46 protein-coding genes and 1 tRNA gene (2 of these 47 cut by a window edge) are annotated in these 57,671 nt (G+C 65.5%); 18 read left to right on the plus strand and 29 right to left on the minus strand.

The window, feature by feature from the left end; genetic code table 11:
- The 6 genes from ASE90_RS11220 to ASE90_RS19740 form a co-directional block, all read right to left on the minus strand.
- Positions 1-617, minus strand: partial view of a DUF4198 domain-containing protein gene (locus ASE90_RS11220; protein WP_056000356.1) — the 5' portion only. The gene continues 127 nt to the left of window position 1, outside the view; the window shows 617 of its 744 coding nt (coding positions 1-617); it begins with the start codon at positions 615-617; its stop codon lies beyond the left edge, outside the window.
- A 152-nt stretch (positions 618-769) separates the two neighbouring features.
- Positions 770-1,975 (minus strand): DUF1624 domain-containing protein, encoded by a 1,206-nt coding sequence (locus ASE90_RS11225; protein WP_056000358.1) that lies wholly within the window; start codon positions 1,973-1,975, stop codon positions 770-772.
- Positions 1,976-2,624: 649 nt separating this feature from the next.
- A complete protein-coding gene (locus tag ASE90_RS11230) occupies positions 2,625-5,876 on the minus strand; it encodes an efflux RND transporter permease subunit (RefSeq protein WP_056000361.1) in 3,252 nt (1,083 codons plus the stop codon).
- Positions 5,873-7,027, minus strand: coding sequence for an efflux RND transporter periplasmic adaptor subunit (locus ASE90_RS11235; RefSeq protein WP_056000363.1), 1,155 nt, complete (start codon positions 7,025-7,027; stop codon positions 5,873-5,875). Before ASE90_RS11235 ends, ASE90_RS11230 begins: the two co-directional genes overlap by 4 nt.
- Positions 7,024-8,322 (minus strand): TolC family protein, encoded by a 1,299-nt coding sequence (locus ASE90_RS11240; protein WP_235531764.1) that lies wholly within the window; start codon positions 8,320-8,322, stop codon positions 7,024-7,026. The genes ASE90_RS11235 and ASE90_RS11240 overlap by 4 nt, the downstream gene beginning before the upstream one ends.
- Positions 8,323-8,336: 14 nt before the next feature.
- Positions 8,337-8,960 (minus strand): hypothetical protein, encoded by a 624-nt coding sequence (locus ASE90_RS19740; protein ID WP_156361543.1) that lies wholly within the window; start codon positions 8,958-8,960, stop codon positions 8,337-8,339.
- 606 nt (positions 8,961-9,566) lie between these two features.
- On the opposite strand from ASE90_RS19740, the gene ASE90_RS11250 reads away from it, so the two are divergent.
- Positions 9,567-12,566 (plus strand): DUF4982 domain-containing protein, encoded by a 3,000-nt coding sequence (locus tag ASE90_RS11250; RefSeq protein ID WP_235531766.1) that lies wholly within the window; start codon positions 9,567-9,569, stop codon positions 12,564-12,566.
- Positions 12,553-15,357: a glycosyl hydrolase 115 family protein gene (locus ASE90_RS11255; protein WP_235531768.1), complete on the plus strand. Its 2,805-nt coding sequence runs from the start codon at positions 12,553-12,555 to the stop codon at positions 15,355-15,357. Before ASE90_RS11250 ends, ASE90_RS11255 begins: the two co-directional genes overlap by 14 nt.
- A 431-nt stretch (positions 15,358-15,788) precedes the next feature.
- Here ASE90_RS11255 and ASE90_RS19745 read toward each other — a convergent pair whose 3' ends face one another.
- Positions 15,789-15,941 (minus strand): hypothetical protein, encoded by a 153-nt coding sequence (locus ASE90_RS19745; RefSeq protein ID WP_156361544.1) that lies wholly within the window; start codon positions 15,939-15,941, stop codon positions 15,789-15,791.
- 225 nt (positions 15,942-16,166) lie between these two features.
- Between ASE90_RS19745 and ASE90_RS11260 the strand changes: the two genes are divergently transcribed.
- From ASE90_RS11260 to ASE90_RS11275, 4 genes are all read left to right on the plus strand, one after another.
- Positions 16,167-17,270: an alpha/beta hydrolase family esterase gene (locus ASE90_RS11260; protein WP_056000375.1), complete on the plus strand. Its 1,104-nt coding sequence runs from the start codon at positions 16,167-16,169 to the stop codon at positions 17,268-17,270.
- A 37-nt stretch (positions 17,271-17,307) separates the two neighbouring features.
- Complete coding sequence (locus ASE90_RS11265) at positions 17,308-17,691, plus strand: YraN family protein (protein WP_056000378.1); 384 nt, start codon at positions 17,308-17,310, stop codon at positions 17,689-17,691.
- Positions 17,692-17,752: 61 nt separating this feature from the next.
- Positions 17,753-18,280 carry a DUF2059 domain-containing protein gene (locus ASE90_RS11270; protein WP_156361545.1) on the plus strand — a complete coding sequence of 176 codons (528 nt, stop codon included), beginning with the start codon at positions 17,753-17,755 and terminating at the stop codon, positions 18,278-18,280.
- 287 nt (positions 18,281-18,567) lie between these two features.
- The gene (locus ASE90_RS11275; RefSeq protein WP_056000384.1) at positions 18,568-18,816 is read left to right on the plus strand and encodes a hypothetical protein; all 249 of its coding nucleotides are present in this window, start codon (positions 18,568-18,570) and stop codon (positions 18,814-18,816) included.
- Positions 18,817-18,850: 34 nt separating this feature from the next.
- On the opposite strand, the gene ASE90_RS11280 is transcribed toward ASE90_RS11275, so the two are convergent.
- Genes ASE90_RS11280 through ASE90_RS11290 form a run of 3 tightly spaced genes read right to left on the minus strand, consistent with a single transcriptional unit; the run spans position 18,851 to position 21,275 of the window.
- Positions 18,851-19,729 (minus strand): general secretion pathway protein GspK, encoded by an 879-nt coding sequence (locus tag ASE90_RS11280; protein WP_056000387.1) that lies wholly within the window; start codon positions 19,727-19,729, stop codon positions 18,851-18,853.
- Positions 19,726-20,259 (minus strand): type II secretion system protein GspJ, encoded by a 534-nt coding sequence (locus tag ASE90_RS11285; RefSeq protein ID WP_056000390.1) that lies wholly within the window; start codon positions 20,257-20,259, stop codon positions 19,726-19,728. The genes ASE90_RS11280 and ASE90_RS11285 overlap by 4 nt, the downstream gene beginning before the upstream one ends.
- Positions 20,256-21,275 carry a hypothetical protein gene (locus tag ASE90_RS11290; RefSeq protein ID WP_056000393.1) on the minus strand — a complete coding sequence of 340 codons (1,020 nt, stop codon included), beginning with the start codon at positions 21,273-21,275 and terminating at the stop codon, positions 20,256-20,258. The genes ASE90_RS11285 and ASE90_RS11290 overlap by 4 nt, the downstream gene beginning before the upstream one ends.
- Positions 21,276-21,292: 17 nt before the next feature.
- On the opposite strand from ASE90_RS11290, the gene gspN reads away from it, so the two are divergent.
- Positions 21,293-21,985, plus strand: a complete 693-nt coding sequence (gene gspN, locus ASE90_RS11295) for a type II secretion system protein N (protein WP_235531773.1) — start codon at positions 21,293-21,295, stop codon at positions 21,983-21,985.
- 24 nt (positions 21,986-22,009) lie between these two features.
- Here the strand turns inward: gspN and ASE90_RS11300 are convergent, their stop codons facing one another.
- Positions 22,010-22,246 carry a hypothetical protein gene (locus tag ASE90_RS11300; protein ID WP_056000396.1) on the minus strand — a complete coding sequence of 79 codons (237 nt, stop codon included), beginning with the start codon at positions 22,244-22,246 and terminating at the stop codon, positions 22,010-22,012.
- A complete protein-coding gene (argH, locus tag ASE90_RS11305; protein ID WP_056000399.1) occupies positions 22,246-23,607 on the minus strand; it encodes an argininosuccinate lyase in 1,362 nt (453 codons plus the stop codon). Before argH ends, ASE90_RS11300 begins: the two co-directional genes overlap by 1 nt.
- A 16-nt stretch (positions 23,608-23,623) precedes the next feature.
- Between argH and ASE90_RS11310 the strand changes: the two genes are divergently transcribed.
- Entirely contained in the window at positions 23,624-24,214 is a 591-nt protein-coding gene (locus ASE90_RS11310; protein ID WP_235531774.1) for a TlpA family protein disulfide reductase, read from the plus strand.
- Between the two features lie 117 nt (positions 24,215-24,331).
- Here the strand turns inward: ASE90_RS11310 and ASE90_RS11315 are convergent, their stop codons facing one another.
- The 3 genes from ASE90_RS11315 to ASE90_RS11325 are packed head-to-tail and all read right to left on the minus strand — an operon-like array spanning position 24,332 to position 26,231.
- A complete protein-coding gene (locus tag ASE90_RS11315; RefSeq protein WP_056000405.1) occupies positions 24,332-24,667 on the minus strand; it encodes a hypothetical protein in 336 nt (111 codons plus the stop codon).
- A 34-nt stretch (positions 24,668-24,701) separates the two neighbouring features.
- Positions 24,702-25,037, minus strand: a complete 336-nt coding sequence (locus tag ASE90_RS11320) for a hypothetical protein (RefSeq protein WP_056000408.1) — start codon at positions 25,035-25,037, stop codon at positions 24,702-24,704.
- Positions 25,038-25,082: 45 nt separating this feature from the next.
- Positions 25,083-26,231 carry a phospholipase D-like domain-containing protein gene (locus ASE90_RS11325; RefSeq protein ID WP_056000834.1) on the minus strand — a complete coding sequence of 383 codons (1,149 nt, stop codon included), beginning with the start codon at positions 26,229-26,231 and terminating at the stop codon, positions 25,083-25,085.
- 125 nt (positions 26,232-26,356) lie between these two features.
- Between ASE90_RS11325 and rpoZ the strand changes: the two genes are divergently transcribed.
- Positions 26,357-26,701: a DNA-directed RNA polymerase subunit omega gene (gene rpoZ / locus ASE90_RS11330; protein WP_055758348.1), complete on the plus strand. Its 345-nt coding sequence runs from the start codon at positions 26,357-26,359 to the stop codon at positions 26,699-26,701.
- Positions 26,702-26,902: 201 nt separating this feature from the next.
- On the opposite strand, the gene ASE90_RS11335 is transcribed toward rpoZ, so the two are convergent.
- Positions 26,903-27,283, minus strand: a complete 381-nt coding sequence (locus tag ASE90_RS11335; protein WP_056000411.1) for a winged helix-turn-helix transcriptional regulator — start codon at positions 27,281-27,283, stop codon at positions 26,903-26,905.
- Between the two features lie 103 nt (positions 27,284-27,386).
- Between ASE90_RS11335 and ASE90_RS11340 the strand changes: the two genes are divergently transcribed.
- Positions 27,387-28,448: an SDR family oxidoreductase gene (locus tag ASE90_RS11340; RefSeq protein ID WP_056000414.1), complete on the plus strand. Its 1,062-nt coding sequence runs from the start codon at positions 27,387-27,389 to the stop codon at positions 28,446-28,448.
- On the opposite strand, the gene ASE90_RS11345 is transcribed toward ASE90_RS11340, so the two are convergent.
- Both ASE90_RS11345 and ASE90_RS11350 read right to left on the minus strand, forming a co-directional pair.
- Complete coding sequence (locus ASE90_RS11345) at positions 28,438-29,163, minus strand: RlmE family RNA methyltransferase (protein WP_056000417.1); 726 nt, start codon at positions 29,161-29,163, stop codon at positions 28,438-28,440. The genes ASE90_RS11340 and ASE90_RS11345 overlap by 11 nt on opposite strands.
- Positions 29,160-30,200, minus strand: coding sequence for a Ppx/GppA phosphatase family protein (locus tag ASE90_RS11350; RefSeq protein ID WP_082449738.1), 1,041 nt, complete (start codon positions 30,198-30,200; stop codon positions 29,160-29,162). Before ASE90_RS11350 ends, ASE90_RS11345 begins: the two co-directional genes overlap by 4 nt.
- A 165-nt stretch (positions 30,201-30,365) precedes the next feature.
- Between ASE90_RS11350 and ASE90_RS11355 the strand changes: the two genes are divergently transcribed.
- A tRNA-Gln gene (locus ASE90_RS11355) sits at positions 30,366-30,439 on the plus strand.
- Between the two features lie 33 nt (positions 30,440-30,472).
- On the opposite strand, the gene ASE90_RS11360 is transcribed toward ASE90_RS11355, so the two are convergent.
- The 3 genes from ASE90_RS11360 to ASE90_RS11375 form a co-directional block, all read right to left on the minus strand.
- Positions 30,473-31,525 carry a tyrosine-type recombinase/integrase gene (locus ASE90_RS11360; protein ID WP_235531776.1) on the minus strand — a complete coding sequence of 351 codons (1,053 nt, stop codon included), beginning with the start codon at positions 31,523-31,525 and terminating at the stop codon, positions 30,473-30,475.
- Positions 31,526-31,756: 231 nt separating this feature from the next.
- Entirely contained in the window at positions 31,757-34,429 is a 2,673-nt protein-coding gene (locus tag ASE90_RS11370) for a toprim domain-containing protein (protein ID WP_056000427.1), read from the minus strand.
- Positions 34,430-34,554: 125 nt separating this feature from the next.
- Complete coding sequence (locus ASE90_RS11375) at positions 34,555-34,911, minus strand: transcriptional regulator (protein ID WP_056000429.1); 357 nt, start codon at positions 34,909-34,911, stop codon at positions 34,555-34,557.
- A gap of 74 nt (positions 34,912-34,985) precedes the next feature.
- On the opposite strand from ASE90_RS11375, the gene ASE90_RS11380 reads away from it, so the two are divergent.
- Complete coding sequence (locus ASE90_RS11380; protein WP_082449740.1) at positions 34,986-35,648, plus strand: XRE family transcriptional regulator; 663 nt, start codon at positions 34,986-34,988, stop codon at positions 35,646-35,648.
- Between the two features lie 226 nt (positions 35,649-35,874).
- Here the strand turns inward: ASE90_RS11380 and ASE90_RS11385 are convergent, their stop codons facing one another.
- The 8 genes from ASE90_RS11385 to ASE90_RS11420 form a co-directional block, all read right to left on the minus strand.
- Positions 35,875-37,377, minus strand: a complete 1,503-nt coding sequence (locus ASE90_RS11385; protein ID WP_056000435.1) for a glycoside hydrolase family 32 protein — start codon at positions 37,375-37,377, stop codon at positions 35,875-35,877.
- A 266-nt stretch (positions 37,378-37,643) separates the two neighbouring features.
- On the minus strand, positions 37,644-40,472 hold the full coding sequence (locus tag ASE90_RS11390; protein ID WP_056000438.1) for a TonB-dependent receptor: 2,829 nt from the start codon (positions 40,470-40,472) through the stop codon (positions 37,644-37,646).
- 105 nt (positions 40,473-40,577) lie between these two features.
- Positions 40,578-42,083, minus strand: a complete 1,506-nt coding sequence (locus ASE90_RS11395) for a glycoside hydrolase family 32 protein (protein ID WP_056000441.1) — start codon at positions 42,081-42,083, stop codon at positions 40,578-40,580.
- Positions 42,080-43,456: a sugar porter family MFS transporter gene (locus ASE90_RS11400; protein ID WP_200910869.1), complete on the minus strand. Its 1,377-nt coding sequence runs from the start codon at positions 43,454-43,456 to the stop codon at positions 42,080-42,082. The genes ASE90_RS11395 and ASE90_RS11400 overlap by 4 nt, the downstream gene beginning before the upstream one ends.
- Complete coding sequence (locus tag ASE90_RS11405; protein ID WP_056000842.1) at positions 43,449-44,411, minus strand: ROK family protein; 963 nt, start codon at positions 44,409-44,411, stop codon at positions 43,449-43,451. The genes ASE90_RS11400 and ASE90_RS11405 overlap by 8 nt, the downstream gene beginning before the upstream one ends.
- Positions 44,412-44,648: 237 nt before the next feature.
- Complete coding sequence (locus ASE90_RS11410) at positions 44,649-45,734, minus strand: ROK family transcriptional regulator (RefSeq protein WP_235520057.1); 1,086 nt, start codon at positions 45,732-45,734, stop codon at positions 44,649-44,651.
- Positions 45,735-46,881: 1,147 nt separating this feature from the next.
- A complete protein-coding gene (locus tag ASE90_RS11415) occupies positions 46,882-47,700 on the minus strand; it encodes a phage antirepressor N-terminal domain-containing protein (RefSeq protein ID WP_082449743.1) in 819 nt (272 codons plus the stop codon).
- Between the two features lie 24 nt (positions 47,701-47,724).
- A complete protein-coding gene (locus tag ASE90_RS11420) occupies positions 47,725-47,991 on the minus strand; it encodes a hypothetical protein (RefSeq protein ID WP_056000449.1) in 267 nt (88 codons plus the stop codon).
- Between the two features lie 95 nt (positions 47,992-48,086).
- On the opposite strand from ASE90_RS11420, the gene ASE90_RS19750 reads away from it, so the two are divergent.
- The 6 genes from ASE90_RS19750 to ASE90_RS11445 all read left to right on the plus strand — a co-directional run.
- Entirely contained in the window at positions 48,087-48,260 is a 174-nt protein-coding gene (locus ASE90_RS19750) for a hypothetical protein (protein ID WP_162235084.1), read from the plus strand.
- A 508-nt stretch (positions 48,261-48,768) separates the two neighbouring features.
- On the plus strand, positions 48,769-49,488 hold the full coding sequence (locus tag ASE90_RS11425) for a hypothetical protein (RefSeq protein ID WP_056000452.1): 720 nt from the start codon (positions 48,769-48,771) through the stop codon (positions 49,486-49,488).
- A 16-nt stretch (positions 49,489-49,504) separates the two neighbouring features.
- Positions 49,505-52,381, plus strand: coding sequence for a MobF family relaxase (gene mobF / locus ASE90_RS11430; RefSeq protein ID WP_056000454.1), 2,877 nt, complete (start codon positions 49,505-49,507; stop codon positions 52,379-52,381).
- Positions 52,382-52,661: 280 nt separating this feature from the next.
- Positions 52,662-53,780 (plus strand): cysteine desulfurase family protein, encoded by a 1,119-nt coding sequence (locus ASE90_RS11435; RefSeq protein ID WP_056000458.1) that lies wholly within the window; start codon positions 52,662-52,664, stop codon positions 53,778-53,780.
- Positions 53,777-54,679: a DUF4007 family protein gene (locus ASE90_RS11440; RefSeq protein ID WP_056000461.1), complete on the plus strand. Its 903-nt coding sequence runs from the start codon at positions 53,777-53,779 to the stop codon at positions 54,677-54,679. Before ASE90_RS11435 ends, ASE90_RS11440 begins: the two co-directional genes overlap by 4 nt.
- Positions 54,676-57,671, plus strand: partial view of a hypothetical protein gene (locus tag ASE90_RS11445; RefSeq protein WP_156361548.1) — the 5' portion only. Its footprint extends 391 nt past the window's final position; only the first 2,996 of its 3,387 coding nucleotides appear in the window; the start codon lies at positions 54,676-54,678; the stop codon falls past the right edge of the window. Before ASE90_RS11440 ends, ASE90_RS11445 begins: the two co-directional genes overlap by 4 nt.

A 57,671-nucleotide genomic window follows, 5' to 3' on the forward strand; every position in this document is an offset into this window, starting at 1 on the left:
ACCGGCAGGGTCACCGTCCCATCGGCCTTGGTCTCGACCTCCGCCGCGTCGGGGTCGTTGACCATGTCATTGATCAGCTTGACGCCCGACACGGGCTTGCCCTTGAAATACACGCGATAGGTCATCGGCGTGCCGAGCTTGGCTGGCAGTGCGCCGACCGGCACGATCTGGAGCAACTGTGACGGGATCAGCGGCACCGGCTTGGTCAGCGCGCCCTGAATGGTCGTCGCGTACTTGATCGTGGTCTCGCTCTTTACCGAATTGGGTACCTCGTCCTTCGGCTTCTTGACGAACTCGCCGTCGGGCAGCTTCGACCAGGTCCCGTTCTGCAGCACCGCGCTGACCAAGGCCGGCGGGGCATCGGTATCGACCACCACCAGTGCCCCGTTGGTGCGCAACTGCGCGCCGATCGGGTTCAGGTCCGCATCCCATGCCTGCACATTTTCCATGTTGGGCTGGCGCTTCACCGCTTCGAGATCGTCTGCGCCGATGCCGTAGATGATCGCGATCTGCTTGGCGCGCTGCGCGAACCATATTCCGTGCGCACCGGCCAGCGTGGGTGCAAGCATACCGGTTGATACGGCAGCGGTGTACAAGAACATCTTCAGTCTGGTCATGTTGTTGCCCCTTCGCTGTGACAGGTTAGTCGTAATCGAAGTGTGTCGTATGGAATCACCATTTTCTGCGGCCTCGCGGCATAATGTGCCGGATCAGTGTGATCCGTGACATTCCGGAAAGCCATGTCAGGTGTAAGTATGTATGCTACACATCAGAAATACTTCAGCCATTTGATGTCGCGACGACGCTGCTTCAGTCGCGAAAACCAGGCAGTCGGCAGATACAGCGGCAACAGAAGCGCGAAGTACCAAACTACCACGCCACCGTAATTGTCGAAGCCATAGGTCTCACCGTGGTTCGGTCCCCAAATAGCTAGCGCACTATGGTAGAAGATGCGCAGCACGGTCAGATGGAAGAGGTAGAAGAACATCGGCGCTCCGCCAAAGACGGCAAGCGCAGCGGTCAGACGGGAAGTGTCGATCCTTTCGAACAGGGCGAGCACCACTGCGCCAACGCCCAGCGTCGGCAACAGGAACAGAAGCGACGCCGGGTACTTCGTCATGGAGATGAAGCTGAGAGTCGTTCGTACCGGGTCACCTTCCACGACGAACCACGGGTGATCGCCATAGACATTGAGAAAGCGCAGCACGAAGAACGCGGCGATCATGCCAAAGCCGAGCCGTAGCAGGCGCTGCTGCCGAACCGCTGGTGCCACGTCCGGCCGGAACCATGGTCCGATCCCGAAGCCCAGTGAGATGACACCGATCCAGGGCAGGATCGGATAGGTCGTCTTCGCCAGAAAGCCGAACGGCAGCGCAACCGTGTCCCGCTGATGCAGGATCGCCCAGAGCGGGAACAGGCTGTCATCCGGTTGCAGGCGGATGGGGTCGAGCAGGTTGTGGCAGCAGACCAGCGCCAGACCCACACCGATCAGTGCCGGTCGGGGCAACCGCATCAGCACGCTGAGCAGGATCATGCAGATGCCGATGCACCATATGACCTGTAACCAGAACGTCGGTTGCGGCACGATACCCCAATATAGCGGCCCGAGGTAGAGCAGTTCGAAGGCGATGAGCAGCGAGCCCCGCTTCAGGAGATAAGCGGTGGTTTCCTTGACGGTATGGTTCACACTGAACAGGTAGACGCCCAGTCCTGTCAGCGCGACAAAGATCGGTGCGCAGAAACTTACGATGAACCGGGCAAATCCTACCGCTGGCAAAATCGTTCGCGCGTCGACCGGATCTGTTACCGGAAGATATACAAACCACGTCTCTCGCATGTGATCCAGAAGCATGAGGACCATGACCAGTCCCCGCAACGCATCGATGTTCTGCAGCCGGGTCCGCGCAGCTGGTTTCGCGACGCTATCGGTGCGAGGCTGGATTGATTCGGAAGCAATCGATGCGATCGACGCCATCTGCTGTTCCCCAACTATACGGCATGTGCCGATCTTGCTGCATCATGACGGCATTGGTTTGGCGATATGTCCCGCGTTCATGTGAAAGATCGTCTGTGTGTGCCGCATTGCACAAGCTTTGCGACATGATCTGTCGCGGCAACAATCAGGCTTTTGAATGTATACGATCTCATGCGCTTGTAGATTGCGGCTTACGACGGCTCCGCAATTTTCTACCTAGTTGGCGTTGAATGCTGTCCGTTCCAGAGACTTGCAGCCCCGAACAGGAGAAGGCGCCGCGAATGCATCGTCATCGATAACAGTCCCCATCACCGAGTTCGGATACCATCATCATAGGTCACTCGTGGAACGCATTGATACGCACCCCGCCTCCGTTCGCTACGGACGCTTACATTGGCATGACGTATCGCCTTGAAGGCCAAATCGAATGAGAATTTTCATCGTTCTTTGGCAGAAAGAATTATTCTCGCTGATCGCGAGCAAATCCTTCGGCAAGTAAAGTATCATAATTCCAGCCAATTAAGTGTCCTGATCGGGAGAATGTCTTACCCAAACCCTGACACGCCGGTGAGAATGCCGCGCTTCGTCGCTGCGGTCGCAATGCACTGCTGCACTACGCGGATTCGGCAGCGACGAAGCACAGCTTCCCCTAGGCCGTTCCAGGCGAGCCGTTCGGTTCGACTGCCGGTGCGGTCGGTGAGGAACGAGGGTTGCCAGACCACCGATCGACGAACGCACTGATTGCAGGCAGCACCAGCAGCGTCAGTATCGTCGACGTAATCAGTCCTCCGATCACCACCGTAGCAAGCGGCCGTTGCACCTCGGCCCCGGTGCCGGTCGCCAATGCCATCGGCACGAACCCGAGGCTGGCGACCAATGCCGTCATCAGAACCGGACGTACCCGTTCCATCGCGCCGTCGATGATGGCACGGTCTTCGGTGGCGCCCTCGTCACGGTGCTTGCGGATCGCGCTCATCATCACGAGACCGTTCAGGACGGCCACGCCCGACAGGGCGATGAAGCCGACAGCCGCGGTGATCGAGAAGGGGATACCGCGCAGCAAGAGTGCAAAGACGCCACCCGCCAGCGCCATGGGTACCGCCGAAAAGACGATTCCTGCCGATGCGAAGCTGCCCAGGGCCATGAACAGCAAGGCATAGATGGCGACGAAGCAGATCGGCACAACGATCAGAAGGCGCAACCGTGCCGACTGCAGGCTTTCGAACGTTCCGCCCCATGCCGTGTACATGCCGGTCGGAAGTTGCATCCGCCCGATCTTCGCCTGCGCTTCCGCGACGAAGCCGCCCAGATCGCGACCACGCACGTTGATCTGCACGACCACCATACGTTTGCCGTTTTCCCGGCTGATCTGGTTCAGTCCCTGGGTGTAGCTGAACCGCGCAACCTGACTGAGCGGGATCGAACGCGCGACCTGTTGATCTGCGGCGGGTAGCATGACCGGGATCGAACCCAGCGCCTCGACATCGTCGCGTTGCGCATCGGGCAGACGGACGACCACGTCGAAGCGGCGGTCCCCCTCGAACAGCAAGCCGGCGTGCCGGCCGCCCAGCGCTGCGGACACGGTATTCGCCACCTCCTCGACCGACAGACCATAGCGGCCTGCCGCCTGACGATCGATCTGGACGTCGAAGGTTGGTGCGCCGGACGTCTGTTCGGCGCTTACGTCCGCTGCACCGGGAATGGTCCGAACGGCAGATGCAATATGTCTGGCCTGTTCGCTCATCGCGTCGAGGTCATCGCCATAGAGTTTGATCGCGACGTCCGAACGAACGCCCGCGATCAGCTCGTTGAAGCGCATCTGGATCGGCTGCTGGATTTCCGTCCGATTACCGATCAGCGGCTTCATCCGCTCCTCGATCCGACGCAGGATATCCTCCTTGCTCTTCACGTCCGCGGGCCATTCGCTTTCCGGCTTGGGAATGACGTAGGTGTCAGACGCGTTGGGTGGCATCGGATCGGTGCCAAGATCGGCATTGCCGTTCTTCGAGAACACCAGCGCGACTTCGGGCATGGTCTTCAGCGCATCCTCGATCTGAAGCTGCATCCGGGTCGACTGGTCGATCGAGGCCGATGGTACGCGAAAGTTGGTGACCGTGATGTCCTTCTCGTCGAGTTGCGGCATGAACTCCTCGCCGAGAAGACCGAAGCTCAATACCGCCGCGACGAACACGGCGACGCCGCCCAGGATGAACGGTATCGGCCGCGCAACGGCCCGGTTGAGTACCGGAGCGTAGCGCTCCTTGAACCAGCGGATCGGCTTCACCTCCGTTTCGCTGACACGCCCCTTGACGACGATGGCGATCATTGCCGGAATGAAGGTCAGCGACAGGATGAACGCGGATGCGAGCGCGAGCATGAGCGTGACGGCCATCGGCGCGAACGTCTTCCCCTCGACCCCCTGAAAGGTGAGCAGCGGCACGAAGACGAGGAAGATGATGAGCTGACCATAGACGGTCGGACGCACCATTTCCTGTGCGGCGAGCGTGGTTTCCTCCATCCGTTCGTCACGGGTGAGCAAGCGCCCTTCATGTTCCTGACGTTCGGCAAGACGGCGCAGGGCATTCTCGACGATGATGACCGCGCCGTCGACGATCAGGCCGAAGTCGAGCGCGCCGAGACTCATCAGGTTCCCGGATACGCCCAGACCGTTCATGCCCGCGGCCGTCATCAGCATGGTAATGGGAATGACCGCTGCGGTGATGAGAGCGGCGCGGATGTTGCCGAGCAGCAGGAACAGGACGACGATGACGAGCAGCGCGCCCTCGGTCAGATTCTTCTCGACCGTCGCGATCGTCGCATCGACCAGCTTGGAGCGGTTGTAGACCGGTTCGGCGAAGATGTCCGACGGCAGGGCCTTGTTGATCTCGGTCAGCTTGCCGGCGGCGTCGGTCGCGACGATCCGGCTGTTGTCGCCGACCAGCATCAACACGGTCGAGATGACCGCCTCCGATCCCATGCGACTACCCGAACCGGTGCGGACCGCTCCGCCGATGACGACCTCGCCCACATCCTTGACGCGAACGGGTACGCCGTTGCGGGTGGCGACGACCGCTTCCTGAATATCCCCAATCGATTTCAGCCGGGCATCGGCCCTGACCAGGAAACTCTCCCCCGCACGGCGGACATAGTTGGACCCGGCCGACAGGTTGGCCCGCTCCATCGCATCGGCCAGCTCCGTGACCGACAAGCCGTAGCTGGCGAGCGCGTTCAGGTTCGGCTCGATCAGATACTGCTTCACATAGCCGCCGTTGGAATCGACGCCCGCCACGCCACGCACAGCACGCATTTGCGGTCGGATGATCCAGTCCTGGACCGTGCGCAGATAGGCCGCCTTCGCAAGCTCGGTGGTCAGTCGTTCTCCCTCGGGCGTGAGGTAGCTCCCGTCCGACTGCCAACCCGGCTTGCCGTCTACGGCCTTCACCCCCTTCCCGTCGGGGTGCCGGAAGGCGACCGAATAGAAAAAGATTTCGCCAAGGCCCGTGCTGAGCGGCGCCAGGATCGGCTGTACGCCGGCCGGCAGGCTGTCGCGCGACTGCGCAAGGCGTTCGGTCACCTGCTGGCGCGCGAAATAAATGTCGGTCGCATCCGTGAACACGGCCGTGACCTGGCTGAAACCGTTGCGCGAAATCGATCGCGTCATCTCGAGACCGGGAATGCCGGCCAGCGCCGTCTCCACCGGAAACGTCACCTGTTTCTCGATGTCGACCGGTCCCAGGGTCGGTGCGAACGTGCTGATCTGGACCTGCCGGTTCGTGACATCGGGAACCGCATCAATCGGCAGCTTCGTGATCTGCCAGAGGCCGAAGGCCATGACGACAAGGGTCAGGAATGCGACCAGCCATCGCATTCGAACCGACAGCGAAAGGATGCGGGCGATCATTCGGCCGACTCCTTCTCGATCTCGGCCTTCAGCAGAAAGGCGTTGGTCGTGGCGATCCGCGTGCCTGCGGAAAGGCCGTTCGTGACCGCGGCCATGCCGCCCGATCGGCTGCGCACCTGTACAGGCTGCGCGCGGAAACCCTGTGCGGTACGGACGAACACGACGGTATCGGTTCCAAGGGTCTGTACCGCATCCTGCGGGACCATCACGCCGTTGCCCGACGTTCCGCCGCTGGCGAGAATGCGGGCCTGCACCAGCTGTCCCGGCACCAATGTGCTGCCACCCCCACTGGGCGTAACCACCACTGTTGCGGCCCGGGTCTGCGGATCGACGACGCCCGTCGCCGCGCGAACACGGCCATCGATCGAGCGACCGTCGCTTGTCGTCAGCTGTACGCGATCACCTTCGCGAATGCGGCTTGCGTCCACAGGAGGGACGTTGGCCGTGATCTGAAGCCGGCGCGGGTCGGCCACGCGGAACAGTTCGGTTTCGGCGGCTACAAACTGACCGAGGTTCGCGGCCGCGCTGGTGACACGGCCGGAGACCGGACTGACGACGGCAACCGAACGGCCATCGCCCGCCACGCGGGCGGCACCGGCTGCGGCACTGGCGCGACGTGCATCCGCCTGCGCGACGGCAAGGTTGGCTTGCGCGCTTTCATAATCGGCGCGCGGCGTGACACCCTGCGCCAACAGCCCGCGCTCGCGCTCAAGCTGGCGAGCCGCAAGCGTGACCCGTGCCGAAGCGGCTGCGCGATCGGCAGCGATCTGGGATGCGTCCCGGCTTTCGACCATTGCCAGCGTCTGGCCGGCACGCACGGAATCGCCGATGCGCACCATGATCCGACTGATCGTGCCCGGTGCCCCGGAAGTCAGCAGCGCTTCTGCATCCGGTGCCGCCTCGACCGTGGCGGATGCAGGGATCGCAGCGTCGAGTGCGCCCGCAGTCGCCGGCGCAACAGCGATCCTCGACGCTGCGAGCGCCTGGGGCGTCATCGTTACGACGTTTGACGGTTTTGCTTCCTCTACGCTCTCGCTAGCGACTGGCGCGGGCACGGGGGGCTGGGTCAGGCGCGCGGCACCGAAACCTAGCGCAGCGGCAACGACCACACCGATCGCCACGCCGGTGAACAGGCGATTCTTCTCGGTCATTGGACCGTTTCTCCAGTAATGCTGAGGCCCTGCAGACGGGCAAGATCGGCGCACGCGTCGAAGCGGGCGGTGGCGGCATCGAGGATGACCCCGCGTGCAACCCCAAGATTGTGTCGGGCGACGAGCAGTTCGATCAGCGGGCTCTTGCCCGCTTCATATGCGATACGTGCAAGGCGATAGCCTTCCTCTGCTGTCGCCATCGTCCGCCTTGCGGCGATCGCCCGGTTATCCGCTGCGGCAACGAGCGCGAGGGCGGCACGGGTGTCACCTTCGGCTTCGAGACGGGCGGCCGCCGCGCGTGCTTCGACCGCTTGCAGTTCGGCACTGGCCGCAGCGATGTTCCCGCGATTTCGGTCGAAGAACGGCAGCGGAACGGTTACCCCGGCGACGACCGCCGGCCCACTGGCTACCCGGAGCTGCCGGACGCCCAGCTGGGCGGTGACGTTTGGAATGGCAAGTCGCTGCTGTACCGCCACCGCGCGCGCCGCCGCTTCGCGCTCGGCCGCCGCAACACGCACCGTGGTTGCCTGCATCGGATCGATCGGGCCGGTGGCGGGCCTGGCGTCGAGACGATCGAGCAGCGATTCCGCTATGCCGACATAGGGCGTCGAGATTCCGGCCAATGCTGACAGTCGTGCCAGCGCGGCGGTCTTTATTGCCCGGCTCGTCTCGAATTCCGCCTGAAGCGTGTTCAGCTCGGTTTCGGCCTGCACCTGACGAAGGCGCGCTTCCTTGCCGGCTCCGACCAGTGCCCGTGCTACCTTCAGGTCCGACGTCGCCTCTTCGACCTCGTCCTCCGCCAGACCAATGCGGCGATCTGCGATCTCCACGGCAGCATAGGCGCGGGCCAATTCGGTGGCATAGGCGAGCCTGCCATCAAGGCTACGTGCCTGTGCTGCGGCAACCCCGGCGTCGCCTGCCGCGATCCGGGCGGCACGCTTGCCGCCAAGCTCGATGGCCTGATCGATCTGGAATGTCGTCTGCTGCTGGTTGCTGGCATTCGCGGAACGATCCCCGGCGAAGTTTTCGGCATAGACGTTGAAAAACGGGTTTGGCCGGGCGCGCGCCTGCGCGGCGAGCCCACGGGTGCGGGCGACGTCGGCTTCAAGGGCCATCACGCGCGGAACGTCGCGTGTCCGGGCCAAGAGCTGCGAAAAGGGTGGCGCGGTCTGTGCACAGGCCGCACCTGCGGGACAAAGCGCCGCAAGCGTACCGGCCAGCGCAATCACGCGCTGCCGGCCGAAACTGCCGATCATGATGAGATTCCTTGACGTGGAGAGACGCAGGCGGCGCAAAGCGCCAGCAAGCATCAGCCGCGCGGGGGTCTCAGCAACTGTGACGGATCAAGGCCGATGACGAGCGGCGCTACCAACGTTACCCAGGCACGATAGATCGTCATATTGCCTGCCGTCGGGACGGAAATATCGCCGAAGCCGATCCAGTGGCTTGCCGCGTGGGCGAGAACATGGACCGGATTGTCGGGCTCACCCTCGTGGGATGATCCATGATCGTCCTCATCGATCGAGACTGCACCGTCGAGGTGATCGGAAGCGTCGCGCAGCTCGGTGCGATCATGGTCATGAACGAACCCGCTATGCCATCCGGTCACGGCGACGATGCCGAGCATGGCGAACATTGCCAGCACGACACCTAGCACCGCGGGAAAGGACCGGAACAACGCCATCGATCCGATGCTATGGTCCGGTTGCCGTCGAGGCAAGGGTAACATCGGCGCTGCCATGGCGAATCCCGTTCGTGGTCGCCGTCCTGCAACCGTGTCGACCCGTGCAAAATTCGGCAAGATTGCATATGACGCTGCAATATCTGTGGACGGATCGATCTCGACGTACGGGATAGCGGCGACTATCGCCTGCCGCTGATCGATGTCGGCGATTCCGTAACCGGAAACGGAACCCCGACGATCGGCAACCATTGCCTGCCCGCCTTCACCAAAACATGGATCAGCGCATCTGAGTCTATGTCCATCCGGTTATGGTGACTGTCGGTCGAACTGCATACACATCATGGCGTACAAGGGCAGGGACCGGTGCCGCAGCGTCAGCAACGGATGCGACTCCACCGGCAGGTCATCGGCGGTCTTCCGCGCCGAGCGGCCAGGTTCAATGCCGTAGCGAACCGTTCCTCGAAAGCCGCGGTGGCGAGTGCCGCCTCGCCCACCGCGAGACCCCCTCGATCCCGATCCGCCATGTCCTGATTCCGGGCGACCGGTGCCACGACCAGTATGATGGTTGCACATCGGCTCGGCATTCCGCTTCTCGCGCCATCTTGCGGCAAGGATGTCGTTATTGACGGGGACGTTCAAGCGCCGGACCTTCATCGGTCGCCGGCGCACACCGCCGCGCCCGTGTCAGCCAGGCGGAGGACGGAACGGAAGCCGGAAAAATGCTCGCAATCGATATTTGTCTGACCAATCGTCAGTATCCGGCTTGATCTGGCCAGACATTACGCACTTAATGGATAAGTCTTCCATTATGTGGGAAAAACTATGCGTTCGGGCTTCGTAGCATCGCTTGCCGTCATGGCAATGGCGACCCCCGCCTGGGCGCATGATGCTTCCAGCGTCGTTCGATCGTCCCGTGCGACGTATAATCTGAACGCAGACTGGCGGACGATTACCGGCGACCCCGCCGGCGCACAGGCGTCCGCGTTTGATGACCGCGGCTGGAACCCCGCGACGCTACCCCACGCCTTCAACGAACGCGAAGCCTTTGCCCGCGACATCAAGGACCTGTCGACCGGAATCAACTGGTACCGCAAGCGGATCGCCCTTCCCGACGGTGCCGAGGCGGGCAAGGCGTTCCTCGAGTTTGAGGGTGTCCGACAGGCGGCCGAAGTCTGGGTCAACGGCACGCCGGTCGCCCTGTCCGAACATGGCGCGATGGCGTTCGGCGCGGACATCACCGCAGCGCTCAAGGCCGGTGAGAATGTCATCGCCGTGCGGGTCGACAGCGACTGGCGGTACAAGGAACGCGCGACCGGCAGCGGCTTCCAATGGAACGACCGCAATTTCAACGTGAACTATGGCGGCATCACGAAGAACGTCCGGCTGCATCTGACCCCCCGGACCTATCAGACGCTGCCACTCTATTCCGCGCTCGGCACGACCGGGCAATATGTCTGGGCCGACGCCTTCGATATCGCGGCGCGCACCGCGACGATCCACGCCGAGACGCAGGTCCGCAACGAGGAGGGCTGCCCGCGTACACTCGGCTACCGGGTCGAGATACGCGACGCGACCGGGCGGATCGTCGCGCGGGTCGATGGCGGCCGCGCGACGCTGGCACCCGGCGAGACCCGGACGCTGACCGCCGCCCGGCGTCTTACCGGCCTGAACTTCTGGAGCTGGGGCTATGGCTATCTGTACCGCGTCACCACCAGCCTGACCGAAGCGGGCAAGGTGATCGACGCGGTCGATACGCTGACGGGGTTCCGTTCGACCCGGTTCGGCGACGGCATGGTCCGGCTGAACGGGCGGGTGATGCAGGTTCATGGCTATGCGCAGCGGACGTCGAACGAATGGCCGGCGGTCGGGGTATCGATCCCCCCGTGGATCAGCGATTTTTCGAACGCGCTGATGGTGGAAAGCGGCGGCAATCTGGTCCGCTGGATGCACATCACGCCGTCGAAACAGGACATCGAAAGCGCCGACCGCGTCGGGTTGCCGCAGGCGATGCCGGCGGGCGACGCCGAGCATGACGTCGAGGGTCGCCGCTGGGAGCAGCGCACGGCATTGATGCGCGACGCGATCATCTACAACCGCAACAATCCCTCGATCCTGTTCTACGAAAGCGGCAACGAGAGCATCAGCGAGCCGCACATGGCCGCGATGAAGGCCATTCGCGACGCTCACGACCCGCATGGCGGCCGGGCGATCGGATCGCGCGAAATGCTCGACAGCAAGGTCGCCGAATATGGCGGGGAGATGCTGTATCTGAACAAGAGCGCCAGACATCCGATGTGGGCGATGGAATATAGCCGCGACGAAGGGGCGCGGCTGTATCAGGACGAATATTCCGCCCCATTCCACAAGGATGCGCCGGACTATAACCGCAATCAGGACAGCCACGCGATCGAGGATGTCCGTCGTTGGTACGATTACTACCGCATCCGGCCGGGTACCGGTCGGCGGGTCAGTTCGGGCGGGGTCAACATTATCTGGTCGGACAGCAACACCCATTATCGCGGCGATAACAACTATCGCCGATCAGGGGAGGTCGATGCGGTACGTCTGCCCAAGCGAGGCTATTTCGCGCATAAGGTGATGTGGAACGGCTGGGTCGATCCGGAGACCCCCGCGACGCACATCATGGGCCATTGGAACCATGCGCCCGGCACGATCAAGCCGGTCAGCGTGGTGTCGAACGGCGACGCGGTCGAGCTGTTCCTGAACGGTCGATCACTGGGCAAGGGTGTGCGGTCGAGCGGCTTTCTGTTCACCTGGCCGGCGGTGGCGTGGCAACCCGGCACGCTGCGCGCGGTCGCGACCGGCAGCGACGGGCAGCGATCGGAGCATGTCGTCGAAACGGTCGGCGCGCCGGTCGCGCTGCGGCTCAAGTCGCGGACCGGACCGCGCGGGTTCGTGATGGACGGTGCCGACATCGCGCTGGTCGACGTCGAGGTCGTCGATGCACAGGGTCGCCGCGTGCCCACCGCGAACGACAAGGTCGTCTTCACACTGACCGGACCGGCCGAATGGCGCGGCGGCATCGCGCAAGGCGACAGTTCGGGCAAGCCACGCGCGGCGCAAGCCGTGCAGGGAGAAGTCGTGCCCGGCACCACACCGACCGCCGGCACCGCACGCGGCGAGGATAACTACATCCTGTCGCCCAGCCTGCCGGTCGAAGCGGGGGTGAACCGCGTGCTGCTGCGGGCCGGACATACGCGTGGCGTCGTCCGACTGATGGCCAGTGCGCCGGGATTGAAGCCCGCCACGCTGACCATCCCGACCGTCGCGGCGAAGCCGGTTTCGGGCGGATTGTCGCGCGACGTTGCCGCGGCGGCGCAACCGGGCCTGCTGACGCGCGGGCCAACCCCGACGGGGGACGCGCTGAAGCCGACCCGGTCGACGCAAATGCCGGTCGCCGTCACCGCCGGATCGAACCCGGGCGACGCGGCGAAGACGTTCGACGACAATGAACTGTCGCGCTGGGCCAGCGATGGCAGCCTCGACAAGGCATGGATCGAGTATCGCTTCGCGCGGCCGGTGACGCTGAACGAGATCGAATTGAAGCTGGTCGGATGGCGATCGCGTGCCTATCCGCTGACCGTCGCCATCGACGGGCGCGAGGTGTGGCGCGGCGCGACCGAGCGGCAACTGGGCTATGCGTCCATCCCCTTCCCCGCCACGACCGGGCAGATAGTGCGGATCACGCAGGTCGGGCCGACCGAGGATCGCGACGCGTTCGGGAAGATCGTCGAACTGGCGACCGCGCGGCAGGCCGGCGACACCGGTGCCGACGCCGTGCCCGCCGGGTGGCGTCTGGCGATCGTCGAGGCCGATTTCCATGGACCGCGCTGACGCGATGTGGCGCTGGTTCACCATGCTCGCGGGCGCGCTGGCACTGCCGTCGGTGGCCGCTGCCGAGGATGCGGTGCTGTTCGACGGGCGACAACTGGCGGGGATCGTCCATGACAATTCCCCGTCCGCCCGGCTGGCGGGCGAATTGCTGGCCCGCGACCTGAAGCAATTGACCGGCCGCGCGGCGACGGTCGCGGACGATGTGTCCGGCTGTGCCCGGCTGTGCGTGGTGATCGGAACGCTGGATTCGACGCTGGTCCGCACGGTCGTGGCGGACACCGGCGTCGACCTTTCGACGATCGAAGGGACATGGGAGCGTTATGGGCGCACCCTGGTCCGGTCGAAGGGCGATCCGTCGCGTCGCTATCTGCTGATCGCCGGATCGGACCGCCGAGGCACCGTCTGGGGCGTGATCGACCTGACGCGCGAACTGGGCGTATCGGCATGGGAATGGTGGGCCGACGTAACCCCGCGTCGCGTCGATCGGCTGCGGGTCGATGGCGCGCGACGGCTGTCGGAAGCGCCATCGGTCCAGTATCGCGGCATCTTCCTGAATGACGAGGATTGGGGCCTCCAGCCCTGGGCGGCCAAGACCTACGAACCCGAGGCCGGCGATATCGGCCCCAGGACCTATGCCCGCATCTTCGAACTGATGTGGCGGCTGAAGGCCAATCTGATCTGGCCGGCGATGCATGACAGCACCACGCCCTTCTACCAGCAGCCGGGCAACGCGGCGACGGCGCACGCCTATGACATCGTCGTCGGCACGTCGCATGCCGAACCGATGCTGCGCAACAATGTCCGCGAATGGGATGAGCGGGCGCGCGGTCCCTTCAACTTCTTCACCAACCGTCCGGCGATGGTCGAATATTGGCGCGAACGCGTCGAGGCCGTGAAGGATGGCGAGCACATCTATTCGATCGGCCTGCGCGGCAAGCATGACTCGGCGATGGAAGGTGCCGACACCCCCGAACAGGCACGCGACGCAACGGCACAGGCGATCGCCATCCAACGCGACCTGCTGGCCAAGGCGCAGGGACGACCGGCGGCGCAGGTGCCGCAGGCGCTGACGCTCTACAAGGAAGTCCTCGACACCTACGCTGCCGGATTGAAAGTCCCGGACGACGTGACGCTGGTCTGGCCGGACAATAATTACGGCTATATCGCGCAGCTTCCGACCCCGACCGAACAGGCGCGTCGCGGCGGGTCGGGGGTCTATTATCACCTCTCCTACTGGGGCCGACCGCACGATTATCTCTGGCTGGCGACGACCCACCCGGCGCTGATCCGCGAACAGATGGACCGCGCGTGGCAGTCGCACGCACGCAAGCTGTGGGTCGTGAATGTCGGCGACATCAAGCCGGGCGAGTATCTGACCCAGTATTTCCTCGATCTCGCGTTCGACCATCGCATCTTTGCCCAAGTGCCGCGCGCCCATTTGCGCGACTGGTCGGCCCGGCAGTTCGGCGCGGACGTCGCCGATCGGGTTACCGCGGTGATGCTCGCCTATTACGACCTCGCCTTCGAACGACGCCCCGAGTTCATGGGGTTCGGTCAGGTCGAACCGGTCACCCCCGTCCGCACCAGCGACTATCTGCGCACCGGCGGGGACGAGGCGGAACGGCGGCTCGACCGCTATGCGGCGCTGGTCGCCGAAGCGGAAGCGATCGGCGCAGCGTTGCCCGCCGACCGGCGCGACGCTTTCTTCCAGCTTGTCCTCTATCCGGTACGCGGCGCGGCGAGCCTGAACGAACGCGTCCTGAAACTCGACCTCGCGCAGGAACATGCCAAGGCCCTGCGGGCACCGATCGTTCCGGGCAGCACGTCCGAGGCGGTCAATCGCGCCGGCAATGTCGTGCGTGCCGACATGAACGCACTGTCCGATCAGGCGCGCGCCGCGCAGCAACGCATCGCCGACGATACCGAGGCGTACAACGCGCTGATCGGCGGCAAATGGCGGGGAATGATGAACGCGGCACCGCGCAACCTGCCGGTATTCCGGACCCCGACCTTCCCGCGCGTTTCCCTGCCACGACAGGATGCGTGCGGGATCGAGGGGAGCGATCTTGCCTATGCGGAGGGTAGGGCCGGGACACGCAGTTTCACGCTCTATTCGGGCGGGGCCGATGCCGACTGGACGCTCGTTCCGTCGCCTGGCTTTGTGGCGTCCGCCACGCGCGGCAAGTTGCACGCGGCCAACGGCTATCGCATCCGGATCGCGCTGGCGCATGATGGCAATGGCTCGGGTGGCGTGAACGCGACCTGCGGCGGGAAGACGCTGAACCTGCCGATCCGTATCGCAACGCCTGCGAAGGGCGTAGCGCCGAACATCAATCATATCATCACGTTGCCGCCTGCCAGCGCGACCAGCCCGGATTGGGAAAGCGTACCGGGGTTCATCGCGATGCTGCGCAGCCGTTTGAACCTTCCGCCGGGGAATGCAGCGGCAACGCCGCTTACCTATCGGTTCGATACCGACACGACGGGTCATGCCGAGATACGCATCGTGTTGTTGCCAACCCATCCCCTGAATGCCGAGCAACACCTGCGCGTCAAGATACGCGTCGACGGAGGCGCGCTTCAGACGCTCGACTATGCGACGTTCGGACGAAGCGACGAATGGAAACGCAATATGCTGAGCAACACAGCGGTCCGGTCGCTGACCTTCCCGCAACTTGCCGCCGGTCGTCACACGGTCGAACTGTTCGCCGCGTCCCCGGGACTGCTGGTCGATCGGATCGAGGTTCGCCTGGATGGGGCACCTGCAAACTATGGCGCGCCGCTTCGATAACAAGTTGCAAGACGTCTATGGCGACCCGGTTCCAGACATTCGGACACGGTTTTCCGCTGTCCGATTTTCGCCAGGTTCCGCCGACATACGCTTCCGCAACCATGTCAGCGCGCGCCGGCGTCCTGGGCCGACGGTACCGGTCTGCCGCTTGGGCGCTGTCTGGAAAAACGTGGACCTGCATTCCGCGGCACCGGCCCGTCGCCCGGAAAATTCACATGCCCGCGAACTTCCAGACGGACTCTGTAGCGCGTTTTCGATCCGGTTGGATCATCGCCAAGGTGGCGATTTCGGTTCGTGGCAAGGCGTGAGGAAGGCGCGATGTCACAGCATCGTGACCGACGAGCAACGCCGCCACGGACCTGAAAGCGGCCCGCCGCGTCAGCGGTTGCCCGCAGGGCGATGACGGTGCTGCAACGTCGTCGGAAACCGCTTCAGCGCGCCTGCCGCGGCACGACCTGCAAGTCGGGACGTGCGCGTTCTTCCGTCGCGACCGGCATCGCAAAGAAATGGGCTTCCCATAATTCCTCGTCGGTTTTTCGCGCTTGCGAAACGTGGCCCGCCCGGTCGCCGGTATTGGTCTGCATCGATGCCCCCATCGCTCTTCCGCTGGCGTTAACCAACATTCTTCAACGCCGATATGCCCTGCAACGGTGTCGGACCCAATCATCCGAAGGATGCAGATCACCTGTCGAAGCGCCGGCGCGCCCCCCGGAAACGCGGTATGTCACCTTCCCTATTGTGCAGCGCAGCATCCGCGCCATATCTTGTCTCAGCGGCCAGCGGATGCCGTGACGAGAAGGCGTACGCTCATGGTTTCGTTGTCCACCACCATTGCCCGTCTGTCGCGGATGCAGCAGCCCGGTTCGCAACCCGGCATGGCCGACCGGCTGCACGACCTGACCGGTTTCGCCCCCGATCCCGGCAATTTGCGCGCACGGATGTATGTGCCCGCCGACCTGAAGCCCGGCGCGGCGCTGGTCGTCGCGTTGCATGGCTGTACGCAGGATGCCGCGATCTACGACCATGGCACCGGCTGGTCGACGCTGGCCGAGCAGGAGGGTTTCGCGGTGCTGTTTCCCGAACAGCGTCGCGCGAACAACGCCAATATGTGTTTCAACTGGTTCGAAGCGGCGGACATCGCGCGGATCGGTGGCGAGGCCGAATCGATCGCGGCGATGATCGACGTGGCGATCGCCGCGCATGATATCGATCCGGCACGGGTGTTCGTCACCGGGCTGTCGGCCGGTGGGGCGATGACCGCGGTGATGCTGGCGGCATGGCCCGATCGCTTCGCCGCCGGCGCGATCATCGGCGGCCTGCCCTATGGCAGCGCGGTCGGGGTGCGGGCCGCACTGGAGCGGATGCGCGGCCAGTCGCTGCCCGATGCGCGCAGCGGCGCGGCGGCGGTGCGATCGGTCGCCGGCCGCGCGCCGATGCCGCGCGTCGCCATCTGGCACGGCACCGCCGATACGACGGTGGTCGTCGGCAATCTCGATGCGCTGGTCGCGCAGTGGTGCGGCGTCCACGACCTGTCGGATGCCACGCCGGAGACGACTGCCGAAACCGGCTGGCGTCACCGGGTGTGGCGCGACCAATCGGGCGCGCCGCTGGTCGAGGAGTGGCGCGTCGCCGGCATGGGCCATGGCGTGCCGGTCGACCCCGCCGGTGGCATCGGCCATGCCGGACCGTTCATGCTGGACGTCGGCCTGTCGAGCACCATCGAGATCGCGCGATCCTGGGGACTGACCGATGCGGTAGCGCAGGTCGCCACGCCCCGCCCGGCACGCACCATCCGGCCGGAGCCGATGCGGCCCGAGCCGACGCAGCAGCATCAGCAGCAGCAACAGACCGAAGTATCGGGCGTACAGGCGACCATCGAGCGCGCGCTGCGCAGCGCCGGGTTGATGCGCTGAGGCTTGCCGCATCGGGCGCGGTGCGGCACGGAACGGCATGTTCGTCCGCCCGCCCCGCCCCCGATCGCGTGCCTCGCGCGTCGCCGCCGATGACGCCGGCCGGCGTGGCGAACGGATCGCGGGCTGGTGGCTGCGGCTGAAAGGCTGGCGCATCCTCGCCCGCCGCGTAAAGACCAAGGCGGGCGAGATCGACTTGATCGCCCGCCGGGGCGGCATCGTCGCCTTCGTCGAAGTAAAGACCCGCGCCACCGCCGCCGATCTCAACCACGCCATCGACGAACGGCGTCTGGCGCGCGTCGCAGCAGCGGCCGAAATCCTCGCGCCGACCTATGCCGACGGGGCCGATATCCGCATCGACGTCATCCTGCTGGCCCCCGGCACACCGCCCCGCCATATCGAGAATGCTTGGATCGGATATTGAGCGAAGGCGGGGCGGGTATCGCCCAGTTGCGAAAATTGTCCGTCCCACGCAATATCGTCGCATGACGTTATTTTTGCTTGGAATGGTAGTCCTGATGAGCGGCGGGTTCACAGATCATCTGGCCGATCGAACCGCTCCGAGCCAGATTTCTCCCTCTGCACAAATCGAGACACCACCAAGTGTGAACAAAGTGGTTCTCATCAAAAGATTTCTTTGGGCGGTCGGCCGACAGGAGAAGCTGGATAGCGGCAGCTTCCTCGAGCGCTATGCCATGCCCGGCGGCCCACTCTGGCCGATCGGGCCAAACAGTCAACTGACCGAAGCCTTACTCAGCGGGTTCGAGCGGCGAATGTCGGCGCTTAAAAAAGCGTATGAGAAACGGCGTGCGTACTATCAGCGGGCGTATGAGGACCACGTGAACTGGGAGTTTACCGAAGAAGAACTAGCTACGATTGTAGCGTTTCTCGAGGGTCCGACGGGTAAGCATTACCTTGATGGTCGGTGGCGTATGGAGGCGTACTCGGAGACCAATACTGAGGACATCGAGCAAGAAATTGTGGCTGAGGCACAAGCCAGCCTGGCGGGATAGCAGACGCCCAGCCGTCCCCTGCATTCCTACTTTCCTACAGCGGCCATGCCTGCGACCATCATCGCTGGCCACCATCCGACCACTCTCTTTGACACCGCCGTATCGCCCCGATGCACCGTGCGCACGAACCGTGTGCGAGTGTGACTTTCGTGACCTTTGGTTCACCGCACCCCAGAACCGGTCGCCATTTTCCGGTTTCTCCCCCATCTCCGCGATGGTAGCATCGGCACAGTCCGATAGGCCCGGCGAACGACGACCGCCATACCGATAGGAAGGAGTATCCAGCCATGCTCTTGCTGTTGCTTGCCGCAATGACCGAACCTGCCGTGGTACCCCCGCCACCGCCGCCTCCGCCCGAGAAATGCGAGCGCGCCACCGTGCAGCATGCCGGCCTTGCCCCGCCCGCCCGGATACAGCCCTTGTCCAAAGAGCCGCCCGCTCGGCGGGAACTGGCGCTCGCCTATAGCGAGAACGGCTGCCTGAAGCCGGTCACCATCGCGAATGGCAAGCTGCGCAAGCTGCCCGACGCGAAATAGACCGCGAAGCAACCGACCGCCGTCCCGGCAGCGTCTATCCGAACCCCGGCACTTCCGGCGGGATCGCGGCGTTGCGCCAGCGTTCGACCGGTACGGCAACGCGCACCGTCCGGGCACCTTCGCCACGCTCGACCCGCTGGATCAGCGTCGCGCCCTGCTGCACCGTCTCGCCGATCGTCGCGCGGGTGCGGACCCAGAAATGGTCCGATTTGAAGCGGGTTCCCCCGGGTGCGGTCACGTCTTCGCGCGCCAGATCGTCCTTCGACAGATAGCCCTGCCGGTTGCGTAAGCCGATCAGCCGCTGCGCCTGCGCCGGTTCGAACAGTACCGCCATCAATTCGGGCGTCGCCGCGTTCAGGTTGATCGCGGTATCGCCGGGCAGCGCGGTCACCATCCGCGCCAGCAACTGCGCCTGTTCGGGCGGCAGGAAGACGGCAAGCGGCCGCAGATCCTGCACCGGCCCCTGTGCGCGGATCAGCGCGATCGCCGCCACCGCCTTGTCCTCTTCGATCCCCGCCGCGCGCGCGATGCGCAGGAACAGCAGCTGCGGGATCGGGTCCAGCTCGCGCCGCACCGAATTGACGTTGAAGCGCCCTTCGGCATCGGCGATGGTCAGGTCGAAGCGCCCGCCATCGATGGCAATGCCGTTTTCGCTGATGCCGCCCCATGGCTCGCCCGGATAATCGGCCTCGGGCGCGACCCGCGCGTCGCGCTGCAACGCCGACAGTGCCGACAATTCGCCGCCACGCACCACCGCCAATGCGCGCGCTGCCTCGCGCGAGCGGATCGAACGGTCGAGCGCCACCTCCTCGCGGTTGATCATCAACAGCACCAGCCCGCTGGCAATCGCCACGAACATCAACACGTTGACGAGGATCATGCCCCGTTCGCCCTCGGGTACCGCGCGCGTCATGTCGTCCTCGCCGGGATCGGCAGGGTGACGATCCGCCGCAGATTGCCGCCGCCGGGACCGCCGACCTGCAATTCGACGACCACCGCGCGGGGCCAGTCGAGCGAGCGGTCGGGCGCGGGCGGCCAGTTGTCGAGCCAGCCGCCGTCGAAATAGCGCCAGCGCGCGGCCGTCACCCGATCGAGCACCAGCTGCGCCCGCCCGTCGACGACACGCAGCAACTGTCCGCCGGCGATGCGATAGCCGACCCCGATCGCCGGCCCGCCCAGCCCCGGTGCGCTGCGCCGGAACCGCACGCCCGCCGCATCGCCGCCCATCGGCCCCGGCGCGATCTGGTCGAGATCGCTGGAGATCACCACCATCGCGCGTTGCAGGTCGGCCACCCGGTCGAGCCGCGCCTCGGTCCGGCCATCGACGCCGATGACGCTGTCGACCAATGCCAGCCCGGCGACCGCGATCAGCGCGAACAGCCCCAGCGAGATCATCAGTTCGAGCAGGGTGAAGCCCGCTTCCCCCGCGCGGCGCGGCGTCATGCCCCGCGGCTCTCCGCCACCTTCTGATACACGCCGTTGGTGGGGACGAGGATCGCGAAGTCGCGCGCGCAGCTGCCGTCCGAGCGGAAGCGGACGCGCCCGGTCACGCCGTCGAACCCGGCGTCGCGCAACACGCCTTCGCGGGTCATCGCATCGGCCTCGCGCAGCGTCTTCGCGATCATCGCCGCGTCATTGCCCAGCGCGGCGATCGCGCCGGGCCTGCCGCCGTTGCGCGCGGCATATTCGGTGGCAAAGGCGGCGAAGCGGTCGGGATCGGGGCTGGCGATCCACGCCCCCTCCAATGCGCCGACCGCATCGGCGCGGTAATCGAGCGCCTGTACCGTCGCCAGCAACTGGATGCCGCGCGTCTTGAGCGCCGGGGCCAGCGCCACCGCCGCGCCGGGCACGAACGCGGCATCGGCCTCGACGCTTGCCGGCAATCCCCCGTCGGTCACCGGCACGACGGTGATGCTCAGCCCCAGATCGGTCTCCGCCGCCTTGGCCGCCGCGACCGAGGCGCGCGACCATGGCGACCCGTCATCGACCGCCAGCACGCGGCGGATGCCGCGCGACCGGGCATAGCCAAGGATCGCCGACGTCGCCTGTGCCGGGGTGATGCCGAACACGAACGCCCCGCCGCCGCGCGCGCCTGCATCGTTGGTCAGTGCGACCACCGGCACGGCGACCGCCGCCGCGACCGCGCGGGTCTCGTCAGCCGACAGCGGCCCCAGCAGCATCGTCGCGCCGCCCTTCACCGCCGCCTGCGCGGCACGCACCGCACCGGCGGCGCTGCCACCGGTATCGATCACCGACAGCGCGGCGGCATCGGTTTCGGCGAGCCTCGCCGCATTGGCTATGCTAAGCCCCAGCGCGCTACGGTCTCCGGTCAGCGGAACCAGCAACGCGGCGGAGCGCCTGGCCCGGCGCGCAGCCAACAGGGGGGACGTGGCCCATGCCGCAGACGACAGCAGCACCGCATCCCGGAACAGCCCAAGCGCCGAACGTCGCGATCGCATCACCGGGTCTTTCGAGGTTGCAGGCACGCCGGCACAGTATCCGCTTCGCCGCCCTCGGCATAGCCTCGTTCGTCGTCGCGATCGTCGCGACGCTGCCCGCCAGCCTGATCGCCGGCAACAGCGACTGGCGCAGCGGCGTCGGCGGCACCGTATGGAACGGCGAGGTCGGCATCGCCGGGGGCAGCCGCCTCGAATGGCATTTCGCGCCGTTGCGCAGCCTGACCAGCCTCGGCTTCGCGGTGGACTGGACCGCGACCGGCCCTGACACCGATCTGGGCGGGCAGGTACTGATCCGGCCGGGCGGGGTGCGGCTCGACCGGGTGGCGGGATCGGCCGATGCGTCGCTGCTCGCGGCGTTGCAGCCCAACCTGCCCTTTGCCTGCGACATGCCGTGGCAGGTCGATATTCCGGTCCTGTCGACGATCGCCGGGTCGGCGATGGCCGAGGGCCGCGTCGCAATCGAACCGGGCAGTTGCGTGACCCGGCCGGGCAATGTCGCGACCCCCACCCCGGCGATGCTGCTGACCGCCGACCATATCGGCCGGCAATCGCGTATCCGACTGGTCCCCGACGGTCAGCGCCGCCGCACGTTGATGGATGCGACGATCAGCGAGGATGGCAGCCTGCGCTTCACGATGACCGGCGACGGGGCGGCGATGCTGCCGTTCACCGGCCTGCCCGGTGGGGCGAGCGTGCAGGGCAGTTTCTGACCCTGCCGCGTCCGGGGTAATCCCTTAGCGCGGCGGCAGCGCGAAGGGATCGTCGCCGCGTTCCTTCGATTCGGTCAGCAGCTCGTCGCTGCGCGACGGGCGTTGCTGCGTCGTCGGTGTCAGCAGGTCGGCGGAGGTCGGCGTCGCCGTCGCGCCATAGGGCGCGGGCGGTAGCGACGCATTCTCGCGCGGGCGCAGGTCGCGACGCTGACCACAACCGGCCAGCGCCAGCATAATGCCGAGGAACGCGAGGGCGCGCATCACTGGCCCCGCGCGGCGGCGATGGCCTCGCGGACCCGTTCGGGCGCGGTGCCGCCAAAGCTCTTGCGACTGGCCACCGACGCATCGACGCTCAGCACGTCGAAGATGCCGGCATGGATGCGGTCGTCGATGCCGGTCAGGTCGTCGAGGGTGAGCCCGTCGAGCCGGCAACCCCTGTCCTCGGCCAGCTTGACCGCGCGACCGGTGATGTGATGCGCCTCGCGGAACGGCACCCCCGCTTCGCGCACCAGCCAGTCGGCAAGGTCGGTGGCGGTCGAAAAGCCGGTTTCGGCCGCCGCGCGCATGCGTTCGGGGCGGAAGGTCGCGCTTTCGATCATGCCGGTCATCGCCGCGATCGACAGCGCGAGCAGGTCGGTCGCCTCGAACACCGGCGGCTTGTCGTCCTGCATGTCCTTCGAATAGGCGAGCGGCAGGCCCTTCATCGTCACCATCAGCGACGTCATGCAGCCCATGATCCGCCCGCTATGCCCGCGCACCAGTTCGGCGGCATCGGGATTGCGCTTCTGCGGCATGATCGAGCTGCCGGTCGACCATTGGTCGCTCAAGGACACGAAACCGAACATCTGCGACGCCCAGATCACGAACTCTTCGGCGAGGCGCGACAGGTGCAGCGAGCATTGCACGGCGGCGGTCAGATATTCGATCGCGAAGTCGCGGTCGCTGACCGAATCGAGCGAATTGACCGTCGGCCCGGCAAAGCCCAGCGCCTGCGCCGTCGCATGACGATCGAGCGGAAAACCGGTCCCGGCCAGCGCCGCCGATCCCAGCGGATTGTAGTTCAGCCGGGCGCGGCAATCGGCGAAGCGCCCGCGATCGCGCGCGACCATGGTATGATAGGCCATCAGGTGATGGCCCAGCGTCACCGGCTGCGCGACCTGCAAATGGGTGAAGCCGGGCATGACCGTCGCCGCATGTTCCTCGGCCCGCACCAGCAACGCCGACTGTAACTGGCCGAGTGCGGCATCGACCGCGTCGATCGCGTCGCGGGTCCATAGCCGGAAATCGGTCGCGACCTGATCGTTGCGCGATCGTGCGGTATGCAGCCGCCCCGCGACCGGCCCGATCTTCTCGGCCAGCCGCGCCTCGGTCAGCATGTGGATATCCTCGAGCGTCAGGTCGTCGGGGACGCCGTGCTCGGCATAGTCCGCGGCAACCGCGTCCAGCCCGTCGAGGATCGTCACCACGTCCGCCGCATCGACGATGCCCTGCGCGCCCAGCATCGTTGCGTGCGCTTTGGACCCGGCGATATCCTGTCGCCACATTCGCTTGTCGAAGGGGATCGAGGCGTTTATCTCACGCATCACCGCCGACGGGCCTTCGGCGAAGCGCCCGCCCCACATGCTGTTGGAGCTTCCCATGCGCCCGGTAATCGCGCTTCTCCTTGGACTGAGCCTGTTCGTCGGCGCTTGCGATAAGCGAGCCGCCGCGCCGGAGCAAGCGGCGGCTGAAGGGGACGGCACCGTTCCCGACGTCGCCGCCCCTGCCAACACCGCCACCCCCGCCGCCGCGGCGAAGGTCGACCGCAGCCACAAGGGCGAGGCCATGCCCGCCTACCAGTTTCAGGACGGCGCGGGGAAGCCGTTGACGCTCGCCGATTTCCGCGGCAAGCCGGCACTGGTCAATCTGTGGGCGACGTGGTGCGCGCCGTGCGTCCACGAAATGCCGACACTCGACGCGCTGGCCGCGCGGGAAAAGGCGTCGTTGCAGGTCGTCACCGTCTCGCAGGACATGGAGCCGGACAAGGTCCAGCCGTTTCTGACGACCCGAAAGCTGGCGAATCTGGTGGCCTATCGCGACGCGGACCTCAAATTCTCGACCGGCATGAGTGTCAGCCTGCCGACGACGATCCTGTACGATGCGTCGGGCAAGGAAGTGTGGCGCGTGACCGGCGGCATGGACTGGGCCGGGGCGGATGCGGCGAAGCTGATCGGCGAGGCGAAGGGCTGACCAGGTCACTCGTTCCCGCGCAGGCCGGGAATCCATTGCCGCCATTGTCGCCGATCAAGGCGAAATGTTGGTGGGTATGGATTCCCGCCTTCGTAGGAATGACGTCGCCCGTGCTTGTTACCGGTCCGGCGCGCGTTCCGCTGGCGGCGCCCCGGCCCCTTCCCCCGCCGCATCGTCGTCGAAATTCTCGCCCTGCGCGCCGCCGCCGGCATTGGCGCCGCTGCCATGGACCTCACCATTCGGACCGATCGAGGCGCGGCGACCGGCCTCGGGCGGGATTTCGCGGCCGTCCGCTGCCGGAGCGACGCCGGGGGCACGCGCTTCGGCCGCAGCCTGCTGCGCCTGTCGCTCGGGCGAATATTCCTGCCCCGAATGGCCGGTCGGATTGTCGAAGGCGTTGCGCGGTGCGATCCGTTCGGGATCGACCTCGGGGTGTGCGGGGGTGTCGGCCATGGTTAGTCTCCTTGACCGACATAACCGCTTCACATCAGACGGCGTTCCCCGGCTTGGCACGCGGTTCAAACCGGTCGCGCAGCCGCAGACCGATGAACAGCATCGTCGGCCAGAACATGGTGTTGAGGATGTCGAGCGACGTATCCTCCCAGCGCCACGATCCCCAGTAAATGCGGTCGAGCACCTCGTTTCCCAGTTCGGCCAGCGCCACCACCGCCAGCGGCACCGGCGTCGACAGTCGATAGCCGGTGACGATGCGGGTGATCAGCAGCACCGCCATGCCGGCATGGACATGCAACAGGCTGTCGGCCATGCCGGTGCCATCGCCGATCGCCTGAATCAGCCGGGCGTAGAGTGCGGGAATATCCATTGTCGCCCGATGGGCCAGCTTGACCGGAGTCTCAAGCGGTTTGCGTCAATCGCGGTTGAGGCGCGCGGTAACCTGCGGATCCAGCACCGACATGATGAAGTAGGCACCGGCCTGTTTGACCCGCGCCCACCAGCCCGACCGTTGGCGGTGCAGCTGGCGGGTGACGCGCTGCGAATCGGCGACCTCGCGATCCATATAGGCGCGCAGATGTGCCGCGAACGCCGCATCCTCGACGCGCAGCATCAGCTCCATGTTCAGGAACATCGATCGCATGTCGAAATTAGCCGACCCGATATGTACCGCATCGTCGGCGAGGAAGAGTTTGGTGTGCAGCTTGGTCGGCTGATATTCGTACAGCTCGATCCGGTGGCGCAGCAGGTTGCGATAGGTGAAGCGCGCCGCGAGCAGGGCGATGGCATGGTCGGTCTTGGCGGGCACGACGATCCGTAGCCGGGTCCGCTTCGCCGCCTTGTCCAGCCGCCGCATCATCAGCGGGCCGGGCGCGAAATAGGCGGCGATCATGTCGATGCGCTCGCTGGTGCGGATCTCGTGCTTCACCGTCCGCGCCCATGGCGACAGCCGCCGCGACGGACCACCGAGCAGCCAGCGGACCGGGCCGCTGTCCTCACTCCATTCCCGCAACATCCGCGACAATTTGCGCAACGGCGCACCGGGCAGCGCGATCCATGCCTTCAACGCATCGAAATAGCCTGCCAGCCGCCCCGCCGCCGGCCCTTCGACCAACAGGCCCAGATCGCGCCACGCCTGTTGCTCGACGGTACCGAAATAGGCGTCCTCGACATTGAAGCCGCCGACGATCACCCGCAGGTCGTCGGCCAGCGCCAGCTTCTGATGATTGCGCAACAGATACCGCCGCCCGATCCGCGGCACGAAGACGCAGACTTCGCCGCCCGCCTCGCGCAGCGGCCCGAAAAAGCCGCGACTCGCTGCCGCCTCCGCACCCAGCCCGTCGACGATCAGCGAGACCCGCACCCCGCGCCGCGCCGCCGCGACCAGTGCATCGCGGACCCGGGTGCCGGCGGCATCCTCTTCCCAGATATAGAACAGGATGCGCAGCGACCGGCGCGCGCCGTCAATCAACGCGAGCAACGCTTCGAGCCGCGCAGGGCCTTCGGTCAGCAGCGTCAGGCGATTTCCAGCCACGGTAAAAACAGGTTCGTCCGTGCCGTCCATGCCCTCGTCCATCCGTTGCCCCACCGTAACGGCCGGGGCCGTGGCGAGTTTCATTGACTTCCGACCGGGCGGCGCGTAGGCAGCACGCTTTACGATACCCTCCGTTCTTGCAAGGAAGGCGTTTCATGGCGCGCGTCACCGTCGAGGATTGCGTCGACAAGATCCCCAACCGTTTCGACCTGGTGTTGATGGCCGCTCAGCGCGCCCGCCAGATTTCGGGCGGTGCCGAACTGACCCTCGATCGCGACCGCGACAAGAATCCGGTCGTGGCGCTGCGCGAGATCGCCGAGGAGAACATCACTCCCGACCATCTGCGCGAGTCGGTAATCACGTCGATGCAGAAGGTGCAGATCGACGATGAGGAAGCACCGGACGAACTGGGTTCGCTGGCCGCATCGGCAGAGGCGCTGCGCCTCACCGCCGCCGCCCCGCCGCGCAACCAGAATGTCGGCGGCGATTACGACGGCTGAGGCGGTCGGGTTTCCTTGATACGAAAGGGGCGGTCCTGCGGGGCCGCCCTTTTCGTTCGTGGAATGGGAAAGCGGGGAGACCGCCGACAACCGGTTTCGTCACTCCCGCGCAGGCGGGAGTCCATAAACGCTGCCGCTGCTGATCGACCCGACAGGTCGGCGCATATGGATTTCCGCCTGCGCGGGAATGACGAAATTCGGCTAGTCCCGCCGCGCACCCGGTCGGCTGCCCAGTGCATCGAGCGCATCGGCATTCCGCCGCCCCCAGTCATAGAGCAGCGTCACCGGCTCGACGAAGCGACAGCCAAGGTCCGTCAGCCGATATTCGACCGCCGGCGGCATCACCGCCTGCACCTCGCGCTCGATCAGGCCGATGGCTTCCATCTCACGCAGCGTCTGCGTCAGCATCTTCTTCGAAATGCCCGGCAGGCTGCGCAGCAAGATGCCGGTCCGCGCCGCTCCGCCATGGCGGGTGTGCAGCGTGTGCAGCACCATGCTGGTCCATTTGGTCGCGAACAGCGACAGGACGCGGCGCGGCGCGCAATCCTCACGCCATTCGGTTTCGTCCGATCCGGGCTGCATGACTGGGTACCTTCTGGTGCCTGGGGGCGGTTCCGGTGCCGTCTTCAACCCCGGTGCGATCGTGCCTAGCTGACTGACTTCGTTCGGCAAAGGAAGTTTGGATATGACGAAGACGGCGTTGGTGGTGGGGGCGAGCGGCATCGTCGGCAGCGCGACCGCGACGCTGCTGAACGCGCAAGGCTGGGCGGTACACGGCCTTGCGCGCCGCCCGGTCGAACAGGACGGCGTCCGCCCGGTCGCGGCCGACCTGACCGACCCGGCATCGACGCGCGCGGCACTGGCCGGTCTGCGTCCCGATGCGGTGTTCATCACCACCTGGGCACGGCAGGCCAGCGAGGCGGAAAATATTCACGTTAACGGGGCCATGGTCCGCAACCTGCTCGACGCCCTGCCCGCCAGCGACGCCCCGCGCCATGTCGCGCTGGTCACCGGCCTGAAGCACTATTTGGGGCCGTTCGAGGCGTACGCTCAGGGCAAGCTGCCGCAGACGCCGTTCCGCGAGGATCAGCCGCGCCTCGACATCGCCAATTTCTATTATGCGCAGGAGGACGAACTGTTCGCCGCCGCCGCGCGCGACGGTTTTACGTGGAGCGTCCACCGCCCGCACACCGTGATCGGCAAGGCGATCGGCAATGCGATGAACATGGGCACCACGCTGGCGATCTATGCGACGCTCTGCCGCGACGCCGGACGGCCGTTCGTCTTTCCGGGATCGGCGGCGCAGTGGCAGGGGCTGACCGACATGACCGACGCCGGGCTGCTCGCCGAACATCTGCTGTGGAGCGCCGAGACCGACGCCGCGCACGATCAGGCGTTCAATGTGGTGAACGGCGACGTCTTCCGCTGGCAATGGATGTGGGCGCGCATCGCCGACTGGTTCGGGGTCGAGGCTGCTCCGTTCGACGGCACGGTGCGCCCGTTGGCCGAACAAATGGCCGACGATGCGCCGCGCTGGGCGAATATCGCCGAGCGCCATGGCTTGGCCGAGGCCGATCTGAACCGGTTGGCCTCGCCATGGCATAGCGACGCCGATCTCGGTCGCCCGATCGAGGTGGTCGCCGACATGTCGAAAAGCCGGCGACTGGGCTTCACCGGCTATCGCGCGACCGACGACGCGTTCTTCGCACTGTTCGAACGGCTGCGCGCCGACCGGATCATTCCGTGACGTCGTACGGGGACGGTTCGTCCGTCCCCGCCCTCTCCGCGGTTCCCGTATCGCGCCGGCCCTTGAAGTTCGTCGCGATGACATACCATTCCGAAGAGTCCTTGCGGCTCGCCGGCGGCTTGGCATGCTTCACCACCTGGAAATTGCGCTTCAGCTCGACGACCAGTTCGTTGTCGGCCCCGCCCGCCAGCACCTTTGCGACGAAATCGCCGCCGGGACGCAGGATTTGGCAGGCGAACATCACCGCCGCCTCGACCAACGCCATGGTGCGCAGGTGATCGGTCTGCGGATGGCCGACGGTGTTGGCCGCCATGTCGGACAGGACGAGGTCCGCCTCGCCGCCCAGTTCCTCGCGCAGCCGGTCGGGCGCGTGATCGGCCAGAAAGTCCATCTGCAGGATCGTCACCCCGTCGATCGGGTCGACCGGCAACAGGTCGATGCCGACCACGGTGCATTCCGGCCGGACCTTGCGCACGACCTGCGTCCAGCCGCCCGGCGCGATGCCGAGGTCGACGACGCGCTTGACGCCGCGCAACAGCTTGAACCGTTCGTCGAGTTCGATCAGCTTGTACGCAGCGCGGCTGCGATAGCCCTCCGCGCGCGCCTTCTTCACATAGGGGTCGTTCAACTGGCGTTCGAGCCAGCGTGTCGACTGGGCCGAGCGCGCGCGTGCGGTACGCACACGCTGCCGGCCGGGGGGGCTTCCGCGGGTCATCGGGTTCCTGCCATCAAACGACGCAGGATTCCTTCGCGAATCCCACGGTCGGCAATCCCTAGCCGCTCGGCGGGCCAGAGCGCCAGAATCGATTCAAGGATCGCGCAACCGGCAACGACCAGATCGGCGCGTTCGCTGCCGATACAGGGCACCGTGCCGCGCTGCGCCAGATCCATCCCCGCCAGCCGCTGGCTGACCGCCAGCATCGCGTCGGCGGGTACGATCAGCCCATCGATCTGCGACCGGTCGTAGGCGGGCAGGCCCAGATGGACGCTCGCCAGCGTCGTCACCGTGCCGCTGGTACCCAGTAGCCGGCGGGGCTGGTCGGTATCCGGCAGGCGCCTTGCGAAGGGCGCGAAGCTTTCCTCGACACAGGCGCGCATCCGTTCATAGGCACCCGACGCCATCGGTGCGGCGCGACCGCCGCCCAGGCTCTCGGTCAACGATACCACCCCCCATGGTGCCGAATGCCAGTCGAGCACGCGCGGCACCGGCGCGGTCGCATCGAGCAGCACCAGTTCGGTCGATCCCCCGCCGATATCGAACACCAGAGCCGGCCCGGTACCGGGTTCGAGCAGCGCATGGCAGCCCAGCACGGCAAGGCGCGCCTCTTCCTCGGCCGTAATGATGTCGAGATGGATGCCGGTTTCGGCCAGCACGCGCTCGACGAAGGCCGGCCCGTTGGTCGCCCGCCGGCACGCCTCGGTCGCGACCGAACGGGCGAGCGTCACGTCGCGACGCTTCAGCTTTTCGGCACAGATCTTCAGCGCGGCGACGGTGCGGTCCATTGCGAGGTCGGACAGGCGGCCGGTCGCCGCCAGCCCCTCGCCTAGCCGGACGATCCGCGAAAAGGCATCGACGACGGCAAAGCCGTCCCCCTGCGGCCGGGCGATCAGCAGCCGGCAGTTATTGGTGCCAAGGTCGAGCGCGGCATAATGACGCGCGCCCGGCCAGCGCGGACGCGCTGGCGTATTCGGTGCCGGGCGGGAAGCGGCACGTGCTCCCCGGTGCGGCAACCGGGCGGACAAATCCCCCATGCCGTCACTCGCTTATATTCTATCCGTCACGGCCGAACGCCGCTCGGTGCTTGGATTTCAACGTAGCGAAGCCGGTCGCGATCGACAAGGCACCCGGACAAATCGTGCGATTCTTCGTTGACATGCCCGCCCGTCCAGCCTAACCGACCGCCCTCGCTGCGACGCTGCCCTGTCGTCTAAAGGTAAGACTACGGACTCTGACTCCGTTAATTGAGGTTCGAATCCTCACGGGGCATCCAGCGAACTACCAAAATCGACGGTATTCCGAGGCGTTAGGCCTTTGGCTTGGCTAACCTCTCGATTTGGTTAGCCATTACCTTAGACATTGCGGCGTCCGCACGGTCTGCGCGATTGGCATCGCCGGCGTAGCGCAGATACTCCTTCACGCTCTTGTGACCGGTAATCGCCATCCCCTCTTCGCTGGTGCAACCAGCTTCGCGGCAACGCCGCGCTGCTGATTTTCGCAGACCGTGCGGTGAGCAGTGCGGTAGGCCCGCAGCGATGCAGGCCTTCTTGATCATCCCGTAAAAGCCTTTGGGGGTGAAAGGCTCGCCGTCGCGGGTTTCGATCAGCGTCTTCCGCCCTAGGGGACCGGCGTGCAGGGCTTGCGCCAATGGCTCCACCACGGGCACGTCAACAGCGTTGGTCGTCTTGCTCTGGTTCAGTTGGATGCGACCGGAGCGGATCGTCTCATGAGTCATGTAGCGAACGTCCCCGCTCCGCTGGCCGCCGTAGAGAAGCATCGCGAACGCGAGACGGGGTTTGGTGCCTAATGGATGTTTCGCCTCGAACTGGGCGAGCTCGTCCTCTGTCCAACGGTGATACCCGATGGTTTCTGCTTTCGGGGGCTTAGTATCTCGAACCGGGTCAAAGCCGTGAGGCACGAGCTTCCCCCGGCGCGCGATCACGAACAGTTGAGCGAGCAGTTTCCGCAACCGGGCAGCGGCGTGCGGCTTATGCCGCATAGCGTTCATCAAGCGGGCAATACGTTCGGCATCGAACGCCCGCATCGCCGTGTCGCCAAAGGCGTCGCGAAATCGTTCGAGGACACCACGATACACCGTTTGGGTTGCCGGCCTCAGATCCTGGAACGCGTTGTCCGAATAGTAGCGTGCGATGACGTCAGAGACGCTGCCAGGAATAATGCGATCGCCGCCGACCGGCACCGGTTCGGCATCGAGGCATGCCGCATACTCCCGCTCGAACGCTTTCGTCCCGACCGGTTCGCGAAAATAGTAGGTAGCATAGCCCTTCCGCCGAAAGCGGTAGCGGCGCTTACCGTGGCGGTCGAGAAAGCTTGAAACATACGCGAGCTTCTTTGGCATCATAGGGATCCGAAAGCGTCCAAGCGGGCGTCGAGGTCGCTTGGATCAGTGTGGAGCGATAGTTCGACGGCTGTCATTTGAATCGTCACGCCGCCCTTGCCGTCGATGCGACCATGGATGGTCACCCGTTCCTCGCGAGCGATCCGTGCCCAGCGCCGAAGATCGGCTTCCCGGATAAGTGCCCGAACAGCCATTATCGAACCTCACGGTGGGCTGAGGAATTTGAGTGGTTCACTTCGCGGCTCCCGCCTGTTCGAAGCACCAGCAGTGCAGGATGCGATCGGCACGCGAGTTGACGGTCTTGGCGCCGACGAACTTGCGGATGCGCGATGTCTTGAGGTGGCGCTTGAGCTCGAGCATCGGCGGTAGGGGCAACCGACGCTCGCCACAGATCTGCTCGAACTGGGTCAGGTTGACCGCGATCACGTCCGGGTTGCGACTGTGGTCGATCGGACTGCTGAAGCCGGGCGGCTCGCAGCCCTGGATGTAGTCGAACCGTTCCCAGAACAGTTCGACCATCGGATGGTCACCCGCGATCGCCCGCTGCCGCTCAAGCAACATCCGCTCGATAAGCTGGCGCGCGGCCTGGTGGTCACGCGACTGGATCGGCACGATCGTCGCCAGCGCGTCGAGCATGCCGACGAGCTGGGCGTGGTTCTTGGCAAGACGCCCGTTGCGAACCTCAGGCTGCGCCAGCATCGCCTTCTCAGCAGTCTGAAAGCTCTGCCGGTAGACCTTGAGTAGCTCGGCTTCCCGCCGCGCGACATGAACGATGAACCCTGAGACGTCTTCGATCGGCATCCGAGCGAGCGTCTCGGCGGCGGCCTTAGTGTTTGGCCCCCAACCAGTCTTGTCGAACTCCATGTGCATGATTCGCTCGAGGATGGCAGGTGATGCGTTGACCGGGTCGTTCTGCTCGATGACGATCGCCCCGCGGAACGGCGGTTCAAAGGTCTCCATGCCGCCATTGGCGACGCCCCGGGCGCGGACCGAGCGGCCGTTGTACGCGGTCTTGAGCTCGTCCCATTCGAACCGTTTGGCGTGCGGCGTGGTGGCGTCGCGGTCGCCCTCCATCAGGACGACCGGCATGTTGGAGACCTTCCCGAGGATCCGCGCCATCGCGGCGGTGGTGGTCTTGGCCGGGTCGTTCCCCTCGAACCCGGCGCGGCCGTAGAGCTTCCAAAGGAACTCGATCAGCGTCGACTTGCCCGACCCCGGAATGCCGGTAATCTCGAGGAAGGCTAGGCTCTGCTGCTCGGCGCGGATCTGTTCGGCGAACAGCGCCCCGAACCAGAAGGCGAGCGTGACGAGCCCCTTGGGGCCATAGGCGGTAATCAGCGGCTCGACCCAGGCGGTGTTGAGCTGGTCCGGGTCGTAGCGGATGTGGCGCAGCAGCTGCTCGTTCGAGCGCAGCTTCACCGCGTGCCGGCCGAACTCGAAATAGTCGTCCTCGTTGCGCGTGACGACTCGGCCGCTGGCGACGCCGATATCGCCGAAGACGTACGCGCCATGCTCGGCCGAGTAGCCGGTGAAGTGGATTGCCTCGACGGTCTGGATGCCGGCCAGCTGGCGCTGCATGATCCGGTCGAGCTGCTGGGTCGTACCGGTCCAGATGCCGCCCGGGGCAAGGCTGATCAGCCGCTTCTTGAACTCGGCGCCGGCGGCGAGCGCCGCACCGGAAAAGGTCCCCTTAATGCGGTTCTGGCGGACCGGGAAGTCGACGCGCAGATAGTAGCAGCTGTCGTCGGTAGCTTCGTCCCGCTGATAGTACAGCGCGCGGAAGGTGCAGTTGGCGATCTCGCGCACCAGGCCAGCCTCCCGCGCCGCCAGCTCGCGCTTGGCTTCGGGGTCGAGGTCACGCACCTGCGGGTTGTCGGCATAGGACGCGATGGTCTCGGCGATGCGTGCCGCATCGAAGCTCGCCCAGAACTGGCGGGTCTCGAACACGAACGGAAAGCTCGCCCAGCCCTCGCGGCACCAGATCAGGTGCGCCTTGTCGATCGCGGTGCCAGCGATGAGGATGTCGCCATTCCACCGGTACGTGTCGAGCTTGTCGGCGCCGAGGCGATCGCGCAGCGCGAGGTCGTTCCAGTCGAGCTTGCCGCCCTCGCCTTCCGCGACCGGCTGCGCCGCGCCACATTCCCAGCCCTCGAGCCGTGCCTGCGCCACGAAGCGGCGGGTGTACTCCGCGCCTGCCTTGCCGACGTCGAACGCCCAGATGAGTTTGGGCCGCAGGTTCGGGGTCGGTCCGTTGGCAATCGCCTTGCGCAGCTCGGCCAGCGCCAGCGCCGGATAGTTGTAGCAGCTCATCGCCGACACAGCGATCACGCCGGTGTTGTTGAGCGCGATCGCGTCGAAGATGCCTTCGCATATCCATATCTCCAGCGCGCCAGCGAGCTTGGGCGTTGTTTGCCATGGCGGTGCCCACCAGTGGCCCGCATAGCTCTTGCCGGGCGCGAAGCGGGCCTTGCGGTCGAACCGCGAAGGCTGGTCGATCAGCCGCTCCCACCACCCGCCGCCCGGCAGCGCAAAGCGCACAGTGGCCGAGCCGATGTCGCCCTGGCGGAAATACTCCTGCGTGTACGCGTCGCGGATGCCGAGCAGCGACAGGCCGCGCCCGTGCTGCAGATAGGCATCGGCCGCCGCCGTCGGGTTGGCGTCGTTGGCCTGGTAGCGGTTGGACCAGTGGTCGAAGAGCTCAGGGTAATGGTCCTTTACATGGCCCTCCCACCCGCAGCGCTCGAGTCGGCCGCATTTGAGCAGCCACGGCTTCTCCGCTTTCGCGTAGACCTCGCGCTTCGAGCATTCCGGGCAGCGGCCCTTCTGCAGCCACGCACCATTGGTGACGAAGCCGAACTCGGCCATCAGCCTGGTGGTGACATCGGACAGCAGATCGGGGCGCATGGGATCCTGACAAGGCGATGCCGGTCCCGGAAAGCACGTGCGCTACCGGGTGGCGGAGAATGGAGAAGGTCGGAAGAGCAACAATGCGACCGGCACCGCCGGTCGGTCGTCAGAGGTTCAGCGGGTCAGTCCCGCCGGTGACAGGGACAGCAGCAGTTATCGTTGGCGGTATTCGGGCGATAGAAAACATCGCCCGGATTACATGCGACGGCGCCCGGCACAGCGGCTACCACCGCCCCTGCCGCACCATCGCGGGGATAGATGTCGGGACGCAGCAGATGACGCGAGACACCGGTACGCGCCTCGATCGCCAGCACCCGCGCGGCGGGCGCCTGCTTGTGCTTGTGGATCCAGCGAAACACCGAAGGCTGGCTGACGTCGCATACGGCGGCGATCTTGTTCTGGCCGCCGGCGATGCGAACCGCCTCCAGCAGCGCTTCGTGCGGGGTGAGGTGACCGGGGTCGGGAGGTAGCGTCTGCATAGGCGTACTATTAGCCACAGGAATACATTGGTCAATAGCCGCTATGTAGTAGCGCGCCATAACTGGAGTGATAGATGGACGGGATGACGCTCGCAACTCGCCTGAAGGCACGCATGGACGAAGTCGGCATGTCGCAGGCCGAACTGGCGCGACGGCTTGGCCTTGCCCAGCCCACCATCGCCAAGCTCGTGTCGGGCGCTTCGCAGCGGACCTCCCACCTCCACCGCATCGCTCGCGAGCTCAGCACCACGCCAGCCTATCTCATTGGCGAGACCGAAGATCCGTCCGAGGGGGCCGTGCCGCTGCCGACGCTCGAGACCGTGCTCGAGCAGTTCGGGCAAGTGTTCGTGCCGCTGCTCGACCTCAGCGAGCTCGTCGGCGGCCCGAGCACCACGACCACGCCGCGGTTCGAGCCGTTTCGGCGCGAGCGGATCGAGCCGATGATCCGCGGCCGCTTCGACCAGGTCTTCGCTTTCGAGATTCAGGGCGACGTCATGGAGCCGACGCTGCGCCTCGGCACACTGTGTCTCGTCGACCGGGCGCAGGACCGGATCGCGATGCAGGACGAGATCTACGTCGTTGCCGTCGAGGGCATGATCGCGGTCAAGCGCATCCGTGCCAAACCCGACGGCACCTTCGTGCTGATGGCGGATAACCGGGCGGTCCCGGATGACCAAGCCGAGACGGAAAATCTGCGCGTTATCGGGCGCCTCGTTTGGCGGGCCGATAGGCTGTGAGCTTCTTGGCCGCTGGGAATTTTCGATATGAGCCGAGTATGTGCGCGTGCCAGTATCGGTTGCGATAAGCGCAGATGACCCCGTTCATATCTTCGTCAACGGCTTAATGTTGGGCACGGCCGGACGTCCGGCCGTGCCAGTCACAACACAACGATTGATCAGGACGTTAAATTGATTCCACAGAAGCCTTTGTTCCTCGACACGCTTTTGATTAGAGGCATTCGCCTCAAGAACTTTCTAAAATTCTAACTTCGGACACGCGAAGCGAACCGCCGCTTGCGTTCAGGTTTAATCCAGTCGCACTTGATGGCGCAGCGATAAGTTCGGAGATGACACCTTCACCTCCGTTAACGAACACCTCGATTGAGCCGACATCGAGGAAGAGGCTGACCGTTACCGTTCCACTAGCGGCGTCGTACGGAACGCTGCGATTCTGCCGCCATGCTACGTTGTTCGCTCCGTTGGGGCCGCTCGTGTCGCGCTTTACGAAAATCCGGTTGTCGCGCAGTTCGAAGCCGATCTGGGTGAAATACCCTTCGCCGCCGCGTACCGACAGCCATGCCCCGCCCGGCCAGTCGGTACCGACGCGGGTTAGCGTCAGGTCGATCCGCCCAGCGACGATGCCGGCATTGGCTGGCCAGACATAGTCGCTGCCGTCGGTGATCGTCTGGTCGGTCCCGGTCACGACACGCTGGAACGCGCCGTTCTGTGCCGCGATCGGTGACATGCGCAACCGAGGGGTACCGGTGGAGGTGCGTTGCAGGCGAATCTGGCGGACGATGCTCAGCTGGCCGCGATAGCCATACGGTGCCGGTAGGGTGTTGGCGTAGGACCAGTTGTTCATCCAGCCCAGCGTATAGGCGCTGGCCAACGGATCGGCCGCCTGCGGATCGCGCCATACCACCGCCGCGTAATAATCAGCCCCGCCGTCGAGCCATTGGCCGGTCGCACTGTCGGCGGTGAAGGTCGTGCCGTCGAAGCTGCCGACCCAGTAATAGGTGCCGATGGTAAACCCACCCGACGTACCGTCGCCGCCGACCAGCAGCACCCATTTGTCGCCCTTCGTCGTCCCGTCAGCTTCGTACAGGTGTAGCGGGAAAAGGTGCGAACATTCCATCACTCCGCCGACCAGGTTCGATCCAAAGCCGCTCGCGTAGCTCCACTGTTTCAAGTCGGGCGAGGTATAGAAACCGATCTTGCCCTCTTCCGAAAGGGTCAGCACCCAGCGCGACGTGGGCGCATGCCAGAACACGGTAGGATCGCGAAACGGCTTGTTACCCGGGAAGTTGGGATGGACGATCGCGTGGAAGGTGAAGCTTGCCCCGCCGTCGCGCGAATACCAGAGCGCGGTTGACTGGTTCTGTCCGGCGGCATTGTCGGCGGGCATCGTCGCGAGCGCGATCAGCGTGCCCGCACCGAACCCGGCGGTATTGTTGGTGTCGATCACCGTGCTGCCGCTCCACACGTCGCCGAAGGACGTGGTCCGCCGCGGGATCGACACCCCGCGATCAGACCAGGTAACCAGATCGGTCGAAGTCCAGCGCCGCCATTCGGTGCCGCCATTGGGCCAGGTCGGGTTGTAGAGCGCCCACATCGTCCAGCCATCACCGATCCGCACCGGCCGCTGCGGGTCGTTGATCCACCCGCCATCGGGCGCGGCGATGTGATAGCGCGGCCGAGCGCTGGCGGTGGTGGCGGTCGCGGTGGGCGTCGGGGTGGAAGTCGGCACCGGGGCCGAAGTCGGACCGGGCGTTGAGACCACTCCGCCGCCCCCATCGCCTGATGCGCCGCAGGCGGGCAGAATAGGGAGGGTCGCGAGCAAGCCGAGCGTCTGACGCCGGGAAACGATCGATGGCATGATGATATCCTCTCCGCGCGCGGTGCATGGCCGCGCGACATGGGTCGCGCGCCGCCTGTTCCGACGGTTCGCGCGGGGGGTTGGGGTAGTCGGACGGCAAAGGGGCAGCGGCGCGGCGATGCGCGCCACCGCCGGCCCTACATCTTGAAGCGGACGCCGAGACTGAAATACCGGCCCTCGACCCGCAAGTCGCGACCGAAAGACTGGGTTTCATTGTAGAACCGATAGTTCTTGAATGGTTGCGCCAGGATGTTGCTCACGTTGGCGACCAGCGAGATGTTCTTGAACGCATCGTAGCTTGCCGAGAAGTCGAGCCGCGAGACGGGCTGGACCAGTTCACCGGCATATTGTTCCTCGTTGATGTTGCGGTTGTAGCTGCTGGTCGACCGCGACCGCCAGTTGTACGACAGTCGGGCGGAAATGCCGGCCTTTTCATAGAAGCCGGTCAGATTGTACGCCCATTTCGACAGGCCGGTGATCTCGACCTGCCGGTCGCCCTCGCCGAGTACCTGCGGCAATTGATTGGTGCCGTCGAGATACGTCACGTTCCCCTGTACGCCGAACCCCGACAGCGCGCCGGGCAGGAAGTCGAAGAAGGTCTGGAGCGACGCCTCGACCCCCTTGATCCGACCGTTGCCGGCATTCTCCGGCCGATTGAGCTGCACCCGGCCATAGATCGGATCGTTCACAACCTGCGTATAATAGCCGATGAAGCCGTTCAGATCGCGATAGAAGGCGGCGACCGACGCCGATCCGTTCTTCGAGAAGTACCATTCGAGGCTGGCATCGTAGTTTTTGGACGTCAACGGGCGCAGGTCGGGATTGCCGCCGAAGCCGGTCGCGTCGAACACCGGCGGCGTGCCGTCCGGCCCCACGCTGTTGCGGGTGATGTTGATCGACGGGTTGAGCTGCCCGAACCCCGGCCGGGTCCGCGTCTGGGTATAGCCCAGCCGCATCTGCCATTCGTTCGAGAAGCGAACGCGGGCGATGGCGGAGGGCAGGACGTCGACGTAATTCTGCCGCGTCGTGGTTGGGACGATGCCGACCGTGCCGTCGGCCGCCTGCACCCGACTGAACCCGCGATAGGTGCCGTCGGTGTTGACGATGCGCGCGCCGACGGTGCCGTCGATCCGCATCCCGCCCACATCGACATCGAACTTGCCTTGGCCATAGGTGGCATAACTCGCCTCGCTGGCGGTGAAGCCACCCAGCGGATCATAGGGGATGTCGGCGGTCGCGAACTTCGTTACCGCTTCGCGAATGCCGTTGTCGAACGGGAACAACACGGTCGCGCGCTGCACCGATTGCAGCGCCAGCAGGCGCAGCGCCTCGCCGTTGTCGCGAATGCCGTCGCGACTGGGGGCCAGCCAATTCTGGAACCGCTGCGGATCGCCACGGAACCCATCGGTGATGAGGCCAAGGCTGCCGCTCGGCAGGCTATCGAGCGCAATGTCCAGGCCGGCGGTATAGGCATAGCGGTTGTTGTTCTGCGACGATGCATTCCGATCGCTAGCACGGAAGCCGAATTGCAGACGCGGCAGCCAACTCCATTCGGTTTCAAGGTCAAGGTCGATCCGACCCTGCACTCCGTCGCCCTTCGTCACAAAATCACGTTGGTAATAGCCGCGCCAACGGGTGTTGGCAGGGTTGTCGATCGCATAGCCTCCGAGATCGAACACCGCGGATCCGCGCACGTCCCAGTCGACGTTGATCGTCGGCGCCGATGCCAGCTGCGCGTCGAGGCTGTATTCCGACGCCTTGTACTTACTGTTGGTGTAGGCGAAGTCGCCCGACAGGATCGCGCGGCCGGAGGTCCATTTGAAACCCGTTGCCGCCTGCCACGTATCGGTGCTGTCGTTCTGGGTCGACCGATAGAATTCGGGGACATAGCCGCCGGTCTTGGTAAAGCTCGCCGCCTTGTTCGGCTCACCCGGCACCAGCACGACATTGCTGAGCGTCGGAGCGACGCCGTTCACGTCGCGGCGTTCGAAATTGACGTTGAAGGCGTCGCGTAGCACCTCGCCACGATAAGCCTGCCACAGCCCTTCGGCGAATAGTTCGAGGTTCGGGGTCGGCCGCCACTGGATTGTACCGTTCACGGCCGGACGATGCCGCACACCCTTTTCGTAGAAATTTCCAGCATTGGCCGGAAAGCGGAAGTCGTTGCCGACGCCGGGCGTCGTGACCTTAAGATCATCGGTTGGATCGTCCGCACCGAAGCCGCGCGGCGAAATCACGGCGCTGTCGGCGTAGCGATCGGCGTTGCGATACGTCGAGCGGACATAGCTGACGTTGACCAGCGCACCGATCTCACCGATCGGAGTATCCCACCGCTTCGTGACGAGCAGGTTGCCTGCCGGGTCGAACGCCTTCGCTTGGTCGTTATACGATGCGCGCAGTTCGCCCGCGATCTCGGTATCCTTCACGTCGAACGGACGGCGCGATCGCAAGTTGACGAGGCCGGCCAGGCCCGGTTCGATCAGGTCGGACGTACCTGATTTATAGACCTCGATCCCCGCCGCGACGCCCGCCGGGAAGTCCTGCAAGTGCAGCACGCGGTCCTCGGCTGAAAAGAACTCGCGCCCGTTGAAGGTGGTGGTGACGTCGGGCAACCCGCGCACCAGAATCACGCCGGCTTCGTCGTTGTAGCGCTGGACCGTGACGCCGGTGACGCGCGCAATCGCCTCGGCCGCGTTGTTGTCGGGCAGCTTGCCGATGTCGTTCGACACTATCGCATCGACGATCGACGCAGAGTTACGCTTGATCTCCTGCGCCGAGCCCAATGCGGCGCGGTAGCCGGTGACAATAATGTCGGCGCTGCTGTCGTTTTCGGGCGCGGCGTCAGCTTCGGCCTGCTCGGTCGGCGCGGCCTGTTCGGCGGAAGCCGTGGCCTGAGCATGCGCGGGAATGGCGGTCAGCGGTACAAGGGCGCTGGATGTCAGCAAGGCAAGCAACGTCTTCGGCATAAATCCTCCCAGATTTCCGTTCTTTTTTTAGTTGTTCAGTGCAGCGGTTGGGCGGGCGTTCAGCCCGGTACGGTCGCTGCCGCCGTATTGACGAAGCGGATCATGTCATCGCGCCGCCGCCTTCGCCGTCATCGGCCACGCCTGCATCGTTAGGCGTGCCGCCCCGCCGCGCGCCATTGCGCTCCAACGAAGCTGTCCACCGCCGCGAAAGAAGCGATCGGTGATCGTCCGCGTGCCATCCGCAGCATAGACTTCGAGGATCGATTCATCGGCCAGCACTCGCAGGCGTATCCTGCGCCCCTTCAGGTCGACCGGAGCGATATGGCGGTTGGCGAATCCGTCGTGGAAATGCGGCCCCGACCGGGTGCGATCGACGAACAGTTCGTCCACGCCAGGATTGACCCCGATCAGCGTCTGATACCCCTGTTCGTCGGTCAGTGCGATTGTGACCTGTTCGGCAGTGTCGGTGTCAAGGTCGATGGTCAGGTCGGCCGATCCACCCGCGATAGGCAGCTCGGTCGGCGTCTCGCCCAGCGTCGCTGAGAAGTCCTGCCGCGCGCCGCGCAGCGTCGCGACCTCGCGCACCGGCATCTGCGCGATGCGATATCCGGCGGGTGTCTTTTTTAAAGTCACTTCGCGCGGCACGGTCATCAGCCCGCGAGTCGGCCAAGTCGGGATCGCCTCGGCATAGCGCCAGTCGTTCGCCCATCCGATCCAGATCCGGCGCGCATCCGTCTTCGGCAAGTCGTTCCACGACACGGCGGCATAGAAATCCGCGCCGTAATCCATCCAGTGTGCCTCGCCCGGCCAACCGGGAACGGTAGTAAACCGCTTGCCGTCGAAATCGCCGACGAAATACTGCCCGCCCGAACCGCCACCGACGGCATTGTCGCCCAGGTTGATGCCCAGCACCCAGCGCTTCTCACCCGGGGTGCCGCCCTCGACCGGCAGCTCGAACAGGTCGGGGCATTCCCAGTTCTTGCCGCGCGCACCGGCGGGGCCGAAGCTGCTGGCAAAGGTCCATTGCTTCAGGTCGGACGAGGTGAACAGGACGGCACGGTTCTCCAGCGCCATCACCGCGACCATCACCCATCGCCTGGTCGCAGCGTGCCAGAACACCTTGGGATCTCGGAATTCAGGCGATCCTACGCTCAGCACTTCGCCATGAACGGTCCAGGTCCGGCCCTTGTCGTTGCTGTACGCGACATATTGCGACTGCAGCTTCGCCTTAGGATTATGGCCGGTATAGATCGCAACCAGCGGCGGCTTGCCGCCCTTGCCGAACCCGGTCGTGTTATTCCAGTCGACCACCGCGCTGCCCGAAAACGCCATAACGTCGCCGGTTTCGGGAATGGCGATCGGCAGTTCCTGCCAATGCACCAGATCGCGGCTAACCGCGTGGCCCCAGTTCATATGGCCCCAGCGGTCGCCATGTGGGTTATACTGGTAGAACAGATGGTACTCACCCTCGTAATAAACGAGGCCGTTGGGATCGTTCATCCAGTTGGCAGCCGGCGCGAAGTGATAGGCCGGGCGCGGATCGGGTCGCTGTGCCGACGCGGCGGTGGTGAGCATCAGACCAGTCATGGCGAGAATCGCGAGCCGCTTCATGCCGCATTTCCCTTCAGATTCATGTCTTCCAGCGCGACGCCGTTCGTCTCCGGCATCACCCGCACCGTCCACACCAACTGCAACAGCATCATCGCGCCGAAGAAGGCGAAGACCCATCCGCCGACCGCGCTCGCCACGATTGGGAACAGCCATGTAATCGCCGCCGCGGCGACCCAGTGGGTGGTCGATCCTAAGGCCTGCCCCTTGCCGCGCACGTGGCTGGGGAATACTTCGGAAATGAACACCCAGATCACCGCGCCCTGGCTGATGGCAAAGGCTGCGATGAAGGCGAGCAGCCCGCCTAGGATCAGCATGCCGTTGGGCGTGCTGCGTTCGAGCTGGAACCCGACCATCAGCAGCGCTGCGGCACAAACGATCGATCCAACGAGCAGCAGCGGCCGCCGGCCGAACCGGTCGATGAAAAACAACGCGGCAACAGTAAACACCAGGTTGGTGCCGCCGACCGCGATCGACTGCAACAGTGCGCTGTCGGCACCCGCCCCGGCCAGTTCGAAGATGCGCGGCGCGTAATAGAGCAGCGCGTTGATGCCGGACAGCTGGTTAAACAGCGCGATTGCGATGGCGCAGGCGACCGGAAAGCTGTGCGCAGGCTGGAACAAGCGAGTGTCGCCCTGCGCTACGTCGCGCCGCTCCGCCGCCTCGATCCGCGCTAGCTCGGCCTGCGGGTCGAGAAAGCCTAGCCGAGTCATGACCTTGATCGCTTGCCCCTTCTCGCCCTTTACCGCCAGCCAGCGCGGGCTTTCGGGCAGTAGGAAGGTGACCCCAAGGAACAACGCGGACGGCACCGCGACGATGCCGAACATCCACCGCCATGCCACTTCTGGCGGCAGCGACTGCGCAATCAGATAGTTGCTTAGGAACGCGATCAGAATGCCCAAGACAATGTTCAGCTGGTTCATCGCCACCAGTCGCCCGCGAAACTTCGCGGGTGATACCTCCGCGATATAGATCGGCGTCACCACCGACGCCGCGCCGATCGCCAGACCACCCAGGAACCGGAACGCGATCAGCATCGGCCAGCTCTGCGCCAGACCGGTGCCGAGCGACGACACGACATAGGCGATGGCGACCGACAGCATGATCGCCTTGCGACCATAGCGGTCGGCGGGCGCCCCGGTGACCAGCGATCCGATGACCGTCCCGATCAGCGCGGAGGCGACGGTGAAGCCCAGCGACGCATCGGTCAGCGCGAAACGTTCCTGCAGCGCCTGCGTCGCGCCGGAAATAACGGCGGTATCGAACCCGAACAACAGCCCGCCCAATGCCGCGCCGGCCGCGCTCAGCACGATCGCGGTCGTCGCCCGTGCATCGTCCACATCCTGCCGGCCACCCGGCGTCGCGACGCTATGCATCGGCGGTCTCCTTGTTCACGTGAAAGGGTTCAGCAGTGCGCCAGTGCATCGGCCATTGCCGGGTCGCGGTGCGATAGGCGAGCGCCAGCGCCCCAGTCAGCCCAGCCGATGCGCCCGCAGTCGGCGCGGCGATATAGTCGCACATGTCGATCGTCCGCATGCTGGCGTCATAGCCGGCGAGCTTCGCGACCAGCGCAGCGCGCACGCGCGGGTACATTTGCGGCTGCATCACGCCGCCGCCGACGATGATCCGGTCGGGCCGAATGACATAGGTCAGCGTGGCGCACAGCGCGGCGATATAGTCCGCCTCGATATCCCACGCCCGATGATCAGCGGGAAGCTGTTCGGCCGGAACGCCCCACCGCGCCCGCATCGCCGGCCCGCATGCCAGCCCTTCCAGACAGTCGCCGTGGAACGGGCAGATGCCGGCGAACGCCGCATCACCGGCGGCGCGCGGCACCGCGATATGCCCCGCCTCAGGATGGTTCGCCCCACCATGCGGCGCACCGCCGATCAGCAGGCCGACGCCGATGCCGGTGCCGATGGTGACATAGCAGAAGCTGTCCAGCCCCTGCCCGCTGCCGAACAGCCGCTCCCCCACCGCCGCGCAATTAACGTCGGTGTCGAGCGTCATCGGTGCATCGACGCCCTCGCGGAGCGTGCCCAGCAGGTCGACATTCTCCCAACCCGGCTTAGGCGTCGAGGTGATGTAGCCGTAATCCCCGGCCAGCGGGTTTAGCGACAACGGTCCGAAGCTGCCGACTGAAAATGCCGATAGTGCGCCATGGTCGCGCCGCGCATCGCGGAAGAAGGCGGTGGCCGCGCCCAGCGTTTCGGCCGGGGTGGTCGTGGCAATTCGAGTTTCGGTCAGGATGGTCCCATTACGGTCGGCGACGGCGCATAGGAACTTCGTGCCCCCCGCCTCAATCCCACCCAGCAGCAGTGGTTCGTTCACCACCGGTATCCTGCCCGGCCTTTACGACGCGAACCCACCCTCATCATCACTCTCCCCTCGCCGCCGCTTTTCACGGTCCGTACGACTAAATCTACAAAGGTGATTTAGTAGGTCAAGGGGAGAAATTAGCGCGTTATCAGTGTCTTGGGTGACAATCGTTTGCTGTTACCGCTAACTAGCCTTGGCGCTTCGTGAGGAAAAGCGGCATATCTAGTATTGCGATCGCGTTGGGCGGGGTCAGGCGCGCTTGAACAAACTACTGAGATCAGGCGAATATTGCGCGTGCAGCGGCAGCAACCCGGCCCCGATCGCTGCCGCCCGTTGCCCCAGCGTTCCGACCCGTATGTCAGGCGCAAAAAAATCTGGTGGGGCATCGGCGGCAAGCTGCCGCTCGACCGCTGCGGCGATGCCGGCCAGCTCGTGCGCGTCGAGCGATCCGTCGAGAATTACAGCCTCCAGATCGAGCAGGCTGTTGGCCCCTGCAATCGCAAAGGTCAGCGCTTCGGTACAGCGGTGACGCCAACCCTCCAGCGCGGCGGGAGTCGTCGCCCGGTCGCGGTCGTAAAGCGACGCATGATGGATAAGCGAATCGCGTCGGCCGTCGACCATGACCGGCATCGAAGCCAGCGCCCCGGCATTGCCATGCCGCCCCTGCACAACCTGCCCGGCCACCACCAGCCCGCCGCCGACAAAGGTACCGAGGTTGATAAACAGATAGCTTTGCAGGTCGCCCCCCGCCCCGCACAACAAATGCGCCAGCGTCGCGGCATTGCCATCATTGTCGAAAAAGGTCGGACAGTTCAGCCCGGCACGCAGCCGTTCGGCCACATCCTCCCGCCGCCATTCCGCCGCCTGACGTTCGGAAATGCCTAACTCGTCGCGCCATTCGCCCAGAAACCATGGCATGGCAATGCCAATGCCCAGAAACGTACCGGGCTCGCGCAGCGATGCCGGCAGTTGTTCGTGCAGAAACCGGCCGATCCGCTCCACCGCCAAATCGATGGTCGGAAACGGGCTCGCATCGCATTGCAGCGCCTGCTGCTGACCATCGAAATCGAGCAAGACCAGCGTCATCGCATTGCGCCCGATCTCGACACCAACCGTGTAACCACGCGCGCCGTTGATGCGATAAACCGTGGCCGGCTGCCCCATGCCGCCGGTGCGCTTTTCGGCTTGGAACAGCAAGCCGTCGCTATCGAGTTCGTCGATAATCCGTACGACCGCTTGCGGCGACAACCCGGTTACGCGCGCAAGTTCGGCCTTTGAAGCACCGTTCAATCGCCGGATCGCCGACAGGATCAGCCGTTCGTTATACCGCCTCATCCCGCTAGCGTTCGTGCCCTTTCGCGCCATATGCATACGGGCATCCGCTCCATTTCGACCGTTCATCTGAGCATGCCATACACAGGATTCCTCGGAGAATACCGCGCTTTGTAGCAATTTATCTCGCGAGCGACGGTTCAGCCCCGGTAGGGAAAAAGGCGTGATCCTGGCAAAGATTGGCGTCCTGACAGGCCGGAGCCGAACAGTACCGCTGGTGTTCCCGAGGTCCGGTCACGCGAGATTGAGCCGCGGCAGTCGGGCTCAGACACGAATTCCCGAAGCGATCGCTAGGGCGGACGGTCCCGCTCGCTTCACGGCGCATTCGACCGTGCTACCGCGAGTACGGCGGACGCGAATTCCCGCTACTCGTAGCGCACAATGGTCAGCGTGCCGGGCCAGGACAAAGTCCGTGCGTTCGATGGTCAGCATCAAGATGGACACTGCCCGCTCGCGTTGCGACCCCGAATTACACGCTTTTCCCCCCGCCTCGCCCGCGCGCTTTTCGTGGCGCTTTCGACGCATGCAACGCCTCTAGCGAAACCGGCGGAAAAGCTGGGCAGAATGCCGCCATTCTTGGTCGCACCCGCGACGCAGATCGACGCAGCTGGACGGGATGCTAGCGACGGCCCGTGTGAACGCGTTCGATAGCACCAACCCCGGCGCGCGATCGCCGGCGAAAACTGGTCAGCGAGCGCCCGAAAACGTCCATATCGTGCGCGTTTTCGAAGGTGGTTTAGTAGGCAGGGGGGAGGCGGGAAACTTCTTATCTCCCGAACAGTCGTGCAAAATCAACGGCTTGGGACGTTACAAAGACGCTTATCCCATCGTTACTGATAATAGACTTAGTTTCGAATATTTTGGTTTGAGAATATCGTTTCTTTACAGTGGGATAAGTGTTTTTGCCGGGGGCATGTAGGAAGCGATAACGCCGAGCGTGTTACATCGAAAATGGCGGATTTCCGCCGTTTTTTGGCGAGTAAAACCGGGGGATAAAGGAGATAAGACTTTTCCCGACCCCCCTCCCAAGCCGTGTTGTCGGCGGGGAGGTTCGTCCTTGGCCGGCGACGACAGCGCACGGCAGAAGGGCCGGAGCGCGCATCCGCGTTCCGGCCCTTTCCTGTACTCGGTTCCCCCGTCGGGGCAAAGCTCAGTCGGTGTCGGTGAAGACCCAGCAGTGAATGCCGCCCCCGGTCAGGCGGCTGTTGACTGTCTTCGCCGCGATGTAGCGCGGATCGCTGGCGCGCAGCGCCCGGCCGAGCTGGGAGTCGAGTTTCAGCGTGATGCCCGCTCGCTTGAACTCTTCTGCCAGCCCGGTGCGGTTGATGGCCAGCAGGCCGCTGGTCCGGCTGTGGTTGAACACGACACCACGTCGCTTCAGCTCGGCGATTCCTGCCCAGAAAGGTGCAACCGCATCAGAGGGATGCGGGGCATCGAAGCCCAGATCGTTCATTGCCGGCGGTGCCATGCCGATGTCGCGGCAGAGATCGCCGATCATCGCGTGGATGACGCGGCGTTCGGTACGGTTACGAGTGTGCTGCAGCTTTGCGGTCAGCCGCAGGATCTGGTTCTGGATCGCAATGCGCGACTGGATCGGCATCGCGGCCGGTAGCTGGCCCGCGCCGTGGAAGTGGTTGAACAGCACCCGGAACGCGCGCTCTTGATAACGGATGATCAGCTCGCGGATCGTCGCATCCTGAGCGCGATCGGGGTGCAGAGTCACAAGCCAACCATGGAAACACTCTAGCGACAGCGTCACGCTTTCCTGTCCGCCTCCTAGCGAAGGTATGGTCGTGACGACCATACCTCTAGCCAGCACGGGATGATTGCGTATGCGCTTATGTTGTGACGACCAGTCTAGCCCGAGGCCCTCGGCGATCGGCTTCATGACGACGTAAACGCTGTTATCGTTGCGGACCGTTGCGATCTGCTGCTTGTCGAATGGTACGAGTTCTATGCTGGTTGCCATGCCTACCCTCCTGCTGGTCCAGCTTCAGCCGCGGCGACCGTGGGAGAAGGTCATGTTGTCGAGCATGGTGCCCAACCGATCGCTGAGGACCAGCATCAGCGCCGACAAGTTGTGGCAGGTGATTTCTGGCGTCTCTGTCGCTCGTTCAAGCCGGCCGTCGAAGGCAAGCTCTGCAACTCCGGCGAGCGCATCGCGCACCAGCGTCAGGTTCATGAACTCGTTTTCGGTGATAGCGTAATGCCCTTCCTCGTTCAGGGAACGCCGGGTAGTCTGGGTAGCAGCTTGAGCCATGGGTCACGTCCTAGGTTCGGGTTAGGTCCGGTTGATGCTCCAACATCTTCCGGACCGCTCCATGTAATTACATGGAGCTTGTGTAGTGTCAATACATGACCTACACGCCGTACATGGCTCTGAAGAACGATCGAGTATTCCAGATGCGCGCCTCGGATGATTGGCTCGCAAAAATCGACGATTGGCGCCGTACCCAACCGGACATTCCGCCCCGTGCGGAAGCGATCCGTCGTCTGGTCGCGCAGGCGCTAGAAGCAGGCAGTAAGTAAGCTGCATTCCGGACGGCAGTCCGGATCGATCCCCATCGAAAACTGCGATCCTGTTCGAACAATCGACAAGCAACCGAACGCTCTGCCACGACGATTGTAGGGGGTCAGGAAGCACACATCACGCTGCGTTCAGCAGTGGTAAGTGGCTGTTTTTGCAGCGTTGCGGCCGGTTACTAACTCGGCAGGCAGCTGCGTACGTTCGCCAACAACGGATTGTTGGATACTTTTCGGCGCCGTCGATCCACTTGCGTATCGCTCATTTCTGTCGATCCTGACCGTCGTGACCCCCGGCGGACGGGCGGCAGCAATCACAGGACGAACCAGTGCGAACGACCCTTTGCGCCTCTGAGGCAGCCACGGACGCGGCTTGCCCCTGCCCCAACGAAGCGGTCGCGCGGGACATCGATCGCGCCATCGCGGACCACCTAGGCGTGCTTGATGCTTGGATGGGTGCGCTGTGGCGCGTCCGCGATCGAGCCGAGTATGAGGGTGCCCTGCCCCCGCCGCGTTGCCCGACGACCGGATGCTCGGCGGCGGCGCTCAGGGGGGACACATGAGTTTCGGACGCAAGGCGCTCGGCAAATCGATCTCGTTCGCGCCGGGTCGCTATGCGATGCTGCAGGACGAAGCGGCTCAGGAAGGCATATCGTTCAGCGCGCTGGTCGAGCGGTATCTGGCGATGGCCATGGAACCGCGTCCTGATTCCGACGACGCTCTGCAGTCGTTGCCTGCACCGTCAGAGGCGACAGTGCCGGCGGTACGCGACGAGCCCGCGCCGCCGGCTCCCATCGAACTGGCGCCCCGCCCGGTCCGCGTGCTGGAGGCGGAGCCCACCGTAGACGGCGGACCGCCGCCGCGCCGTCGGCAACGCTACGCGTTCGAAGGCTCGACGGGGCTCGGTATGCTGATCGGCTTTATCGCGGCGCTCGCCGTGCTGTTGCTGGTCCCCGGTGATGGCATCGTTGCGGAGAAGATCGCACTGGCCGCGCTTGGGATGCGCGGTGACGGGTATGGCGCGGGCGTGATGTTGCTGAACCGGCACGCGGGTGAGGACGATATCACCCGCTACCTGTTCGCTACCGCCAACATTCCGGACAACCGCAAGCGGCTGTTCGCCTGTGCCAAGCGCGCCGGCAAGGGCAGCGATTATCGCGAGCTCGAGCCGTGCCGGATCTACGTTCCCGGGCAGCGGCGCGAGCGCGAGTTGTTGCAGGGCATCGTTCGGTGACGTCCGGACGGCCGCCATGCTGACGCCCGCGGTCGTCCGGTCCGCTTCCGGCGCGGCGAGCTACTATGCCGCCGATAACTACTACACCGATGGGCAGGCGACCGAGGCGAGCCTGTGGGTTGGCGAAGGGGCTGCGCATCTGGGGCTGATCGGAGAGGTTGGCCGGGAACCGTTCGAAGCGGTGTTGCGGGGTGAGCTTCCCAATGGCGCGACGATTCCGGCCGGGGCGAATGGCAAGCATCGTGCTGGCATGGACTTCACCTTCTCCGCGCCGAAATCGATGTCGTTGCTGGCCTATGTTGGCGGTGACGCGCGGTTGCTGGCGGCGCACATGGCATCGGTCCGCTCGACAGTCGGATGGATCGAGCGCAACCTTGCCGAGACGCGGGTAGCGAAGGACGGCTCGCAGGAGACGGTGCGATCGGGCAACTTGGTCGTCGCGCTGTTCCAGCACGACACGAGCCGGGCGCTGGATCCGCAGGCGCATATTCACGCCATCATCGCCAACGCGACGCGGGGACCGGACGGCAAGTGGCGGGCAGTTCACAACGACGTGTTGTGGGAAGGCTATTCGACCGCCGCCTCGGTCTACAACGCGGACCTGCGACAGCGGGTTGAGGCGCTTGGCTATGCGACCGAGCGCGTTGCCAAGCATGGTCAGTTCGAAATTTCGGGCATCCCTCGCGAGGTGATCGAGCGGTTTTCAATCCGGTCTGCCGAGATCGACGCGGCGATGAAGGGCATGAAGCACCAGACGCCTGAGGCCCGGTCGGCGGTGACGCTTGGTACCCGGGCCGCCAAACCCGTTGAGATCGACCGGGTCGATTTGCGCGGAGAGTGGACAGCTCGGGCGGAGAAGGCCGGTATCTATCTGCCGGCGATGGTGGCGGAGGCGAGCCGGATTGCGGCTCGCAGTCCAACGGCCTGGCGGCGGTTGGTCGATGGCGCGCGTGGTGTCGGTGCTCAAGGTTTGGCGCTGGCCGAGCGGCTTGGCATTCGGGTGAAGGCGCCGGACCCGTTGGTGCCGGAGCGGACCGGGCGGTTGGACCCAACGGCCTTCGCAGCGGCGCACGCGGTCGCTTCGGCGGTTCGGCATCTGGCCGAGCATGAGGCTGCCTTTCCGGCGCGGGAGGTGCTGAAGACTGCGCTCGATATGGGCGCGCCGGTTGGTGCGGCTGCGGTCGAGCAACGGATGGCAACGCTGGTTGGTCGCGGATTGCTGATCACGGGCGCTGACGGGCGGATGATGACGACCGCCGCTGCACTGGCGACCGAGCAGGCGATTGTCGATGGTGTGGTCGACGGCAAAGGGGCTGTGGCCCCTGTTCTGGAACAGACCCAAGCGAAGGAGCGTGTTGCCGCAGCTGCGCGGGCGGACGGGCGCCGTTTGAACGCTGGGCAAATGAGCGCCGCGACCCGCATCCTATCGAGCGCGGATCGGATCGTCGCGGTTCAGGGCGTGGCTGGCGCTGGCAAATCGTCGATGCTGAAGCCAGCGCTGGCGATCGCTGCCGAGGAAGGGCGCGCCGTGCTTGGACTGGCTGTGCAGAATACGGTTGCGCGGCGGCTCGGGCAGGATACCGGCGTCGAAGCGCGGACCGTCGCCTCGTTCCTACACGAGCATGATGGGCGCGATCGGACCGACCAGCATGAGGGGCGATCGGTTGCAGCGCTCCGGGGCGCGGTCGTAGTGATCGATGAAGCGTCGATGCTCGGCAACGACGCGATGCGGCGGCTTGTCAACGTCGCCAATCGCTATGAGCTCGGCCGGCTCGTGCTAGTCGGGGACAGTCGCCAACTTGGAGCGGTTGAAGCCGGGCGGCCGTTCAACATCGTCCAGCGTGCCGGCGACACGGCGTTCATGCCGACGAACCTGCGTGCCGCGAACGACGAGATGCGCGCGATCCATGCCGCCGCGCAAGCCGGCCGTGTCGGCGAGTTGATGGCGCTGTTGAAAGCGGACACCGTTGAGGCACCAAGCGAAGGTGCCGAGACCGTCGCGCGGATGTGGATAGCCCTTTCACCTGACGAACGCGCGCGCACCGGCATCTACACCTCCGGTCGCCAGCTGCGGGCTGATGTAAACAGCGAGGTGCAACGATTGAGGATCGCGAACGGCGAGTTGGGCGATACGCCGGCGCGACTGTCAGTCTACGATCCCGTTCACCTAAGCCGCGAGGAAGAGCGGATGGCGCACCACTACACCCCCGGCCGCATCGTGGAGTTTGCGAAGGATTTGCCGAGTCAGGGTATCGAGCGCGGGCTGGCGCTTGTGGTTCGCTCGGAACGCGGAGTCGTCACGTTGCAAAGGCGCAGCGGCGTCGAACAATGCTATCGGCCGGGCAAGCTGGCACCTAATCGCATCGAGGATGCGGTGCGGGTGTATGAGTTGCGCAAGTTGACGCTTTTCGCTGGCGATCAATTGCGCTGGACCAGCACCGATCATTCTCGCGGCCTGATCAACGCTGACACCGCGATCCTGCGGGAGGTTCGGCCGGACGCGCTGCTGATCGAAACCAGCACCGGCGACCAGATCGAGCTTGCGCCGCAGGACCCCATGCTGAGGCGGATCGATCTTGCCTACGCCACCAGTGCTCATGCCGCCCAAGGCGCGACAAGTGATCGGGGTATCATCGTTGCCGACAGCCGTGAGGGACGCTTAATTTCGATCAGCCTGATGAGGGTGTTGGCCACTCGCGTGCGAGAGAGTGTTACGCTCGTCGTGGACGATGCCATACGGTTAGAGCAGGTTGCCGGGCGTCGGGATGGTGCCAAAATGGAAGCATCGACTGTCCGACAAGCCATTACGAGGAGCGACCGCGCGCCAGAAAAGCATATTGCGCTCGAAATGACCGGGAGAGTGCGGGAACGCTCGATAGGACTGGAAATGTAGCAATTGGTTGGAAAGTGGCACGTCCGGTTTGGAACGCGCCGCTGAGGTAAGCGTCCCTTCGTTCACCGACAGCGGATCGGCGGCTTATCGCCTCAACACGGGCGTTCGTGGAAGGAACTCGCCGCCCCGATAGTTGCCCTTCCCAATGGGAGGTCGACAGTGCACCCGGCGAGCGACGGAGAACAGAAATCTTCAAGTTTTGCCAGCGCGGCTGAAATCATCTGATGACCCAAAATGCACCAGCGTGTAGCGTCGCAAAAATTTGGCAGGCCTAAAGCGATTGACGATATATCTCGATAACCTGGCAGCGACGCCCATCGACCCGCGCGTTGCCGAACGCCACCGCGCGGCAATGTCGGAGCACAGCGCCAACGCCAATTCGGCCGAGCACAGGGGTGGCGCTGACGCGCATGCCAGTGTCGCCGCGGCGGAACGCTCGGTCGCGGCTGCATTCGGCGACGACGCTCAGGAAGTCACGTTCACGCCTGGCGCGTCGGCGGCGCTGTGGCTGGCGGTCGAGGACGCGGTCGCGCGCGCGGGCAGCCGCGTCGCGCGCATCGCGGCGACCGCTGTCGAGCACCCATCGCTGCTGGCGGCTCTTCGTCGGGCCGAGCGTGCCGGCCGGGTCCACGTAACGGTCATCCCCGTGGATGCCTCCGGCGCGCCGCGCCTGCACTCGGTCGAGACGGTGCTGGCCGAGGGCGTGGACCTGCTCTGCGCAATGGCGGTGAACAACGAGGTCGGGACCGTAACCGACCTCACCGCGGTGATTGCCATGGCGGACGCCCGCGGTGCGCGGACGCTGGTCGATGCGAGCCAGGCGGCTGGTCGAATCGACTTCCAGCCGGGCGATCTGACGGTCGTCAGCGGTGCCAAGATGTATGGTCCGCGCAGGGCCGGTGCGCTCATCGGCACCCTGTCGAAGGCGGCGACCGACCTGGCCCACGAGGTCTTCGGCAGCCCAGACGGGCCAGCCGCTACCGCGCTTGCCCACGCCCTCGCGCTGCGGCTCGCCGAGCGCGAAGCGGACGAGGCTAGAATAGCCGTGCTGCGCGACACGCTCGAGGCGCAACTGGTCGACGCAGTTCCAGGCCTCCGCGTCAACGGGGCGCCCTCGTCCAGGATCGCGGGCAGCCTCCACGTATCGACGCCGCACCTGCCCGGCGAAGCCGCCGTCGCGCGCCTGTGGGGGCGGGTGGACCTGTCGACGGGCGCGGCCTGCCAGTCCGGCGTCGCCGGGCCGTCGCACGTGCTGTCGGCGATGGACGTCGAGGACTGGGTCCGGGAGGGTGCGGTCCGCATCGGGATCGGCCGCTTCAACACGGAGGACGAGATCGACGCGGCCGGCGCGATGATCGCGGCGGCGCTGACCGCAGAACCGGCGAGGCGGCGCGCGTGAACGCCGTCGCCGTCCGGCCTCGGTTCAGCGGCCACGAGACGTTCGCGTGCCGCTTCGCGTGGTTGCCGAAGGCTGTGAAGCTGATCGGCTGGGATGCCGCCGCGCTGTCCGACGACGAACGGTCCATCCTGGAGCTCGGGCTCGGGAAGAACATGGTCCGGGCGCTGCGATTCTGGCTCGAGGCGTTCGACGTGGCGTCAGCGAAGTCCGGGCAGTGGGAGCTGCTACCTTTCGGCCAAGCCGTGTTCGGCGAGGGCGGTCTCGACCCCTACATCGAGCGGGTGGAGACGCAGTGGCTACTGCATTGGCGGCTGAGTACGGCGGTGCAGAACCCGCTCTTCGCTTGGCGCCACATCCTCTACCGCCGCATGCGCGTCGACTTCACCCGCTCCGAACTGCTCGCGGAGATGCGCGCCGAGGGCGAGCGGCTCGGCTTCGCGCATTCCGACGTCACGCTGCTGCAGCACGCCGACGCCTTCCTCCACACCTACCTAGGCTCGCTCAGCCCCTCGTCACCCGAGGATGCGCTCGACGGCCCGCTGGTCGACCTCGGCATCCTGCGGCGGCTCGGTCGCCGGCGCGGCGGCACCGAACGCATCGAGCCGGTCTTCGCGCTCGACCGCGTCCCTCTGGCCCAGATCGGCGGACCGGTGGTTGACTACGCGATCGCGAGCTACTGGCACGCGCGGCGCGCAGGCGAGGCCGTGGTCACTTTCCGCGACCTGGCCCACGGCGAGGGCTCGCCTGGCGCCACGCTGCGTCTGGAAGCCGAGGACCTGCGCGACCATCTCGAGCGCTCGACCGCGCAGTGGTCCTATCGACCGTCGGGGGACGCCGGCATCGTGACCGCCGTCGTCCCACCTGATCCCGACCACTTCCTTAGGGAGGCCTACGCATGAGCCGCCCATCCACGATCGCCGACATCCTGGGCTCCCCCGCGATGTTCTACCGCTCGGTCGCGCTGGAGCGCGACGCGGCCGATCCGACCGCCGGCCGCTCCTTTGTGCTCACACCCTGGCTCGAGCGCGGCGCTGGTGAGATCCTGTCCGGCATGCGCGCCGGATCTACGCGCCGCGCCTGGCGCATCATCGGCGACTTCGGCGTCGGCAAGTCCGCGCTCGCGCTGGCGCTCGTCCAGGCCCTCGACCCGCGCGTCTGCGACGACGCGATGCCGATGCGGGCGCTCGCGTACCGCCTTGGCGGCACGCCTCGCATGTTCCCACTGCTCGTTACCGGATCGCGCAACGGCCTCGCGGCCGCGCTCAGCGCCGCGATCGAGGCTGTCGTCGCGTCCGGCGCGGGCATCGACGGATCGTGGAGCGGGACGATCCGCGCGATCGACGACCCGTTCGCGGCGATCACCGCGCTGCGTGACGCGCTGCGCGCGACCGGCTGCTTCGACGGCCTGCTCGTCGTCATCGACGAGATGGGCAAGTTCCTAGAGGCCGCCAGCGAGGAGGAGGGCTTCGACGTCTTCCGGCTGCAGGCGCTCGCCGAGGCCGCCGCGCGATCCGGCGAGGCGCCGCTCGGCGTCGTGCTCATCCTCCACAAGGGGTTCCAGTCCTACGCCGAGGACTGGCGGACCGCCCGCCGCAGCGAATGGGAGAAGGTCGCTGAGCGGTTCGAGGAGATGGTGTTCGACCATCCGCTCTCGCACACAGCCGCGCTGCTCGCCGCCGCGCTCGACGTTGACGCCGACGCAATCCCGCCCAAGGTGCGCAAGTCGCACGTGAAGGCCGTGCGCGACATCCGCGCGCTCGGCTGGCTCGGCCCGCGCAACGCGACTGGCAACGCCGGCGCGTGGCCGCTGCATCCTGCCGCGATCCCCGTCATGGCCCGCTTCTTCGCCACCTTCGGCCAGAACGAGCGCTCGCTGTTTGGGTTCGCCGCCAGCGAGGAGCCGAACGGCCTGCGCGCGTTCGCTGCCGCCACGAGGCCCGACGGTGGCCTCTACGGCATCCCCCGGTTCTTCGACTACGTCGCGTCCTCCTTCGGACACCGACTGACCTCGCGTGCTGGAGCAGGCGAATGGGACCGCATCGGGGCGGTGCTCGACCGGGCCGTCGACGCCGACGCCATCGAGACCGACGTCCTGAAGACCGTCGGCATCCTCAACCTCCTCGATGCGCCGGACCTGCCCGCCACCACCGACAGCGTGCGCGCCGCGCTCGCCCCGTCGCTGGCCGGCACCGACGTCGACCAAGCGATCGAGCGGCTGATCGCCGGTGGACTGGTCTTCCGCCGTCCCGGCCGGGCCGAGCTGCGGCTATGGACCAGCCGCCGCGTCGACCTGTCTGCCATCTGGGTCGAGGCCGAGCGCGAGATCGAGGCCCGCGGCATCCTGCGCGAACTGCCAAGGCATCTCACCGCGCTGCCAATACGGCCGCACGTCCTTGCTCGCAGGCACTCGGTCACCCGCGGCACCACGCGCCGGTTCGCCATCAGGTGCACGCACGCGGCCGGCCTCGCCGGGAACGGCCGGCATCCAGACGCCGATGGCGTCGTTGTTGCAGTGCTGTGCGCCGACAGCGAGGACCGCCTCATGGCGCTGGCCTGGAGCCAGGAGGTGACCGGCAACGACGAGACGGCGATCGCCATCGTCGTCCCGCCGATGCCGGAGCTGGGCTCGACGATGGTCGACTTGCTTCGCCACCGCTGGATCGCCGCTAACGCCGCCGAGCTGCGCGAGGACGCCTTCGCTATGGCGGAGATCGAGCGCACCATCGCCGACCTTGAGACCCACCTCGTCGCCGCCGTCGAGACTGGGATCGGCCTGCGCGGCCAGGCCCCGACCATGTCCGTCGAAGTGTATCTGGGCGGACAGGCGGTCGAGCTGGCCCGGCCGGTCCACACGCTGGTCTCCTCGCTCTGCGACGAGGCCTACCGCGACGCGCCACGGATCGAGAACGAGCTTGTCAACCGCCACGCCCTGACCAGCGCCGGCGCGGGCGCCAGGCAGCGCCTGATCGAGTTGATGTTCGACAAGGCGCACGATCCCGAACTCGGCTTCAAGCCGGGCAAGAACCCGCCCGAACGCGCGCTCTTCCTCTCCCTCCTGCGCCGGGGAAGGGTGCACCGCGAGAACGGCGGCGGCTGGTCGATCTTGCCGCCGCTGAACGGGGACGATCCGCTCAACCTCCTGCCGGCGCTCGGCACGATCCGCAGCCGGCTCGAGAAGGACGGCGATCGCGTCGCACTGCCTGACCTCTACGCCCTGGTCGAGGGGAGACCGTGGGGCGTCCGGCGCGGCCTCTCCCCACTGCTTCTGGCGATCACGCTGGTCGCCGCCGGGCACCGCGTCGCGCTGTTCGAACGCGGCACCTACTGCACGAAGCTCGACGGCGCGGCCTTCATGCGCATCCTGAAGGCACCGGAGAACTTCGCACTGCAGTGGGTGTCGCTCGAGGGCGTGCGCGCGGACGTCTTCCACCGCCTCACCGTCCTGCTGGACCGCGTGCCGGAGGAATCGGGGCTGCGGCTGGTGGTCGACCCGCTCATCCGCTTCGGTGTCGACCTGCCGTTCCACGTCCAGCACTCGTCCGCGCTCGGCCCGCAGGCGAAGGCGGTCCGCCGCGCCCTGTCCCAGGCGCGAAGCCCGATCGACCTCATCTTCGCCGACCTGCCTGCGGCGTGCGGCGTCGAGCCGTTCGCACCCAGCGCGCAGCCCGACGCGGAACGGGCCGCCGACTTCGTCAGCCGCCTGAACGACGCGGTTGAACAGCTCCGCGGCTGCTATCCCACGCTGCTGGAAGGGATGCGCTCGGAGACGCTGTCGGCACTCGGGGCGCCGGATCGGGCCGCGCTCGCCGAGCGAGCCGCAGCGCTCGGCTTCCGGATTAAGGGACAGGCGCTCAAGACGTTCGCGCTCCGGCTGGCCGACACGGGCCAGGG

The organism is Sphingomonas sp. Leaf67 (assembly GCF_001421965.1).
Taxonomy (GTDB): domain Bacteria; phylum Pseudomonadota; class Alphaproteobacteria; order Sphingomonadales; family Sphingomonadaceae; genus Sphingomonas.

Coding starts and splice junctions, on each gene's coding strand:
- ASE90_RS11420 (WP_056000449.1), bottom strand. CDS start 47,991: ATGGCTCAAGCTGCTACCCAGACTACCCGGCGTTCCCTGAACGAGGAA.
- ASE90_RS11400 (WP_200910869.1), bottom strand. CDS start 43,456: ATGCATAGCGTCGCGACGCCGGGTGGCCGGCAGGATGTGGACGATGCA.
- ASE90_RS11310 (WP_235531774.1), top strand. CDS start 23,624: ATGCGCCCGGTAATCGCGCTTCTCCTTGGACTGAGCCTGTTCGTCGGC.
- ASE90_RS11230 (WP_056000361.1), bottom strand. CDS start 5,876: ATGATCGCCCGCATCCTTTCGCTGTCGGTTCGAATGCGATGGCTGGTC.
- ASE90_RS11350 (WP_082449738.1), bottom strand. CDS start 30,200: ATGGGGGATTTGTCCGCCCGGTTGCCGCACCGGGGAGCACGTGCCGCT.
- ASE90_RS11325 (WP_056000834.1), bottom strand. CDS start 26,231: ATGGACGGCACGGACGAACCTGTTTTTACCGTGGCTGGAAATCGCCTG.
- mobF (WP_056000454.1), top strand. CDS start 49,505: ATGCTGACGCCCGCGGTCGTCCGGTCCGCTTCCGGCGCGGCGAGCTAC.
- ASE90_RS11320 (WP_056000408.1), bottom strand. CDS start 25,037: ATGGATATTCCCGCACTCTACGCCCGGCTGATTCAGGCGATCGGCGAT.
- ASE90_RS11395 (WP_056000441.1), bottom strand. CDS start 42,083: ATGAAGCGGCTCGCGATTCTCGCCATGACTGGTCTGATGCTCACCACC.
- ASE90_RS19740 (WP_156361543.1), bottom strand. CDS start 8,960: ATGGTTGCCGATCGTCGGGGTTCCGTTTCCGGTTACGGAATCGCCGAC.
- ASE90_RS11260 (WP_056000375.1), top strand. CDS start 16,167: ATGGTTTCGTTGTCCACCACCATTGCCCGTCTGTCGCGGATGCAGCAG.
- ASE90_RS11275 (WP_056000384.1), top strand. CDS start 18,568: ATGCTCTTGCTGTTGCTTGCCGCAATGACCGAACCTGCCGTGGTACCC.
- ASE90_RS19745 (WP_156361544.1), bottom strand. CDS start 15,941: ATGCAGACCAATACCGGCGACCGGGCGGGCCACGTTTCGCAAGCGCGA.
- ASE90_RS11290 (WP_056000393.1), bottom strand. CDS start 21,275: ATGCGATCGCGACGTTCGGCGCTTGGGCTGTTCCGGGATGCGGTGCTG.
- ASE90_RS11380 (WP_082449740.1), top strand. CDS start 34,986: ATGGACGGGATGACGCTCGCAACTCGCCTGAAGGCACGCATGGACGAA.
- ASE90_RS11410 (WP_235520057.1), bottom strand. CDS start 45,734: ATGAGGCGGTATAACGAACGGCTGATCCTGTCGGCGATCCGGCGATTG.
- ASE90_RS11250 (WP_235531766.1), top strand. CDS start 9,567: ATGGCAATGGCGACCCCCGCCTGGGCGCATGATGCTTCCAGCGTCGTT.
- ASE90_RS11285 (WP_056000390.1), bottom strand. CDS start 20,259: ATGACGCCGCGCCGCGCGGGGGAAGCGGGCTTCACCCTGCTCGAACTG.
- ASE90_RS11415 (WP_082449743.1), bottom strand. CDS start 47,700: ATGGCAACCAGCATAGAACTCGTACCATTCGACAAGCAGCAGATCGCA.
- ASE90_RS11340 (WP_056000414.1), top strand. CDS start 27,387: ATGACGAAGACGGCGTTGGTGGTGGGGGCGAGCGGCATCGTCGGCAGC.
- ASE90_RS11225 (WP_056000358.1), bottom strand. CDS start 1,975: ATGGCGTCGATCGCATCGATTGCTTCCGAATCAATCCAGCCTCGCACC.
- ASE90_RS11235 (WP_056000363.1), bottom strand. CDS start 7,027: ATGACCGAGAAGAATCGCCTGTTCACCGGCGTGGCGATCGGTGTGGTC.
- ASE90_RS11265 (WP_056000378.1), top strand. CDS start 17,308: ATGTTCGTCCGCCCGCCCCGCCCCCGATCGCGTGCCTCGCGCGTCGCC.
- rpoZ (WP_055758348.1), top strand. CDS start 26,357: ATGGCGCGCGTCACCGTCGAGGATTGCGTCGACAAGATCCCCAACCGT.
- ASE90_RS11255 (WP_235531768.1), top strand. CDS start 12,553: ATGGACCGCGCTGACGCGATGTGGCGCTGGTTCACCATGCTCGCGGGC.
- ASE90_RS11370 (WP_056000427.1), bottom strand. CDS start 34,429: ATGCGCCCCGATCTGCTGTCCGATGTCACCACCAGGCTGATGGCCGAG.
- ASE90_RS19750 (WP_162235084.1), top strand. CDS start 48,087: ATGACCTACACGCCGTACATGGCTCTGAAGAACGATCGAGTATTCCAG.
- ASE90_RS11335 (WP_056000411.1), bottom strand. CDS start 27,283: ATGCAGCCCGGATCGGACGAAACCGAATGGCGTGAGGATTGCGCGCCG.
- ASE90_RS11390 (WP_056000438.1), bottom strand. CDS start 40,472: ATGCCGAAGACGTTGCTTGCCTTGCTGACATCCAGCGCCCTTGTACCG.
- ASE90_RS11345 (WP_056000417.1), bottom strand. CDS start 29,163: ATGACCCGCGGAAGCCCCCCCGGCCGGCAGCGTGTGCGTACCGCACGC.
- ASE90_RS11360 (WP_235531776.1), bottom strand. CDS start 31,525: ATGCCAAAGAAGCTCGCGTATGTTTCAAGCTTTCTCGACCGCCACGGT.
- ASE90_RS11300 (WP_056000396.1), bottom strand. CDS start 22,246: ATGCGCGCCCTCGCGTTCCTCGGCATTATGCTGGCGCTGGCCGGTTGT.
- ASE90_RS11270 (WP_156361545.1), top strand. CDS start 17,753: ATGACGTTATTTTTGCTTGGAATGGTAGTCCTGATGAGCGGCGGGTTC.
- ASE90_RS11280 (WP_056000387.1), bottom strand. CDS start 19,729: ATGACGCGCGCGGTACCCGAGGGCGAACGGGGCATGATCCTCGTCAAC.
- argH (WP_056000399.1), bottom strand. CDS start 23,607: ATGTGGGGCGGGCGCTTCGCCGAAGGCCCGTCGGCGGTGATGCGTGAG.
- ASE90_RS11375 (WP_056000429.1), bottom strand. CDS start 34,911: ATGCAGACGCTACCTCCCGACCCCGGTCACCTCACCCCGCACGAAGCG.
- ASE90_RS11315 (WP_056000405.1), bottom strand. CDS start 24,667: ATGGCCGACACCCCCGCACACCCCGAGGTCGATCCCGAACGGATCGCA.